Source organism: Enterobacter sp. ECC_219_Taxon_10, from assembly GCF_058354905.1.
In genome coordinates this window covers 3,598,147-3,655,817 of the sequence record NZ_CM178005.1, presented here as the reverse complement: position 1 = coordinate 3,655,817, position 57,671 = coordinate 3,598,147, and the positions used below count along the sequence as shown (strand labels likewise).

Sequence of the window (57,671 nt, the reverse complement as noted above, 5' to 3'; positions counted from 1 at the left end):
TGACGCCGCTCTGGGCCGCGCCAACATCACCGTGAACAAAAACAGCGTGCCAAACGATCCGAAGAGCCCGTTCGTGACCTCCGGTATCCGTATCGGTTCTCCGGCTGTCACTCGCCGCGGCTTTAAAGAAGCGGAAGTGAAAGAGCTGGCTGGCTGGATGTGTGACGTTCTGGACAACATCAATGACGAAGCGGTAATCGAGCGCGTTAAAGGTAAAGTTCTGGATATCTGCGCACGCTTCCCGGTATACGCATAATTCCTCTGCTTTGCAGAAATAAAAAAGGCCGCGCTTGCGGCCTTTTTTTTGGCTTAACGCCGATCCAGAGAAATGGCCCCAGGCCCGACTATCGCCAGCAAAATAAAGGCGCCAGCAATACTGACGTTCTTGTAGAAATTAATCATATTCGGCACAACCGCATCACCGGTCATATCCCAGTAGTGGTGACCGATGATCGCCGTGCCCAGCGTATAGAAGACAAAGAGAACCGCGAGAGGGCGGGTGAAAAAGCCCAGCACGATCAGAATGGCGGCAGGCACTTCCATCACCACCGCAATAATGGCCGCCAGCATGGGCATCGGCGTACCCAGCGAGGTCATATACTGTACGGTGCCGCTAAATCCTGTCAGTTTCGGGTAACCAAAGATAATAAACAGTACGACAAGTGCGATACGCCCAATCAACAGCAGCAGATGACGCGACTGACCAAAGTCGAGATAACGTAGTGAGTTCATGGCAGAAATACCTCTGCAAGTGGAGTAATTTAAACGTAATACACATTTTCATTCCCTGCCATAAGCCAGACGACTGCTCAATATGTTAATTTTTCGTTAATTTATAGCAGGCTATCTACTTGCTTAATTTTTATATTCTCGCCAGACTATGGCCTCCATTTCGGGAGGGATTCATGGTCTTGCATTCCACGCGCTGGCTGGCGCTCAGCTACTTCACCTACTTTTTTAGCTACGGTATTTTTCTGCCTTTCTGGAGCGTCTGGCTCAAGGGAATTGGTTTGACCCCAGAAACCATCGGTATCCTGCTGGGCGCGGGGCTGGTGGCTCGTTTCCTTGGTAGCCTGCTGATTGCACCCCGCGTCAGCGATCCCTCCCTACTAATAAAAGCGGTGCGTATTCTGGCGCTGCTAACGCTGGTCTTTGCGGCCTGCTTCTGGGTCAGCCACCAGTTTGCCTGGCTGATGGTGGTGATGGTCGGCTTTAACCTGTTCTTCTCACCGCTGGTACCCCTGACGGATGCCCTGGCGAACACCTGGCAAAAGCAGATCACCATGGACTATGGGCGCGTGCGCCTGTGGGGCTCGATTGCCTTCGTGATCGGCTCGGCGCTGGTGGGGAAACTGGTCAGCCTTTACGACTACCGTGCGATTCTGGCTTTGCTCAGTATCGGGATAGCCTCGATGCTGCTTGGGATGCTGCTGCGCCCGTCGGTGATGCCGCAAGGGGAGAGTCGCCATCAGGAGAGCGCCGGCTGGCCCGCCTGGCGGAGCCTGGTGGCACAGAGCTGGCGTTTTCTGGCGTGCGTCTGTCTGCTTCAGGGGGCGCATGCGGCGTATTATGGCTTCAGCGCTATCTACTGGCAGGGGGCGGGCTACTCTGCCTCTGCGGTCGGTTACCTGTGGTCGCTGGGCGTGGTGGCAGAAGTCATTATTTTCGCCCTGAGCAAGAAGCTGTTCCGCCGCTTTGGCGCGCGCGACCTGCTGCTGCTTTCCGCGGTGTGCGGCGTGGCTCGCTGGGGCATTATGGGCTGGACAACGGAACTGCCGTGGCTGATTGTGGCGCAGATTCTTCACTGCGGCACGTTCACCGTGTGTCATCTGGCGGCGATGCGCTATATCGCTGCGCGTGAGGGCGGGGACGTGATTCGTCTTCAGGCGGTCTATTCTGCGGTGGCGATGGGCGGCAGCATTGCAGTGATGACGGTATTTGCGGGCTTCCTCTACCAGCATCTTGGACACGGCGTGTTCTGGGTCATGGCGCTGGTGGCGCTCCCGGCGATGTTTGTTCGACCAAAAGTGGCCGCGCGAACGTAACTACGATTCCAGCATGGCGCGAATATGCTCTTGCTGCTGCGCGTTCAGTGATTCAACTGCGTGGATCAGCGGCGGCGAGAACAGCGGCAGGGCCGTAGGATAGGGGGTGATAACCAGCGCGGCTTCGCGCGGCGCCCCCTCTTTCTGAAACGCCTGCAGGGTCAGATAGCGAATATTGAGCGGCAGCAGCGTCAACTCGCGCAGCTGCTGTTCAATTATCTCCTCGCAGGATTTATCCTCCCCGGTCAGCAACACCACCTGTTTTTCATGCAGATCGGACTCCTGCATCAGCCAGGCGCCAAAAATGACCGCCACGAGCGCCATCTCCTCATCGGAAAAACGCAGGCCAAACTCCGCCTCCAGCTCAAACAGCGCCTCTTTCGTTGTGCGCAACAGCCGGGGGTAGAGGCGGTGGATCTCCTCCGGCAGGCTGTTATCGATGCCGATCTCAAACAGAGAGCGGTCCAGCGCCTGAGCCAGATGAATATATAGCTGATCGGTCAGCCCCTGCTCGTCGCTGAAGTTCATCCCTGTCTGGGAGCGAAAACGGGCCACCATGCGCACAATGGCTCGGCGCAAACGCTGATCCTGCTGGTGTTTATCGAGCACCGGATCGGGCGTGCGGAGCATCATAAACAGCAGCGCCAGAAACAGTTGCTCATCTACGTGCGCGCCCTGCGGCACGCGCCGCTTCCAGTGGCGGACAATCTCCTGTGCCGTAAAATACTCTCCCCGCGACTGGGTCCAGCTGCGCTGGGCATGCGAAAACTGCGGCGTGTTTCCTAAGTGATGCTGGATGAGGCAGTATTGTAAATAGAGCTGTAAGAACTGGACGTCGCGGCATTCAAACTGGCGCTGCAGCTTGCGTGAGCAGAAGCCGATCAGCGCCCGCAGGTTCGCATCGTCGTAAAGCGGCCGCGCGATACCGTGCTGTTTAAGCGCGGTTTTTAAGGCTGGGGTAAACTGGTGCGAGACAAACTGCGGGCAAAGGCGGAGCGCCCTGCGCAGCCAGTGCAGCAGGCACAAACGCTGATTCAGGGCAGTGCCTTCAATTCGGTAGCTGCCGTCGTGGTGCGTAACGATATCCAGCCGGTGATAGCGCTGGATTTCATCGCGCGTCTCGGCTATATCTTGCCGTGCCATGACGTCGTCCACGCCGTTGGCAGCGATTATGCTCTGTGCGGTGACGGCAGCATCGGGCAGGTAAAGCATTAAAAGCACCTGGCAGCGGCGCTGCGAACTGGAAAGCACAGATGGAATTTCAAGCGTCGTCATCATCTGTCGGGTATCCAGTGTGAATGTTTGATAAGAATAGCTAAAGGATCGGCGCTGAAAAGCGCGCCGGCAGGCCTTTCACTCAGGATTGCTGGGGAACATCACAGAATTTTTGACGTGAGGAATTGATGCAGACAGTTAAACAAAATGCGATGGCGTTATTTTTGGCGGTTATCACCTTTACCGCCAGCGCACATCCTCACAGTTTTATCAGCCTGAAAACCGAGCTGGTCACCGACGGCACGCAATTGAGCGGCCTGAAAATGCGCTGGACGATGGATGAAATCACCTCGGCGGATCTGCTTTATGATGCGGGCAACGCGAAGCCCGGCGACGAAATCTGGAAAAAGCTGGCGGCGGAAGTGATGGCCAACGTGCTGGGTCAGCACTACTTCACCGAGTTCTGGCATAACGGACAAAAGGTGAAGTTCCTCAATCGCCCGACAGAATACGGCATGTCCCGCGACGGGCATCAGGCGGTGCTGACGTTCGTGCTCCCGCTGGCGCACCCGCAGCCGCTGGCAGGACAAACCTATACGTTTTCCACCTTTGACCCAACGTACTACGTGGACATGAGCTATGCCGAAGAGCGCGACGTTCAGCTTCCGGCATCGTTGCAAAAAACCTGCAAAATTGCGGTTCATACCCCGAAGCCCAGCGAAGAGACGCTGAATTTTGCGGTCTCTCTCGATAAGGAAGATGCGCCGCCGGAGGACATGGAACTGGGTAAACAGTTCGCACAGAAGGTAACGTTACAATGTCAGTGATCTCCTCTCCGGTACGAAAACCGCGCCGCTGGCTGCACCTCTGGCCGCTGGCGCTCTTTTTACTGTTTGCCTTCGGCGGTTCGCTCTGGCTGTGGCAGGCCTGGCCGCAGGTGATGATGAAAAGCATCATCTGGCAGCGTGAGGTCAACCAGCAGATGAGCGGGCTGCTGAAGGCGGTGGCGGAGAATCCGACCAGGGCGGGCGGTTCTCTGCTGGCGTTCAGCTTCATCTACGGCGTGCTGCACGCGCTGGGTCCGGGGCACGGTAAAATCGTTATAACCACCTGGCTTGCGACCCATCCGTCGAAGCTGAAATCGAGCATTGGCCTGACGCTGGCCTCTTCGCTGCTTCAGGGGGGCGTGGCGATAGCGCTGGTGGTGGTTGTGCTTTCGCTATTACAGCTTCCCGCGCGCCAGCTTCACATGAGCAGCTTCTGGCTGGAGAAGGGCAGCTATGCGCTGGTGGGCGTGCTGGGGCTGATCCTCTGCTGGCGGGCGCTGAAAAAGCTGCGCGCGCTGCTGCAAAAGCCCAAATTCAAAACCTTTACGCCGCACCACGTTCATGATGAACACTGCGGCTGCGGGCATCAGCACCTGCCGACGCAGGATCAATTACAGAGCGGTGACGACTGGCGCGCGCGGCTGATGATAGTTCTCTCTATGGGGATGCGCCCGTGCTCGGGGGCCATCATGGTGCTGCTGTTCAGTAAAGTGATTGGTGTGTTCGGCTGGGGCATGCTCTCGGCGCTGGCGATGGCGGCAGGGACGTCTCTCACCATTTCGTCTTTAGCGCTGCTGGTACACAGCTTCCGTCAGCTGGCGGTCAAACTCAGCGGCAATAAAACGCCGGTGCTGTGGCGGCAGGTAGGATGGACAACGCTCGCGCTGGCGGGCGGGGTGATTCTGCTGGTGGCGGCGGTGACGATGTGGGTGAGTACGGTGCCGTTTAACACCCTCTCCCCTTTGGGGAGAGGGCTGGGGTGAGGGGATTAACGCTTCAGCGCATCGCTCAGCTCGTCACGCATGTTGGCCAGCATGGCTTTAACAACGCGTGGGTTACCCGCAACGATGTTGCCGGTGGTCATGTAGTTGTGGCCGCCGGTAAAGTCGCACACGATGGCGCCTGCTTCACGTGCGATCAGCTCGCCCGCCGCGAAGTCCCACGGCTTCAGTGACAGTTCGAAGTAACCGTCAACGCGGCCGGTGGCAACGTAGGCCAGATCCAGCGCAGCAGAGCCGGTGCGACGGAAGTCCGCGCATTCGGTGAACAGCTTGCCCAGGATATTCATATAGGTGGTCGCGTGCTGTTTCGCCTTGAACGGGAAGCCGGTCGCCAGAATGGTGCCGTCCAGGTCGCGTGCGTTGCTGCAGCGCAGACGGTAGCCGTTCAGCTGTGCGCCTTGGCCGCGGGTAGCGGTGAACAGTTCGTTACGCATTGGATCATAAACAACGGCGACTTCAGTACGGCCTTTAATGCGTACTGCAATAGACACAGAGAAGTGTGGCAGGCGTTTAACGAAGTTGGTGGTGCCATCCAGTGGATCGATAACCCATTGAACATCCTGATCGGTACCTTCATGTTCACCGCTTTCTTCGGTGATGATGGTGTGCTGCGGGTAAGATTTGCGGATCGTTTCGATAATAATCGCTTCTGCGGCTTTATCGACGTTAGTCACGAAATCATTGCTGCCTTTCTGGCTGGTTTCTACGGAGTCTGGCGTTTCGTAGTGTTTGGCAATTACGTTACCCGCCTTGCGCGCTGCGCGCACGGCGATGGTCAGCATCGGATGCATCGGTCTCTCTCACTGGATGTTAAAGAACAGGAAAATCGGCGCAGAGTATAGCAGCGGGATCGGATTATGTCTCCCGTTTATGATAATATGCCCGAATAATCTTCAGACACTGAATCCAGACATCTAAAAATTATGCTGCAAAACATTCGAATCGTGCTGGTCGAAACATCGCACACCGGCAACATGGGCTCCGTTGCCCGCGCTATGAAAACCATGGGCTTAACGAACCTCTGGCTGGTTAACCCGCTGGTGAAGCCCGACTCTCAGGCTATCGCTCTGGCGGCCGGGGCAAGCGACGTGATCGGCAACGCCCAGATCGTCGATACCCTCGACGAAGCGCTGGCCGGCTGTAGCCTCGTTGTCGGTACCAGCGCGCGCTCCCGCACGCTGCCGTGGCCGATGCTGGACCCACGCGAATGCGGCCTGAAAAGTGTCTCAGAAGCAGAACAGGCGCCGGTTGCGCTGGTGTTTGGCCGCGAGCGCGTTGGCCTGACCAACGACGAACTGCAGAAGTGCCACTACCACGTTGCGATTGCCGCCAACCCGGAATACAGCTCGCTGAACCTGGCGATGGCGGTGCAGGTTATCGCCTACGAAGTGCGTATGGCATGGCTGGCGACGCAGGAAAAGCAGGCAGAACCGAAAGAAGAGACGGCCTATCCGCTGGTGGACGACCTTGAGCGTTTCTACGGCCACCTGGAGCAGACGCTGCTCTCTACCGGTTTCATCCGTGAAGGCCACCCGGGTCAGGTGATGAACAAGCTGCGCCGTATGTTCACCCGCGCGCGCCCGGAAAGCCAGGAGCTGAACATCCTGCGCGGAATTCTGGCGTCGATTGAGCAGAAAAATAAAGAGTAGTGCCGGTTTGTTTTCTCCCTCTCCCCGTGGGAGAGGGCCGGGGTGAAGGCATCAGGCCGAACCCAGGCAATACGGCACGGAAGGTTAAATACCTGACTAAAACAGTCAAGTAAATAGTTGACCATTTTAGTCAGGAATGTCAGACTTGGCCCTGCTATGCAATACCCCCATTTTACAATAAAAAACCCCGGGCAGGGGCGAGTTTGAGGTTAAGTAAGACATGAGACTGACATCTAAAGGGCGTTATGCCGTGACCGCGATGCTGGACGTTGCGCTCAACTCCGAAGCGGGCCCGGTTCCGTTGGCTGATATTTCTGAACGACAAGGGATCTCCCTCTCTTACCTGGAACAGCTGTTCTCCAGACTGCGTAAAAATGGACTGGTTTCCAGCGTTCGTGGCCCGGGCGGCGGTTATCTGCTGGGTAAAGACGCGGGCAGTATTGCGGTTGGTGAAGTGATTAGCGCCGTTGACGAATCCGTGGACGCGACCCGTTGCCAGGGTAAAGGCGGCTGCCAGGGCGGCGATAAGTGCCTGACCCACGCGCTGTGGCGCGATCTGAGCGACCGTCTGACGGGCTTCCTGAACAATATCACCCTCGGTGAACTGGTGAATAACCAGGAAGTTCTGGACGTATCAGGCCGTCAGCACAGCCATGATTCACAACGCAGCACCCGCGCGCAGGACGCTATCGACGTCAAATTACGCGCGTAATAAAACGATAAGTATTTCAGAATCAGGCCGGGGCGGTCACGCCCCGCGTACTCGGTCGTACATCCAGCCGGTTGCCTGATTCCTTGCATTGAAGCGATGTACGGAGTTTAAAGAGCAATGAAATTACCGATTTATCTCGATTACTCCGCAACCACGCCGGTGGACCCGCGTGTTGCCGAGAAAATGATGCAGTGTCTGACCCTGGACGGAAACTTTGGTAACCCAGCTTCCCGTTCACACCGTTTTGGCTGGCATGCTGAAGAGGCGGTGGATATCGCCCGTAATCAGATTGCTGACCTGGTGGGTGCCGACCCGCGTGAGATTGTTTTCACCTCCGGTGCGACCGAATCCGACAACCTGGCGATCAAAGGTGCAGCCAACTTTTATCAGAAAAAAGGCAAGCACATCATCACCAGCAAAACCGAACACAAAGCCGTGCTGGACACCTGCCGTCAGCTGGAGCGTGAAGGGTTCGACGTGACTTACCTGGCGCCGCAGAGCAACGGGATCATCGACCTGAAAGAGCTCGAAGCGGCCATGCGTGATGACACCATTCTGGTCTCCATCATGCACGTTAACAACGAAATCGGCGTCGTTCAGGACATCGCGACCATCGGCGAAATGTGCCGCGCGCGCGGTATCATCTACCACGTGGATGCGACCCAGAGCGTGGGCAAACTGCCTATCGACCTGAGCCAGCTGAAAGTAGACCTGATGTCCTTCTCCGGCCACAAAATCTATGGCCCGAAAGGGATCGGCGCGCTGTACGTTCGTCGTAAGCCACGTATCCGCATCGAAGCACAGATGCACGGCGGCGGTCACGAGCGCGGCATGCGTTCCGGCACGCTGCCTGTTCACCAGATCGTGGGCATGGGCGAAGCGTACCGCATTGCAAAAGAAGAGATGGAAACCGAGATGGCGCGCCTGCGCACGCTGCGTAACCGTCTGTGGGACGGCGTGAAAGATATGGAAGAAGTGTATCTGAACGGCGATCTCGAGCAGGGCGCACCAAACATTCTCAACGTCAGCTTCAACTATGTTGAAGGCGAATCGCTGATTATGGCACTGAAAGACCTGGCCGTTTCTTCCGGTTCTGCCTGTACGTCTGCAAGCCTGGAGCCATCCTACGTGCTGCGCGCGCTGGGCATGACCGACGAGCTGGCACACAGCTCTATCCGTTTCTCTTTAGGTCGTTTCACTACCGAAGAAGAGATTGACTACACCATCAAGCTGGTTCGCAACTCCATTGGCCGTCTGCGCGACCTTTCTCCACTGTGGGAAATGTTCAAGCAGGGCGTGGATCTGAACAGCATTGAATGGTCACATCACTAATCGGTACATAAGGAGAATTCAATCATGGCATACAGCGAAAAAGTCATCGATCATTACGAGAACCCGCGCAACGTTGGCTCTTTTGACAACAGCGACGAATCTGTCGGTAGCGGCATGGTTGGCGCACCGGCGTGTGGCGACGTGATGAAGTTGCAGATTAAAGTCAACAATGAAGGTATCATTGAAGACGCGCGCTTCAAGACCTACGGCTGCGGTTCTGCAATTGCGTCCAGCTCCCTGGTCACCGAATGGGTGAAGGGCAAGTCTCTGGACGAAGCACAGGCAATCAAGAACACGGATATTGCTGAAGAACTCGAACTGCCGCCGGTGAAAATTCACTGTTCTATTCTGGCAGAAGACGCGATCAAAGCCGCCATTGCGGATTATAAAAGCAAACGTGAAGCAAAATAATTGAGGTTTGAGTATGTCGATTACCCTTAGCGACAGCGCTGCCGCGCGAGTAAGCTCTTTTCTGGCGAACCGTGGTAAAGGCTTTGGCCTGCGACTGGGCGTACGTACCTCCGGCTGTTCTGGTATGGCTTACGTACTGGAGTTTGTTGACGAGCCGGCGTCTGACGACACCGTGTTTGAAGACAAGGGCGTGAAGGTGGTGGTCGATGGCAAAAGCCTGCAATTCCTCAACGGCACTCAGCTGGACTTCGTTAAAGAAGGCCTGAACGAAGGGTTCAAATTCACGAACCCGAACGTCAAAGACGAGTGTGGTTGCGGCGAAAGCTTCCACGTTTAACCGCGCGTCATCCGAAACCCCACCGCAGGATCTCTGCGCGTGGGGTTTGTTCTAACAGGCTACCCCTGAGATTGTTATGGATTACTTCACTCTCTTCGGACTACCCGCTCAATACCCGATCGATCTCCAGTCGCTGACGATCCGTTTTCAGGATCTGCAGCGTCAGTATCATCCGGATAAATTCGCCAGCGGGACGCAGGCAGAACAGCTGGCTGCGGTTTCCCACTCTGCCACCATCAATCAGGCCTGGCAGACGCTTCGCCATCCGCTGGCGCGCGCTGAGTATCTGCTCTCGCTCCACGGTTTCGACCTGGCGAGCGAGCAGCACACCGTGCGCGACACGGCGTTTCTGATGGAGCAGCTGGAGCTGCGCGAAGAGCTGGATGAGATTGAACAGGCCAAAGACGAAGCGCGTCTGGAAAGCTTCATTAAGCGCGTGAAGGGCATGTTCGATACCCGCCATCAGCAGATGGTGGAGCAACTGAACAACGAGACCTGGGATGTAGCGGCAGACACTGTGCGCAAACTCCGTTTTCTCGATAAACTGCGAAGCAGTGCTGAACAACTCGAAGAAAAGCTGCTCGATTTTTAATTTCGGAAGCAATTATGGCCTTATTACAAATTAGTGAGCCTGGCTTAAGTGCCGCACCGCACCAGCGTCGTCTGGCGGTGGGTATTGATCTCGGCACCACCAATTCCCTCGTGGCAACCGTGCGCAGCGGCCAGGCGGAAACGCTGGCCGACGAGCAGGGCCGCCATCTGCTGCCTTCCGTGGTCCACTACCAGCAGCAGGGTCACGCGGTCGGCTATGACGCCCGCGCCAACGCCGCGCGCGATCCGGCCAACACTATCAGCTCCGTAAAGCGCATGATGGGCCGCTCGCTGACCGATATTCAGACCCGCTATCCGCATCTGCCGTATCAGCTGCAGGCCAGTGAAAACGGCCTGCCGATGATCGCGACCGCGGCCGGTCTGCTGAACCCGATTCGTGTTTCCTCCGACATCCTCAAAGCGCTGGCGGCACGCGCGACGGCGACGCTCGGCGGCGATCTGGACGGTGTAGTCATTACCGTTCCGGCCTATTTTGACGATGCACAGCGTCAGGGCACCAAAGACGCGGCGCGTCTGGCGGGCCTGCACGTACTGCGCCTGCTGAACGAACCGACGGCGGCGGCGATTGCCTACGGCCTCGACTCCGGTCAGGAAGGGGTCATTGCGGTTTATGATCTCGGTGGCGGCACCTTTGATATCTCGATCCTGCGCTTAAGCCGCGGGGTGTTTGAAGTGCTGGCGACGGGCGGGGATTCCGCGCTGGGCGGCGATGACTTCGACCATCTGCTGGCGGACTACATCCGCGAGCAGGCGGGCATCAGCGATCGCAGCGATGCGCGCGTGCAGCGTGAACTGCTGGATGCGGCTATCGACGCCAAAATCGCCCTGAGCGATGCGCAGACGGTTACCGTAAACGGTGCGGGCTGGCAGGGTGACATTACCCGCGACCAGTTCGACGACCTGATTGCCCCGCTGGTAAAACGCACCCTGATGGCCTGTCGTCGCGCGCTGAAAGATGCGGGCGTTGAGGCCAGCGAGGTGCTGGAAGTGGTCATGGTGGGCGGTTCGACCCGCGTGCCGCTGGTGCGCGAGCGCGTGGGCGAATTCTTTGGCCGCACGCCGCTGACCTCCATCGACCCGGACAAAGTGGTTGCCGTGGGCGCCGCAATCCAGGCCGATATTCTGGTCGGCAACAAGCCGGACAGCGAAATGCTGCTGCTGGACGTCATCCCGCTGTCCCTTGGTTTAGAAACCATGGGCGGTCTGGTGGAGAAAGTGATCCCGCGTAACACCACCATTCCGGTGGCGCGTGCGCAGGAGTTCACCACCTTCAAAGACGGCCAGACCGCAATGTCCATCCACGTGATGCAGGGCGAGCGCGAGCTGGTGCAGGACTGCCGCTCTCTGGCGCGCTTTGCGCTGCGCGGCATTCCGGCGCTACCGGCGGGCGGGGCGCATATTCGCGTCACCTTCCAGGTAGATGCGGACGGCCTGCTGAGCGTCACGGCGATGGAAAAATCGACCGGCGTGGAATCGTCCATTCAGGTGAAGCCGTCCTACGGCCTGACCGATGGCGAAATCGCCTCCATGATTCAGGACTCAATGAGCTACGCCGAGCAGGATGTGAAGGCGCGTATGCTGGCTGAACAAAAAGTTGAAGCCGCCCGCGTGCTGGAGAGCCTGAACGGCGCGCTCGCTGCCGATGCCGCGCTGTTAAGCGCCGCTGAGCGCCAGGTGATTGACGACGCTGCCGCGCGCTTAAGCGCTGTCGCAGTTGGCGATGACGCTGACGCAATAGAAGAAGCCATTAAAAACGTTGATAAACAAACCCAGGACTTCGCTGCTCGCCGCATGGACAAATCTGTCCGCGTCGCGCTGAAAGGCCAGTCCGTGGACGAGGTTTAATATGCCAAAGATTGTTATTTTGCCTCATGCGGACCTCTGTCCGGATGGCGCTGTTCTGGAAGCGAAGACCGGTGAAACCATTCTCGATGTAGCCCTGCGTGCAGGTATCGAAGTGGAACACGCCTGTGAAAAATCCTGTGCCTGCACCACCTGCCACTGCATCGTGCGTGAAGGTTTTGACTCTCTCGCCGAGAGCACCGAAGACGAAGACGACATGCTGGATAAAGCATGGGGTCTGGAGCCAGACAGCCGACTGAGCTGCCAGGCCGCGGTGACCGATGAAGATCTGGTCGTGGAATTCCCACGCTACACCATCAACCACGCACGCGAGCATTAATATGGGACTAAAGTGGACAGACAGCCGTGAAATCGGCGAAGCGCTCTACGACGCGAACCCGGATCTCGATCCGAAGACCGTACGATTCACCGACATGCATCAGTGGATCTGCGATTTAGAGGATTTCGACGACGATCCAAACGCATCCAATGAAAAAATTCTGGAGGCGATTCTGTTAGTCTGGTTAGATGAAGCAGAATAAATAACAAAACGGGCTGCCTTCAGGCGGCCCGTTTGCTAGTTGCTAATAAGGATAAATAAAATGACCGAAGCGATGAAGATTACGCTCTCTACGCAGCCAGCCGATGCGCGCTGGGGCGAGAAAGCCAGCTACAGCATCAACAACGACGGTATTACCCTGCACCTGACGGGCAAAGATGATCTGGGCCTGATCCAGCGCGCCGCGCGTAAAATTGACGGCCTGGGTATTAAGCATGTGTCCCTGGAAGGTGAAGGCTGGGATACCGACCGCAGCTGGGCATTCTGGGCGGGCTACAAAGGCCCGAAAGGCACCCGCAAAATTGAGTGGGCGAACCTCGACGAAGCCGGTCAGAAAGAGCTGGAAAGCCGCCTGCAAATTATCGACTGGGTGCGCGACACCATTAACGCTCCGGCGGAAGAGCTCGGTCCGGAGCAACTGGCGCAGCGCGCGGTTGACCTGCTTTGCGGCGTGGCGGGCGACAAGATGTCCTACCGCATCACCAAAGGTGAAGACCTGCGCGAGCAGAACTACATGGGTATCCACACCGTGGGCCGAGGTTCTGAGCGACCTCCGGTCCTGCTGGCGCTGGATTACAACCCAACCGGCGATAAAGAAGCGCCGGTCTTTGCCTGCCTGGTCGGGAAAGGCATCACTTTTGATACCGGCGGCTACAGCCTGAAGCAGAGCGCGTTCATGGATTCCATGAAGTCCGACATGGGCGGCGCGGCAACCATCACCGGCGCGCTGGCGTTCGCCATCACCCGCGGTCTGAACAAGCGCGTGAAGCTCTACCTGTGCTGCGCGGACAACATGGTCAGCGGCAACGCCTTCAAGCTGGGCGACATCATTCGCTACCGCAACGGCAAAAACGTTGAGGTGATGAACACCGACGCGGAAGGCCGTCTGGTGCTGGCCGATGGCCTGATCGACGCCTCTGCCCAGAAGCCAGAGCTGATTATCGATATGGCAACCCTGACCGGCGCGGCGAAAACCGCCCTGGGTAATGACTACCATGCGCTGTTCAGCTTCGATGACAAGCTGGCCGCTCGCCTGCTGGCAAGCGCCGCTGCGGAAAACGAACCGTTCTGGCGTCTGCCGCTGGCCGAGTTCCACCGCAGCCAACTGCCGTCCAACTTTGCCGAGCTGAACAACACCGCGAGCGCTGCATACCCGGCGGGGGCAAGCACCGCCGCAGGCTTCCTGTCTCACTTCGTTGAGAATTATCATGAAGGCTGGCTGCACATCGACTGCTCCGCAACCTACCGTAAAGCGGCGGTTGAGCAGTGGTCCGCGGGCGCGACCGGTCTGGGCGTGCGTACCGTGGCGAACCTGCTGACGGCTGAGTAATCGTTATTGCCCTCACCCTAACCCTCTCCCACAGGGAGAGGGGATGGTTTGCTCCCTCTCCCTGTGGGAGAGGGCCGGGGTGAGGGGAAATGCATCATCTGGAATTGTTATGTCCGAAACCAAAAACGAATTAGAAACCCTGCTGGAGCAGGCGGCGACCGAGCCCGCACACCGTCCGGCATTTTTCCGCACGCTGCTGGAGTCCACCGTCTGGGTGCCGGGCACCGCGGCGGAAGGCGAGCAGGTTGTCGAAGACAGCGCGCTGGATCTGCTGCACTGGGAAAAAGACGACGGCTCTTCGGTGATCCCGTTCTTCACCTCGCTGGAAGCCCTGCAGGAAGCGGTAGAAGATGAACAGGCGTTCGTGGTAATGCCGGTGCGTACCCTGTTTGAAATGACGCTGGGCCAGACGCTGTTCCTCAACGCGAAGCTGCCAACCGGGAAAGAATTCACCCCGCGTGAAATCAGCCACCTGATTGGCGAAGAGGGTAACCCTCTCAGTACCCAGGAGGTGCTGGAAGGGGGGGAAACGCTGCTGCTGTCTGAGGTGGCCGAGCCGCCTGCGCAGATGATAGATTCCCTGACCACGCTCTTCAAAACCCTGAAACCAGTAAGACGCGCGTTCCTCTGCTCTATCAAAGAGAGCGCTGACGAAAAGCCTGTTTTGCTGATTGGGATTGAGGCCGACGGCGATATCGACGACATCATTCAGGCGGCGGGAAGCGTGGCCACCGACACGCTGCCGGGTGACGAGCCGATCGATATCTGTCAGGTGACGAAAGGTGAGAAGGGCATCAGCCACTTTATCACCGAGCACATCACCCCGTTCTACGAGCGTCGCTGGGGAGGCTTCCTGCGCGATCTAAAAACAAACCGCATTATCTGATTACGGCGGGGTGAGTGTCACCCCGTTGCTTCCAGCAGCAGTAAATCCATCAGCAGCACCAGATTCGACTCAAACGACGTCACTCCTGCGGCTTCGGCGGCGAAGTGTACCGCTTCGTCATAGAGGGCAAAGTGCACGTCCGCCATCCCCGCCAGCGTATTGGCCGAGGCGCGGGTAAACGCGACGATGGTCATGCCGACGTTTTTGGCAATCCGCGCTTTGTCCAGCACCTGCTCCGTTTCGCCGCTGCGCGAGACGGCAATAAACACCTGATAGCGCGCGGCGTTGCTGAGAAATATATTACGGCTGTCCCCCGGCCCGGAGATGAACGCCGTTTTGCCCAGTACCTGTAATTTCTTGGTCAGGTACTCGGCAAAGAGATAGGAAAAACCGGCGCCGTAGAGAAAGAAGCTCTCTTTCTGGCGCAGGAGGTCGGCAAACTGCTGGCGCTTCTCCTGCGTGACCCACTGGAAGGTGTGTTGATAGTTGGCGATAAACTGATTAAACAGCGCCGGGAGTTCAGGAAGGGATTGCGCCTCGGCTGCTATATGCGGCGTGTCGGAGAGCAGTTGCTTGCAGTGCCAGATAAATTCGCTAAAGCCGCTGAACCCCAGCTTCTGACACAGCCGCATAATGGTGGCGGTCGAAACAAACGTCGCCTGCGCCAGCTCGCGCACCGTGATATTGCCTACCAGCAGCGGATGCTCCGTGAGGTGGGCGAGGACGCGATACTCCGCGCGGGTCAATGACGCTCCGCGCGTTAACAGCGTGGCCAGGCGGTTATCCATTATTTCGCGGGTTCGACAGGCAGATCTTCCCGCGCACCCCATTCGCTCCAGGCGCCGTCGTAGAGCGTGACGTCGCTTACGCCGAGCGTGGCAAGCGCCAGAATCACTACGCAGGCCGTTACGCCGGAGCCGCAGCTGGCAATAATCGGACGATGTAAATCCACGCCAGCACGGTCAAAAATGGCGCGCAGCTCGTCGGTGTTTTTCAGCTCGCCTTCAAACACCAGGTCGCCCCACGGCACGTTCAGCGCGCCCGGAATATGTCCACGCTTCAGCCCCGGACGCGGCTCGTCCGCTTCGGCATTAAAGCGAGGCGCAGGTCGGGCATCGACGATTTGCGCCGTTTTTTCATGGCTCGCGACCAGGACGTCGGTCAGGCGTTTCACCACGTTAGCGTCGAACGTCGCGTCGAATTCCCCTTCCGGCAGCGTTACGTCGCCCTGCTGGAGCGGCAGCTCGTCGCGCTTCCAGCCCGCCAGCCCGCCCGCCAGAATCGAGACTTTTTCCACGCCAGACTGTTTCAGCATCCACCACGCGCGCGGCGCGGAGAAGAGATTACCTTCATCGTAAACAACAAGATGTTTGTCTTTGCTGACGCCCAGCTCGCGCATCGCCACGGAAAACGCTTCCGGGCGCGGCAGCATGTGCGGCAGGGGAGAGGTGTGATCGGAGAGAGCTTCGATATCAAAAAATACCGCGCCAGGCAGATGCCCTTCGCGGTATTCACCTGGAACGTCACGATGTTCCTGGCCCGGAGGGGCCATACGCGCGTCAATAATCTGGACTTCCGGATCGTCGCCGTGCTCAATCAGCCAGTCGGCGGCGACAAAATATGAGGTGGACATGGGTTGCCTCCATTCTTTTCCGTAAAAAAGGATTGTCGGTGTTTTTTCTGACACCGACAAGCAAACCTCGTTCAACTCGCGAGCAAGCCCCTATTTTTTCACCGGTTCGCCGTCCTGCCAGGCTTTTTGCAGCGCAGGCCAGTAGTCGCGGTTGGCCTCGATCATCTCATCCAGAATCGCTTTCGCATGTTCCATGGTCGGCACGGTGCGGTTGAGGGTGAACGCCTGCAGGGCTTTCTCATAGCTGCCCTCGATGGTCGCCTCCACCAGAAGCTGTTCCGAGGCGAGCTGCTGTTGCAGCAGAGTCTGATGAAACAGCGGCACCTGCCCCACGCGCACAGGCTCCGGCCCTTCGGAGGTGATATAGGCGGGCACCTCCACCACCGCATCGTACGGCAGATTGGTTATCGCCCCGCGATTTTCCACCATCACCAGATGTCGTTGGCGCAGGTTAAAGGCCAGCGAGCAGGCGACATCGACGATAAACTCGCCGTGAACGCCCACGTGGAAGGCATCTGATAAAATCCCGGTGCGCTTGTACTCTTCAGCAGCAGCAAAAAGTTTTTTCTCACGCCCGTTCATCACTTCGTTAGCACGGGTATAGTCCGGGTTCTGATGCTCCACAATCTGGTTCGGCATCAGGTAGTACTGCAGGTACGGGTTCGGCAGGTACTCCGGGAAGTTATCCATAATCGGCTTGATGTTGCGCCAGGTTTTAACCCACGACGGATCGGAGTGCTGCGGATCGGTTTTGGCCGCATCTTCCGTCAGCAGGCCAAACTTCGCGATATGCTTACGCAGCGCCGGCAGCTTGTCCTCGCCGTCCACCAGCACGCGGGTAAACCAACCGAAGTGGTTCAGGCCGAAGTAGTCCACTTCCAGCTTGCGGCGGTCGACACCCAGAATCGCTCCCATATTGCGCATGGCAGCCACCGGCATATCGCAGATGTTCAACACCCGCGCGTTAGGGCGCAGGCGGCGCACACCTTCCGCGACGATCGCCGCCGGGTTGGAGTAGTTCACGATCCAGGCCTTCTCATGCGCGTAGCGATCCACCAGATCGATAAGCTCGACCATCGGCAGGATCGTGCGCAGTCCGTAGGCCAGCCCGCCGGGGCCGCAGGTCTCCTGGCCGACCACGCCGTGACGCAGCGGGATCTTCTCATCCTGCTCGCGCATTTTATACTGGCCGACGCGCATCTGGGCGAAGACGAAATGCGCGCCGCTGAAGGCCACTTCCGGGTCACTGGTGACGGTAAATTTGATGCTCTGGCTGTGGTCGCGAATGACCTTTTCGACGACGGGCGCAATGGTGTTCTGACGCGTCTCGTCGATGTCATAGAGGCGAATTTCGGCCAGCGGGAAATCCTGCAGGCGCACCATCAGGCTTTTTACAATACCCGGCGTGTAGGTGCTGCCGCCGCCGGCAATCGACAGAATAAATGGGGGTGTAAACATCTTTAGCTCCTTTCAGAGAAACGTCTCAACGGCTTCTCGCATTTTTTTGACATGCAGCCCGTAGACCACCTGAACGTTGTTACCTTGTTTGATAACCCCTTTCGCGCCGGTCGCCTTCAGGCGAGGCTCGTCGATGATGGCGACGTCCTTCACCGTGACGCGTAAGCGGGTGTAGCAGTTATCCACAACCTCAATATTTTCCCGGCCGCCCAGGCCCACCACGATGGACTCGCCCAGTCCGTCGTTGTTGCCTTTCGCCTGGTACTCCTGCTTGCTGTAAAGGCGTGTCTCCTGATCTTCATCCTCACGGCCCGGCGTTTTCATGTTGAAGCGCAGGATCAGGAAGCGGAACACCACGAAGTAGAGGGCAAACACGATCAGCCCGACCACGATGTACATCGGCCAGTTGGACTTCTCCGTGCCGAGCGGCAGGTTGTAGAGGATGAAGTCGATAATCCCGTTGGCGCCGATGGCGTGAACGCCCAGCAGCGAGAACAGCATCATGCCGATGCCGGTCAGCACCGCATGCACCACGAACAGCAGCGGGGCGACGAACAGAAAGGAGAACTCAATCGGCTCGGTCACGCCGACCAGCAGTGAGGTCAGCGCCGCCGGGATCAGAATCGCTTTCGCAATGGCTTTACGCTCGGGCTTCGCGGTCATGTACATTGCCAGCGCGGCGGCGGGCAGCCCGAACATCTTGCTGATGCCGCGCGCGTCCCACACTACCGTGCTGCTGAGCTGCTTCACGTCCGGGCAGGCCATCTCGGCGAAGTAGATATTGCGCGCGCCCTGATAGGTTGCGCCGCACACCTCCTGCGTACCGCCCAGTTCGGTATAGAGGAACGGCGTATAAACCAGATGATGCAGGCCTGTCGGCACAAGAATGCGCTCAAGGAAACCGTAAATGGCTACGCCGAGCGGGCCGGAGCCTTTAATAGCCAGCGCCAGCGCGCTAATGCCGTGCTGAGCGTACGGCCAGAGTTCGCTCATTACCACGCCGAGCAGCATAGAGACGGGCAACATGACAATCGCCACAAAGCAGTGTCCGGAGTAAATCGCCATCGCGCCGTTAAACTGTACGCCGGAGTATTTGTTATACAGATAACCGGATAGCGCCCCGGTCAGGATCCCGGCGAACACGCCCATCTCCAGCACCTGCACGCCCAGCACCATGCTTTGACCCGCGGCTTTCATCTGCTCAGCAGGGGCCAACTCGCCCTGTAGCTGCAGCGTGACGTTCATGGCATTGATAAACACCACGAAGGTCACCAGCCCAATCAGCGCCGCGTAGCCTTTATCGCGCGTCGCCAGACCAATCGGGATCCCGACGGCAAACACCAGCGCCAGGTTGACCAGCACCGACACGGCAGACTTTGCGATCAGCTGGCCAATATTCTGAATAAGGGGATGCCCGAGAAAAGGCAGGTATTCTGCAAGGTTACCGTTACCCAGCACGTTACCAAAGGCGATAAACAGACCGACGATCGGTAAGATAAGTACCGGTCCGTACAATGATTTTCCGAAATTTTGTAGGGCGTTCACGGCTCGTTTCATAGCTTTCTCTCTTTTTGAACCGCGCACTCGGGGTGCGTCATGGTCATAAAGCTAGCAGTCTTCAGGCGAGCTTATCCAGCTATCTTCTTGTTTTAAAAACAAATGACGTGAAAGGTAACATGTGACGTTATGTGCTGTGATCGCGGTTTCATCCCGGTGTAACGGGGGAATGCCATTCTGCGAGGCGCTTTCCAGATTCTAAAATTGGACTTTTTGTATTAACGAAACTTGCGGATAATACTTATTCGGACGACGACCAACAGGCCCCCTCTCAGGCCAGGGACAAAGGATGAAACCGTTTCGCTTAGCCGCGATCTCTCTCGCGCTGCTCACCACGTTTACACTTGTCGGCTGTGATAACAGCGATGATAAGCCTCAGGCTGCTGCGCCAGCAGCGTCTACTGCATCAACACCGAAAGCCGCAGAAAAGCCCGATGCTGAAACGCTGGCTAAAATGGCCGCCCAGAGTCAGGGAAAAGCGCTGACCCTGCTTGATGCCTCGGAAGTTCAGCTCGACGGTGCCGCCACGCTGGTGCTGACCTTCTCTGTACCGCTGGATCCGAATCAGGATTTCGCCAAAACGGTGCATGTCGTGGATAAGAAAAGCGGCAAGGTTGACGGGGCGTGGGAACTTGCGCCTGGCCTGAAAGAGCTTCGCCTGCGTCATCTGGAGCCTAACCGAAACCTGGTCATCACCGTGGATCGTGGCCTGGTGGCGCTGAACAAAGCGACCTTCGGCATTGATTATGAAAAAGCCCTGACCACCCGGGATGTAGAACCGACGGTCGGTTTTGCCAGCCGCGGCTCGCTGCTGCCGGGCAAGGTAGTGGAAGGTCTGCCGGTGATGGCGCTTAACGTCAACAATGTGGACGTTAATTTCTACCGGGTGAAGCCGGAATCGCTGGCCTCCTTTGTCAGCCAGTGGGAATACCGTAACTCGCTGACCAACTGGGAATCCGACAATCTGCTGAAGATGGCGGAGCTGGTCTATACCGGTCGCTTTGACCTCAATCCGGCGCGCAACACGCGCGAAAAACTGCTCCTGCCGCTTAAAGATATCAAGCCGCTTCAGCAGTCCGGCGTCTATATTGCCGTTATGAACCAGGCCGGGCATTACAGCTACAGCAATGCCGCAACGCTCTTTACCCTGAGCGATATCGGTTTGTCCGCTCACCGCTACCATAACCGGCTGGACATTTTCACCCAGAGTCTGGAAAACGGTGCGGCGCAGTCCGGTGTCACCGTCACGCTGTTAAATGATAAAGGGCAGACGCTTGCCGAGGCGAGCAGCGACGCCGACGGTCATGCGAAGCTTGAAACCGATAAAGAAGCCGCGCTTATTCTGGCCAGCAAAGACGGCCAGACCACGCTGCTTGACCTCAAGCTTCCGGCGCTGGATCTGGCGGAGTTCGATATTGCCGGTAACCCGGGTTACAGCAAGCAATTCTTTATGTTTGGCCCGCGCGATCTCTATCGTCCGGGTGAAACGGTGATCCTCAACGGCTTACTGCGCGACAGCGACGGAAAACCGCTTCCCGACCAGCCCGTGAAGCTTGACGTGCTGCGCCCGGACGGCCAGGTGGCACGTACTATCGTTGTTCAGCCTGAGAACGGCCTTTACCGCTTTAATTACCCGCTGGATAGCGGCGCGCAGACCGGTATGTGGCATATTCGTGCCAACACGGGCGATAACCTGCAGCGCATGTGGGACTTCCACGTCGAAGATTTTATGCCTGAGCGTATGGCGCTGAACCTGACGGGACAAAAAGCACCGGTTTCCCCGCTGGATAACGTGGACTTTAACGTCGTGGGCTATTACCTGTATGGCGCACCGGCCAACGGCAACTCGCTGCAGGGCCAGCTTTTCCTGCGTCCGCTGCGCGAGGCGGTTGCTGCGCTGCCGGGCTTCCAGTTCGGTGATATTGCTGAGGAAAACCTGAGCCGCAGCCTGGATGAAGTACAGCTTACGCTGGATGAACAGGGGCGCGGGCAGGTGACCACCGAAAGCCAGTGGAAAGAGGTACACTCGCCGCTGCAGCTGATTCTGCAGGCCAGCCTGCTGGAGTCGGGCGGACGTCCGGTAACGCGTCGCGCTGAGCAGGCCATATGGCCGGCGGCGGAGTTGCCGGGGATCCGCCCGCAGTTCGCCAGTAAAGCGGTTTACGACTACCGTACCGATACCACCGTCAACCAGCCGATTGTCGATGAAAACGGCAACGCCAGCTTTGATATTGTTTATGCCGATGCCAGCGGCGCGAAAAAAGCGGTTTCCGGCTTGCAGGTTCGCCTAATCCGCGAGCGCCGTGACTACTTCTGGAACTGGTCTGAGAGCGAAGGCTGGCAGTCTCAGTTTGATCAGAAAGACCTGGTCGAAGGCGAGCAGGCGCTTAGCCTTAAGGCCGATGAAACCGGAAAAGTCACCTTCCCGGTGGAGTGGGGCTCATACCGTCTGGAAGTGAAAGCGCCTGATGAAATGGTCAGCAGCGTGCGCTTCTGGGCGGGCTACAGCTGGCAGGATAACAGCGACGGCACGGGAGCAGCACGCCCTGACCGCGTGACGCTGAAACTGGATAAACCGGCCTATCAGCCAGGCGATACCATCCAGCTGCACATTGCAGCGCCGGCCGCAGGCAAGGGCTATGCCATGATTGAGTCCAGCGAAGGGCCGCTGTGGTGGAAAGAGATCGACGTACCGGCAAACGGTCTGGATCTCTCCATTCCGGTGGATAAGGCCTGGAAACGGCACGATCTCTACCTCAGCGCGCTGGTGGTGCGTCCTGGCGATAAATCCAAATCCGCTACGCCGAAGCGCGCGGTCGGTCTGCTGCATCTGCCGATGGGCGACGAAAATCGTCGCCTGAACATAGCGCTTGATAACCCGCAGAAAATGCGTCCAAACCAGACGCTCTCCGTGAAGGTGAAGGCCAGCGTGAAAGAGGGGGCAGTTCCGCAGAAAGTGAACGTGCTGGTCTCGGCGGTGGACAGCGGCGTGCTGAACATTACAGATTACGTCACGCCGGATCCGTGGCAGGCTTTCTTTGGCCAGAAACGCTACGGCGCGGATATCTACGATATCTACGGCCAGGTCATTGAAGGGCAGGGCCGTATGGCCGCGCTGCGTTTCGGTGGTGACGGCGATGAACTCAAGCGCGGCGGTAAACCGCCTGTGAACCACGTCACTATTATTGCCCAGCAGGCTCAGCCAGTTACGCTGGATGCCAACGGGGAAGGCACTATCACGCTGCCGATTGGTGATTTCAACGGCGAGCTGCGTCTGATGGCACAGGCCTGGACGGAAGATGACTTCGGCAGCAGCGAAAGCAAGGTTGTGGTGGCCGCGCCGGTTATTACCGAGCTTAATACGCCGCGCTTCCTGGCTAGTGGAGATACCTCACGGCTGACGCTGGATCTCACCAACCTGACCGACAAACCGCAAACGCTGAAGGTTGCCCTGAGCGCGACAGGCAAGCTGTCACTGGAAGGCGCACAGCCGCAGCCGGTTCAGTTGCCTCCGGGCGCGCGCAGCACCCTGTTTATTCCGGTGCGTGCACTGGAGGGGTATGGCGACGGTGAGGTGACGGCACAGGTTACCGGTCTGGAGCTTCCTGGCGAAACCTTTGCCCCGCAGCAGAAGAGCTGGAAAATCGGCATTCGTCCCGCGTTTCCGGCGCAGACGGTCAATACCGGTGCCATGCTGAACCCTGGCGAATCCTGGACCGCGCCGGCACAGCATAGTAACGGTTTCTCTCCTGCCACTCTGCAGGGGCAACTGCTGCTGAGTGGTAGACCACCGCTCAACCTGGCGCGCTACATCCGCGAACTGCAGGCGTATCCGTATGGCTGCCTGGAACAAACCACCAGCGGCCTGTTCCCGTCTCTCTATACCAACGCGGCGCAGCTTACCGCGCTTGGCATCAAAGGAGATACCGATGACAAGCGCCGTGCTGCCATTGATGTCGGGATCTCCCGTCTGCTGCAGATGCAGCGTGATGATGGCGGTTTTGCCTTGTGGGATAAAAACGGCCCGGAAGAGTACTGGCTGACCGCCTATGTGACTGACTTCCTGGTGCGCGCGGGTGAGCAGGGCTATAGCGTACCTGCCGATGCGGTGAACAATGCCAACAACCGTCTGCTGCGCTACCTGCAGGATCCGGGCATGATGTCCATTCGCTACAGCGATGATACTCAGGCCAGCAAATTTGCCGTGCAGGCTTATGCCTCGCTGGTGCTGGCACGTCAGCAAAAAGCGCCGCTCGGTGCGCTGCGTGAAATCTGGGAGCGTCACGCTCAGGCCGCCTCCGGGCTGCCGCTGATGCAGCTAGGTATGGCGCTTAAACTGATGGGCGATGCGCCGCGCAGCCAGCAGGCTCTGGATCTGGCACTTAAAACGCCGCGCAACGACAGTAAAAACTGGATGGCCGATTACGGCAGTCAGTTGCGCGATAATGCCCTGATGCTCTCCCTGCTGGAAGAGTACAAGCTGCTGCCGGATGCGCAAAATACGCTGCTGAATGCGTTGTCTGAACAGGCTTTCAGCCAGCGCTGGCTGTCTACTCAGGAAAGCAACGCGCTGTTCTTGGCCGGACGTTCGCTGCAAACCTTGTCAGGTGCCTGGCAGGCGAAAACCTCCCTGTCTGATACCGCATCAGGCGGGGATAAGGCGCAGGTACAAAACGTGAGCGGCGACCAGCTCGGTGCGCTGCAGGTAACCAATACCGGCACGGCACCGCTGTGGGTACGTCTGGACAGCACCGGCTATCCGGAATATGCCCCTCAGCCAAGCGCTAACGTGCTGCAGGTTGAACGTCATATCCTGGCAACCGATGGCAGCAGCAAATCGCTCTCTTCGCTGAAGAGCGGTGAGCTGGTGCTGGTCTGGCTTGAAGTGAAAGCCAGCCAAAACGTGCCGGATGCGCTGGTAGTGGATCTCCTCCTGGCAGGTCTGGAGCTGGAAAACCAGAATCTGGCGAGCAGCAGCGCCAGCCTGCAGGATAGCGGTAGCGAAGTGCAGAACCTGCTCAGCCAGATGCAGCAGGCGGATATTCAGCATATGGAGTTCCGCGATGACCGCTTTGTGGCTGCCGTGCCGGTAAACGAAGGTCAACCGGTCACACTGGTCTATCTGGCACGCGCCGTGACGCCGGGAACCTACCAGGTACCGGTGCCGATGGTGGAGTCTATGTACGTTCCGCAGTGGCGGGCAACGGGTGCGGCCAGCGGCCCGCTGATTGTTGTTCCGTAACATGCCGGGAGCACGTCTGACACGCTCCCGCTGGCTCTGGCTGGCGGGAGCGCTTCTCGTTTTATGGGGGCTGATTATCGCCGCCGACCGCCTGTGGCCGTTGCCTCTGAAAGAGGTTAACCCTGCACGAGTCGTGGTGGACGAGAAGGGCGCGCCGCTCTGGCGTTTTGCCGATAGCGACGGTATCTGGCGCTATCCGGTTACCATTGAAGACGTTTCTCCGCGCTACCTTGAGGCTCTGATCCAGTACGAAGATCGCTGGTTCTGGGATCATCCAGGCGTAAACCCGCTCTCTGTCCTGCGCGCCGCCTGGCAGGATCTCACCTCCGGAAGAGTGGTTTCGGGAGGAAGCACGCTTACCATGCAGGTTGCGCGCCTGCTGGATCCGCATCCGCGCACCTTTGGCGGCAAAATTCGCCAGCTATGGCGGGCGATGCAGCTGGAGTGGCATCTCTCTAAACGTGACATTCTTACGCTCTATCTCAACCGCGCCCCGTTTGGCGGCACGCTGCAGGGCGTGGGGGCGGCGAGCTGGACCTATCTTGGGAAACCCCCTTCGCAGCTGAGCTACTCCGACGCGGCGTTGCTGGCGGTTCTGCCGCAGGCGCCAAGCCGCCTGCGCCCGGACCGCTGGCCGGAGCGGGCCGAAGAGGCACGCAACAAAGTGCTCGACCGCATGATGACCCAGGGCGTCTGGTCAGCAAAGCAGGTGAAAGAGTCCCGTGAAGAGCCGGTATGGCTGGCTCCCCGGCAGATGCCGCAGCTGGCGCCGCTCTTTGCACGCATGATGCTTGGCAAAAGTCGCGACACAAAGATTGTCACCACGCTGGATGCCGGACTGCAACGGCAGCTGGAAGAGCTGGCGATGAACTGGAAATCCCGCCTGCCGGCACGCAGCTCGCTGGCGATGATCGTAGTCGATCATACCGACATGAAGGTTCGCGGCTGGGTTGGCTCGGTAGATATCACCGACGACACGCGTTTTAGCCACGTGGATATGGTTAACGCGATCCGATCTCCGGGATCGGTATTAAAGCCCTTTATCTACGGTATGGCGCTGGACGATGGCCTGATCCATCCCGCCTCGCTGCTTCAGGACGTGCCCAGAAAAACCGGCGATTATCGCCCGGGAAATTTTGACAGCGGGTTTCACGGGCCGGTCAGCATGAGTGAAGCGCTGGTGCGTTCGCTCAACCTGCCAGCCGTACAGGTGCTGGAAGCCTACGGGCCAAAACGCTTTGCCGGGATGCTGAGCAATGCCGGGCTGCCGCTGATCCTGCCTGCCGGAGCGCAGCCGAATCTGTCGCTGATCCTGGGCGGCGCAGGCGCGAGGCTGGCGGATATCGCCGCCGCGTACAGCGCCTTTGCAAGGCATGGCAAGGCGGGGCGGCTGCGCTTACAGCCGGGCGACCCGCTGACTGAACGCCCGCTGTTATCGCCGGGCTCGGCGTGGATTATTCGCCGTATTCTGGCGAACGAGGCGCAGCCGCTGCCGGACAGCGCGCTGCCGCAAATCGCGCCGCTGGCGTGGAAAACGGGCACCAGCTACGGCTACCGTGATGCCTGGGCCATCGGTCTGAATGCCCGTTACGTAATAGGTATCTGGACAGGACGACCGGACGGCACGCCCGTAGCGGGGCAGTTTGGTTTTGCCAGCGCGGTTCCGCTATTAAACCAGGTGAATAACCTGCTTCAGTCACGCTCGACCATAGACGAGGCCCGCCTGCCGCGCGATCCGCGCCCGGAAAGCGTCGGGCGGGGCGTGATCTGTTGGCCTGGCGGTCAGTCGCTGCCGGGAGGGAGTGAAAACTGTCGACGTCGTCTGTCGACCTGGCTGCTGGAAGGGAGTGAACCCCCTACGCTGCTATTGCCCGAACAGGAAGGCATTCGCGGCATTCGTTTTCCGGTCTGGGTGGATAAAACGGGCAAGCGTGTGGCGGCAGATTGCCCTGATGCAACGGAAAAAGTCCTCGATGTCTGGCCGCTGCCGCTGGAGCCGTGGCTGCCTGCGACCGAGCGTCGTGCGGTACGGGTCCCGACTTCATCAACAATCTGTCCTCCGCTCTCGCAGGATGCACTTGCGCCACTCATCCTGACCGGCGTGCGCGAAGGGGCCGTTATAAAACGTCTGCCGGGGGAGTCCCGCGTTTCGCTGCCGCTTCAGGCGACCGGCAACAGCGGCGAGCGCTGGTGGTTTTTGAACGGTGAACCGCTGAGTGTGAAAGGACGGGTTTACACATTACAGCTTGATAAACCGGGCGATTATCAGTTACTCGTTATGGATGAGACCGGGCAGGTTGCGACGGTGAATTTTACGCTGCAGTGACCTTAAAACAGCGTTCAGATGTGAGCTGTTGCTAAAACTCGTCTTATTTTAAAAAAATGTTACCTGAATCCATAGGCAATGGCGCTATTGCTCATTATAATCCGCGCCACACCATACTCCGGTATGCAAAACAACAGAACATTGACAGAGGTTATCATGGCTATTGAACGTACTTTTTCCATCATCAAACCAAACGCGGTGGCAAAAAACGTTATTGGCAGCATCTTCGCTCGCTTTGAATCAGCAGGGTTTAAGATCGTTGGCACCAAAATGCTGCACCTGACCGTTGAGCAGGCTCGTGGTTTCTACGCTGAGCACGAAGGTCGTCCATTCTTTGATGGCCTGGTTGAGTTCATGACCTCCGGTCCAATCGTGGTATCCGTGCTGGAAGGCGAAAACGCAGTACAGCGTCACCGCGATCTGCTGGGTGCAACCAACCCGGACAACGCGCTGGCGGGTACCCTGCGCGCTGACTACGCGGACAGCTTCACCGAGAACGGCACCCACGGTTCCGATTCTGTTGAATCTGCTGCGCGCGAAATCGCGTTCTTCTTCGCTGAAGGCGAAGTGTGTCCACGTACCCGTTAATTTAACGGTTTCGTTTACACATTATTTTCGTAAATGCCACGTCCAGACGTGGCATCCCTGCGCCAGACTTTGTACAATGCAACGCCCCGGACGAGCAGACCGCTTTCCGGGGCGTTTCTATTCAACCCTCCATGGGCCACAACGTGTAACAACGAGGCCGGAAAAAATTATGTCTGAACTAGTGAATACCTCCGAAGTCGCCATTCCTGCGGTTCCCAATAAAAATGGAAAAATTAACCTGCTGGACCTGAACCGTCAGCAGATGCGCGAGTTCTTTAAAGATATGGGTGAGAAGCCGTTTCGTGCCGATCAGGTCATGAAGTGGATGTACCACTACTGCAGCGACAACTTTGATGAGATGACTGACATCAACAAAGTGCTGCGCAACAAGCTCAAAGAAGTGGCTGAAATCCGCGCACCGGAAGTGGTGGAAGAGCAGCGCTCGGCGGACGGCACCATCAAATGGGCGATTGCGGTAGGCGATCAGCGCGTTGAAACCGTCTACATCCCGGAAGAAGATCGCGCCACGCTGTGCGTCTCTTCTCAGGTGGGTTGTGCGCTGGAGTGCAAATTCTGCTCTACCGCTCAGCAAGGGTTTAACCGTAACCTGCGCGTGTCTGAAATCATCGGTCAGGTCTGGCGTGCCGCGAAGATCGTTGGCGCAGCGAAAGTGACCGGCACGCGTCCGATCACCAACGTGGTGATGATGGGGATGGGTGAACCGCTGCTGAACCTGACCAACGTGGTGCCGGCGATGGAGATCATGCTGGATGACTTCGGTTTTGGCCTGTCCAAGCGTCGCGTGACGCTGTCTACCTCAGGCGTTGTGCCTGCGCTGGACAAGCTCGGTGACATGATTGACGTTGCGCTGGCTATCTCCCTGCACGCGCCAAACGATGAAATCCGTGACGAAATTGTACCGATTAACAAAAAGTACAATATCGAAACCTTCCTCGCTGCCGTGCGTCGCTACCTGGAGAAATCCAACGCAAACCAGGGCCGCGTTACCATCGAGTACGTGATGCTTGACCACGTCAACGACGGTACCGAACACGCGCATCAGTTGGCTGAGCTGCTGAAAGATACGCCATGCAAAATCAACCTGATTCCGTGGAACCCGTTCCCGGGCGCACCGTATGGCCGTAGCTCGAACAGCCGTATCGACCGTTTCTCCAAGGTGCTGATGGAGTATGGTTTCACCACCATCGTCCGTAAAACCCGTGGTGATGATATTGATGCTGCGTGCGGACAGCTGGCAGGCGACGTCATTGACCGTACCAAACGTACCCTGCGTAAACGCATGCAGGGCGAGACGATTGCGGTCAAAGCTGTTTGATTATTATGCACTCACGGCGCATTATCTGCGCCGTGATGCTTAATCTTATTGAATAATCAGTCAGATTCGTGATGACTGATCAATAATTACGGTGCGTTTCATCCGACTTTCGGGCAGTATGTAACGACGTAACAACAGTTTAGCCGTTCGGGCAGGGCTGTACTGTCATCTCCGGGCTGACAGTCTTATACTGTCTGTTCAAGGTTAACTGACCTGAAGTTTCGCGGTGCGGGTGGCATTGTGACTCACCGGCACCTGAACCCTTTTTTTCACGTACCAGTAGTTGTAGCGAATGAATACTGAAGCCACTCACGACCAACATGAAGCACTCTCCACTGGCGTTCGTCTTCGCAACGCCCGTGAACAACTCGGACTCAGCCAGCAAGCCGTTGCAGAACGCTTGTGCCTGAAGGTTTCCACGGTTCGCGATATTGAAGAAGATAAGGCGCCTGCCGATCTGGCTTCAACATTTCTGCGCGGTTATATCCGCTCTTACGCAAAGCTGGTGCACATCCCCGAAAACGAATTACTGCCAATGATGGAGAAGCAGGCACCGGTTCGTGCAGCAAAAGTTGCCCCGATGCAAAGTTTCTCCCTGGGGAAACGCCGTAAAAAACGTGATGGCTGGCTGATGAGCTTTACCTGGCTGGTGCTGTTTGTGGTTGTCGGTCTGACCGGCGCGTGGTGGTGGCAGAACCACAAGGCACAGCAGGAAGAGATCTCCACCATGGCCGATCAATCCTCCGCCGAACTCAATCAGGCGAGCAACGGTGGCGCCCAGAGCGTCCCGCTGAACACCGAGGGTGCAGCGACCTCAAGCGAGCCGCAAACAACGGCTCCGGCGACCGATGCAGCACAGGCTCCGGCCGCTACGGCTAACACCGCTACGCCGCAGGCCCAGGATCAAAACGCGGTCGTCGCGCCTTCTCAGGCAAATGTCGATACTGCGATGAACGCCCCGGCAGCGACTCAGCCTGCGGACAATACCGCGGCGTCCCTGCCGACCGACCCGGCGGCAAAAGCCGCGCCAGCCGCCGATCCAAACGCGCTGGTGATGAACTTCACGGCTGACTGCTGGCTGGAAGTGACAGACGCGACAGGTAAAAAGCTCTTCAGCGGCCTGCAGCGTAAAGATGGCAATTTAAATCTGGTCGGTCAGGCTCCTTATAAGCTTAAAATTGGCGCTCCGGCGGCGGTACAGATCCAGTATCAAGGAAAACCTGTCGACCTGAGCCGCTTTATCAGAACTAACCAGGTTGCACGTCTTACCGTTAATGCCGAACAATCAGCAGCACAGTAACAGACGGGCAACGCGGGAGATTTTTCATGCATAACCAGGCTCCGATTCAACGTAGAAAATCGAAACGGATTTACGTTGGGAATGTGCCAGTCGGCGATGGGGCACCTATCGCCGTCCAGTCGATGACCAATACGCGCACCACGGACGTGGAAGCGACGGTCAACCAAATCAAAGCATTAGAGCGTGTAGGCGCGGACATTGTTCGCGTCTCCGTGCCCACTATGGATGCCGCTGAGGCGTTCAAACTGATCAAACAGCAGGTCAGCGTTCCGCTGGTTGCAGACATCCACTTCGACTACCGTATCGCGCTGAAAGTCGCCGAATACGGCGTTGATTGCCTGCGTATTAACCCGGGCAACATCGGTAACGAAGAGCGTATCCGCATGGTTGTGGACTGCGCCCGCGACAAAAATATTCCTATCCGTATCGGCGTAAACGCCGGTTCCCTGGAAAAAGATCTGCAGGAAAAATACGGCGAGCCTACGCCTCAGGCGCTGCTCGAATCCGCGATGCGTCACGTCGATCATCTCGATCGTCTTAACTTCGATCAGTTTAAAGTCAGCGTAAAAGCGTCCGACGTGTTCCTCGCAGTGGAATCTTACCGCCTGCTGGCAAAACAGATCGAGCAGCCTCTGCACCTAGGGATCACCGAAGCGGGCGGCCTGCGTAGCGGTTCTGTAAAATCGGCGATCGGCCTGGGGCTGCTGCTCTCTGAAGGGATCGGCGACACCCTGCGCGTCTCGCTGGCGGCCGATCCGGTCGAAGAGATCAAGGTCGGTTTTGATATCCTGAAGTCACTGCGCATTCGTTCGCGTGGGATCAACTTCATTGCCTGCCCAACATGCTCACGTCAGGAATTTGACGTGATCGGCACGGTGAATGCCCTGGAGCAGCGTCTGGAAGACATCATTACCCCAATGGACGTCTCCATTATCGGCTGCGTGGTGAACGGTCCGGGTGAAGCGCTGGTGTCAACCCTGGGCGTAACCGGCGGTAACAAGAAAAGTGGTCTCTATGAAGATGGCGTTCGTAAAGATCGTCTGGATAATAGCGACATGATCGACCAGCTTGAAGCCCGCATCCGCGCCAAAGCCGCGATGATGGACGAAACACAGCGTATCAGCGTTCAGCAGGTTGAAAAATAACGTGATGGGAAGCATGCCGCTTCCCATGTATGATTGAACCCATTCTTTGGGTTTTTTTTGTATATAGAAAGAGAATAAACGTGGCAAAAAACATTCAAGCCATCCGCGGCATGAACGATTACCTGCCTGGCGAAACCGCCATCTGGCAGCGCATTGAAGGCACGCTGAAGCAGGTGCTCGGCAGCTACGGTTACAGTGAAATCCGTTTGCCGATTGTAGAGCAGACCCCGTTATTCAAACGTGCGATCGGTGAAGTGACCGACGTGGTTGAAAAAGAGATGTACACCTTTGAGGACCGCAACGGCGACAGCCTGACCCTGCGTCCGGAAGGTACGGCGGGCTGCGTACGCGCCGGCATCGAACATGGTCTTCTGTACAATCAGGAGCAGCGCCTGTGGTATATCGGCCCGATGTTCCGCCACGAACGTCCGCAGAAAGGTCGTTATCGCCAGTTCAACCAGCTGGGCGTGGAAGTCTTTGGCCTGCAGGGCCCGGACATCGACGCCGAACTGATTATGCTGACCGCCCGCTGGTGGCGCGCGCTCGGTATCGCCGATCATGTCTCCCTGGAACTGAACTCAATCGGTTCTCTGGAAGCGCGAGCTAACTACCGCGATGCGCTGGTGGCGTTCCTGGAACAGCACAAAGAGAAGCTGGACGAAGACTGCAAACGTCGCATGTACAGCAACCCGCTGCGCGTGCTGGATTCCAAAAACCCTGATGTCCAGGCGCTGCTGAACGATGCCCCTGCGCTGGGTGACTACCTGGACGACGAGTCTAGCGAACACTTTACCGGTCTGTGCAAGCTGCTCGAAGCGGCTGGCATCGCCTACACCGTGAACCAGCGTCTGGTGCGCGGTCTGGACTATTACAACCGCACCGTGTTTGAGTGGGTAACCACCAGCCTCGGTTCGCAGGGTACCGTATGTGCCGGCGGCCGTTATGACGGTCTGGTTGAGCAACTGGGTGGCCGTGCGGCCCCTGCGGTTGGCTTCGCGATGGGTCTTGAACGACTTGTTTTGCTGGTTCAGGCAGTTAATCCGGAATTTAAAGCAGATTCCGTTGTCGATATATACCTGGTGGCTTCAGGCGCGGAAACGCAGTCTGCGGCGATGCAGCTTGCCGAACGCGTGCGTGATGCGCTGCCGGGCGTTAAGCTAATGACCAACCATGGCGGCGGCAACTTCAAAAAACAGTTTGCTCGTGCCGATAAGTGGGGCGCAAGTATTGCACTGGTGCTGGGCGAGTCCGAAGTGGCTAACGGCGAAGTGGTAGTAAAAGACCTGCGCTCTGGTGAGCAGACAACGGTAACGCAGGACGGCGTTGCGGCGCACTTGCGCACTCTATTGGGCTAAGGAGAAAGACGGCGTGGAAATGTACGAGAACGAACACGATCAGGTCGACGCGATTAAACGCTTCTTTGCTGAAAACGGCAAAGCGCTGGTTGTTGGGGTAATTTTAGGTGTGGGTGCGCTGGTTGGCTGGCGTTACTGGAACAATCATCAGGCGGATTCCGCGCGCGGCGCGTCTCTGTCCTATGAAAATACCGTTAGCGCGCTTCGGGCCGATCAGCCGCAAACGCTGGTTGCGGCAGAGAAATTTGCCGCCGACAACAAAAACACCTACGGTGCGCTGGCTGCACTGGAAGTGGCTCAGCAGTATGTTGATAAGAACGAACTGGATAAAGCCGCTGCTCAGCTGTCTCAGGGCCTTGCTGCTGCCAGCGATGAAAATCTGAAGGCAGTGATCAATCTGCGCCTGGCACGTATTCAGGTTCAGCAGAAAAAAGCTGACGACGCGCTGAAAACGCTCGATACCATCAAAGGCGAAGGTTTTGCTGCCATCGTTGCCGATTTGCGCGGTGAAGCACTGCTGAGCAAAGGTGACAAAGCGGGCGCGCGTAAAGCGTGGCAAGCTGGCGTAGAGAGCAAAGCGTCACCTGCGCTGAGCGAAATGATGCAGATGAAAATAAATAATTTGTCCGTCTGAGAGGGACCCGATGCAATTGCGTAAATTACTTCTGCCAGGACTGCTTTCTGTTACGTTATTGAGTGGTTGTTCACTGTTCAGTGGCGAAGAAGACGTTGTGAAAATGTCCCCACTGCCGACGGTTGAAAACCAGTTTACCCCATCCACCGCGTGGGATGTCTCCGTGGGCAGTGGGATTGGTGATTTTTATTCCAACCTTCATCCGGCCTATGCCGACAGCGTTGTCTATGCCGCTGACCGTAAAGGTACCGTGAAAGCGGTCAACGCCGATGATGGAAAAGAAGTCTGGTCCGTTAACCTGGCGGAAAAAGACGGCTGGTTCTCCCGTAAACCTGCACTGCTGTCTGGCGGTCTGACCGTTTCCGGTGGTCATGTGTACGTGGGCAGCGAAAAGGCGCAGGTGTATGCGCTGAACAGCAGCGACGGTTCCATTGCCTGGCAAACGACCGTTGCCGGTGAGTCTCTGTCTCGCCCGGTGGTGAGCGACGGCCTGGTGCTGATTCATACCAGCAACGGCCAGCTGCAGGCGCTGAACGAAGCGGACGGTCTGGTGAAATGGACCGTTAACCTGGATATGCCAGCGCTCTCTCTGCGCGGTGAATCTGCGCCGGCTACCGCATTTGGCGCTGCCATTGTGGGCGGTGACAACGGTCGCGTGAGCGCCGTGCTGATGCAGCAGGGCCAGATGATCTGGCAGCAGCGCATCTCTCAGGCCACTGGCTCAACGGAAATTGACCGTCTGAGCGACGTAGACACCACGCCGGTTATCGTTGACGGTGTGGTTTACGCGCTGGCCTATAACGGCAACCTGACCGCGCTGGACCTGCGCAGCGGCCAGATCATGTGGAAACGCGAGCTGGGCTCTGTGAATGATTTCATCGTGGACGGTAACCGCATCTATATGGTTGACCAGAACGACCGCCTGCTGGCGCTGAGCACCGAAGGCGGCGTGACGCTGTGGACACAGAGCGACCTGCTGCATCGTCTGCTGACCGCTCCGGTACTGTATAACGGCAGCCTGGTGGTAGGCGACAGCGAAGGCTATATGCACTGGATCGATCCAGAGAATGGCCGCTTCGTGGCACAGCAGAAAGTGGACGGTTCAGGCTTCCTGACCGACCCGGTTGTGGCTGACGGCAAACTGCTGATTCAGGCAAAAGACGGCACGCTGTACGCGATCACGCGTTAATTACCCGGCGGTTGTAGTATACTAAACGGCTCCTGTTCACTCAGGAGCCGTTTTGACATTTTTAAAAACGCCGCGAAAGCGACGTTTATTTGAATTTTATGAGGCTTCAAACATGGTACCTGTGGTCGCGCTTGTCGGGCGCCCTAACGTTGGAAAATCCACTCTTTTTAACCGTTTAACACGCACCCGTGATGCGCTGGTTGCGGATTTCCCGGGGCTGACGCGTGACCGTAAGTACGGTCGTGCAGAGGTGGAAGGACGCGAGTTCATCTGTATTGATACCGGCGGTATCGATGGCACAGAAGACGGCGTTGAAACCCGTATGGCGGAACAGTCATTGCTGGCGATTGAAGAAGCGGACGTGGTGCTGTTCATGGTGGATGCACGCGCTGGCCTGATGCCGGCGGACTCTGCAATCGCTAAACACCTGCGTTCACGCGAAAAGCCAACTTTCCTGGTGGCGAACAAAACTGACGGCATCGATGCCGATCAGGCTATCGCGGACTTCTGGTCTCTGGGCATGGGGGAGATCCACCCGATTGCGGCATCGCATGGCCGCGGTGTGACCAGCCTGCTGGAAACCGTTCTGCTGCCGTGGGTGGACGAAGTGAACCCACCGGAAGAGGTGGACGAAGACGCCGCATACTGGGCGCAGTTCGAAGACGGTGAAGAGGGCGAAGAAGAAGCGCCTGAGGATGACTTCAACCCGCAGGATCTGCCGATCAAGCTGGCTATCGTCGGCCGTCCAAACGTAGGTAAGTCTACACTTACTAACCGTATTCTGGGCGAAGAGCGCGTGGTGGTTTACGACATGCCGGGCACAACGCGTGACAGCATCTATATTCCGATGCAGCGCGATGAACGTGAATATGTCCTCATCGACACCGCCGGGGTACGTAAGCGCGGAAAAATCACCGACGTGGTGGAAAAATTCTCCGTTATCAAAACCCTGCAGGCAATTGAAGATGCCAACGTGGTGCTGCTCGTTATCGACGCGCGCGAAGGTATCTCCGATCAGGATCTCTCACTGCTCGGCTTTATCCTCAATAGTGGGCGCTCACTGGTTATCGTGGTCAACAAGTGGGACGGCCTGAGCAATGAAGTACGCGAGCAGGTGAAAGAGACCCTGGACTTCCGTCTGGGCTTTATCGACTTTGCCCGCGTGCACTTTATTTCTGCGCTGCACGGCAGCGGCGTCGGTAACCTGTTCGAATCCGTGCGTGAAGCCTATGACAGCTCCACTCGTCGTCAGAGCACCGCCATGCTGACCCGCATCATGAATATGGCTGCGGAAGACCACCAGCCGCCGCTGGTTCGCGGTCGTCGCGTGAAGCTGAAATATGCCCACGCCGGTGGCTATAACCCGCCAATCGTGGTGATCCACGGCAACCAGGTGAAAGACCTGCCGGATTCCTACAAGCGCTATCTGATGAACTACTTCCGTAAATCGCTGGACGTGATGGGCACGCCTATCCGCATCCAGTTTAAGGAAGGGGAAAACCCGTTCGCCAACAAGCGCAACACCCTGACGCCAAACCAGATGCGTAAGCGTAAGCGTTTGATTAAGCACATTAAGAAAAGCAAATAATCATTGCCGATCTCACGAAGGCCCGCGTTTATCGCGGGCTTTTTTTTTTTTGCCTGACCATACCGCCAGTTTTCTCTGTGTGATGTCAATCACTATTCATTTTCAACCACGTTTAAATCTAAGAAAGTAGACAATCGTCGAATTTTCATCTTAAAGTCCAGGGTCCGGTACTAGACAAAACTAGCGACTGGTTATCAAATGGTTAACTAACTTTTCGCCGCATGTAAAAAATCGGTCAGATACGTAACTGGCCGGCGTACCTGCTGGTGTTTACAAGCACGACACATACCTTTCGGGAGAATTATGCAATCCTCTGTTAATCAAAAAGAGAGCCGAACGTTCTTCGGCCATCCGTATCCGCTCGGTTCGCTGTTCTTTACCGAGATGTGGGAGCGTTTCTCGTTTTACGGCATTCGCCCGCTGCTGATCCTGTTTATGGCCGCCACCGTCTATGACGGCGGAATGGGCCTGGCGCGCGAAAACGCCTCGGCGATTGTCGGTATCTTTGCTGGCACCATGTACCTCGCCGCGCTGCCGGGCGGCTGGCTGGCGGATAACTGGCTCGGCCAGCAGAGAGCCGTCTGGTACGGTTCGATTCTGATCGCGCTCGGCCATCTGTCGATCGCGCTGTCGGCCATCATGGGCAATAACCTGTTCTTTATCGGCCTGATGTTCATCGTGCTCGGCTCTGGCCTGTTCAAAACCTGCATCTCGGTGATGGTCGGAACCCTGTATAAAAAAGGCGATGCGCGTCGTGACGGCGGTTTCTCGCTGTTCTACATGGGCATCAACATGGGCTCGTTCATCGCCCCGCTGATTTCCGGCTGGCTGATTAAAACCCACGGCTGGCACTGGGGCTTTGGTATTGGCGGCATCGGGATGCTGGTGGCGCTGATTATCTTCCGCGTGTTTGCCGTTCCGGCAATGAAGCGTTACGACGGCGAAGTTGGCCTCGACTCAACCTGGAACAGCCCGGTGGTGAAGCGTAACGGCGTGGGCGTTTGGCTTCTGGCGCTGGCGGCTGGCGTGGCAACGCTCGTGACGCTGATTGCGCAGGGCGTGATTGTCATTAACCCGGTCGCGGTAGCCAGTGTGCTGGTCTACGTGATTGCGGCGTCTGTTGCCCTCTACTTTATCTACCTGTTCATTTTCGCGGGCCTGAGCCGCAAAGAGCGCGCCAGGCTGCTGGTCTGCTTTATTCTGCTGGTCTCCGCCGCGTTCTTCTGGTCCGCGTTTGAGCAGAAGCCAACCTCGTTCAACCTGTTTGCCAACGACTACACTAACCGCATGATTGGTGATTTTGAAATTCCGGCGGTGTGGTTCCAGTCGATCAACGCCCTGTTCATCATCCTGCTGGCCCCGGTGTTCAGCTGGGCATGGCCGAAGCTGGCGAGCATGAACATTCGCCCGAGCAGCATCACCAAGTTTGTAATTGGTATTCTGTGTGCGGCAGGGGGCTTTGGCCTGATGATGCTGGCAGCACAGAACGTGCTGAGCAACGGCGGGGCGGGCGTGTCGCCGTTCTGGCTGGTGGGCAGTATCCTGATGCTGACGCTCGGTGAGCTGTGCCTGAGCCCGATCGGTCTGGCGACCATGACCCTGCTGGCACCGGAGAGAATGCGCGGCCAGATGATGGGGCTGTGGTTCTGCGCCAGCGCGCTGGGTAACCTGGCGGCGGGCCTGATTGGCGGCCACGTGAAGGCCGACCAGCTGGATATGCTGCCGGATCTCTTTGCGCGCTGCTCCATGGCGCTGCTGATTTGTGCCGCAGTGCTGATCGTCCTCATTGTTCCGGTGCGCCGCATGCTGGAAAATGTGCAGACTAAACCGGCAGTTAGCGCCTCATAAACCTCGGTGTGCCGGGGCAGGCGTTACGCCCCGGCACGGTATTTTCTGAGGTGAAACTATGCAGTTAGGATTTGTTGGTCTTGGCGCGGTAGTGGAAACAGCGTATCTGCCCGCATTGCGTAACCTGTTCGATGGCGCTGTTCGTTGTTTCGGCTTCGATGTTCTCCCCGCTAAGCACCCCGAAGGCGTTACGCGCAGCGCCTCGCTTGCGGAGCTTTTAGCCACCCCGCTGGATACCCTGTTTATCACCACCGCATCGCTGCACCATCTTGCAGTGCTTGAGCAGGCGATTGCCTCGCCTGTACCGCGGATTGTGATTGAAAAACCGATTGTCGCCACGCTTTCTCAAATTGAAAAACTCAACGCGCTGCTGGCAACGCCCGATGTGGCATCCCGCGTGCTGGCGCTCGACCACTGGATGGCGCGCACCGAAACGGTGAAGCATTCACTGGTCGGCCATGTTTCTGACATCGTTCGCATCGAAGGCTTTTTGCAGGAGCCGAGCGGGTATAACGCCGCCGGGGAACCTGTCGCGCTCAATTTCGCGACCGGTGAACCGGATACGAGAACGCTTCGCCATCCGGACGGCGTGATTCTGGATATCGGTACACACGTGCTGGCGATGCTGCGCGAAACGGTGCGCTATCTTGGCGGCCATGACGATATGACGCTGCAGGTCGTCACGGCCAAAGATCGCCTGGGCCGTAATATTGCAAAAGGCGACCTGACCACGGCGGAAGGTGAGGCGCACTTGCAGGGAAGCATCAGCGGTGTGCCAGTGGAGATCTGGCTTAACAAATACGCGGGGCCTGCAGGTGGACAAAAGGGCTTACGAGTGTATTTACGCGACGGGCGCATAATCAACCACGACCGACGCGGCGCGGAAGATGTGCTGGAGCTGATTGAGGGTAAGGATACTCAGCGCTGGCATATCCCCGGTACGATCTATGAACGCTGTCTTGCCGAACACATTATTGGCGCAAAGAGCCTGTTTGAACGCGATCCGCAGGAGGTGAGCCGCACGACGCGCCGCAGAATCGAGGAGGTGGCGCTGCTGCTGACCTTGCAGCAACAGTTGCGTGGCCCGCACTGAAGACGTGGTAAAATTATCGCAGACCAGAACGCCCTGAAGGAGACACCATGACCATTACCTGCCCGGATTGCCAGGCACAGCTTGAACCCCTGAACGGGGCGGCGCACTGCGACAGCTGTAATAAAGATATTGCGCTCGAAGCCCGCTGCCCGGAGTGCCATCAGCCACTCCAGGTCTTAAAAGCCTGTGGGGCGGTGGATTATTTCTGCCAGAACGGCCACGGCTTAATCTCTAAAAAGCGCGTGGAGTTTGTCCCGGCCGAAGGTTAATCACACACGCAGCCTTCGCCTTTCTTCCACAGCTCGACCAGCGACTCGGGCGCTTCCTGCTCAGGTACCAGCACGATGATATCGGCGTAGTGCGCCTGATTTTGTCCGGTCCAGATAATCTGGATGCGGAAATAGCGCTGATCCCCGCTGCCGGGGGAAGAGACTTGTCCGGGCGGCTGGCCGCGCGGGAAGGCCTGCTCGAGTATGCTCACCAGACGCTGGCGCTGGGCCTCATTGAGCGAGGAGAGCGCGATGGTGCGCTGGCCGCTCAGCTTAGGAATAAAAGCGACGCCGCCTTCCCGGGCCAGCTCAACCACGGCGTCATCCGTCAGTTCCGGAACCTGCATTTACAGCACTCCCACCTGTTCCCAGGCTTGTTTTATTGCCGCCCCAACGTCGCTACCGGAGCGTTTCTCTCCGTGCGCTATCGTCAGTTTTGCAAAGGCATCAAAATCCGCATCCTGCGCCAGATTGCGATCGCAAACCGTGTCGTACCAGGCATAACCCGCTTTTTCCCACGCATAGCCGCCGATTGCGGTCGCGGCCAGATAAAACGCCCGGTTAGGGATGCCGGAGTTAAGATGTACGCCGCCGTTATCCTCGCGCGTTTTGATGAAATCTTTCATATGCGCGGGCTGCGGGTCTTTGCCTAGCAGAGGATCGTCGTAGGCGGTGCCGGGTTCTGACATGGAGCGCAGCCCTCTGCCGTTAATGCCCGCGGCCAGCAGCCCTTCACCAATCAGCCAGTCTGCTTTATCGGCGGTTTGCTTCAGATGATACTGTTTCACCAGCGAGCCAAACACGTCTGACAGAGACTCGTTCAGCGCGCCCGACTGCTCAAAATATATCAGCCCGGCTTCGGTCTCGGTTACGCCGTGGCTCAGCTCGTGCGCCACCACGTCGATGGCAATCGTAAAGCGGTTAAAGATTTCCCCGTCGCCGTCACCGAATACCATCTGCTGCCCATTCCAGAAGGCGTTCTGATATTCCCGCCCATAGTGAACGGTGCCGGTCAAAATAAGCCCCTTATTATCGAGCGAATCACGCTGATATTCTTTCCAGAAGAAATCATGGGTGATACCTAAATAGTTATAGGCTTCATCCACCGCCACATCGCCGTTGGAGGGTTGCCCCTCATAACGCACCTGCGTACCCGGCAGCTCCTGGGTCTGTTTCGCATCGTAGATATCGCGCTCAAGCTGACCGGCTTTATTCACGTGCGGCGCGGCGGGTTTGCCCGGCATATGCGCCATCAGGGTCTGGACGTGGGTTAAGGTCTGGCGGGCACAGCGCTGCTGCGGCTCGGAACCGCTTTCGATAATACGACGAAGAATATAAGGGGGAATAACGCTACGAAGATGGGACATGCTGCTCTCCTTATTAAAAAAGGGAATAGCAGCAGTATAGTAAGTAACCGGCGAAGAATTATCCGGTTTTGCGCTGACGCGTCTTTTTCACCGGTTTAATTGATTTCACTTCGCTTTCTACCCAGCCGTCAGACAGCCGGGTGGTAAGAACATCACCGGTATTCACCTGTTTTGCTTGCTTCAGCACTTTGCCGTCCGCTGCCGTCGTCACGCTATAGCCGCGCGCCAGCGTGGAGAGGGGGCTCACGGCTTCCAGATGGGTCACCGCGTTGCCAAAACGTTCGCGGGTGCTGCTCAGACGCGCCCGGAGAGTTTCCGCCAGACGATACTCCAGCTGCTGAATGCGCGTTTGCGCGCGATAAATTTTCGGCTGCGGATTCTGCTGGTTCAGGCGCTGCGTCACGCGCTGCTGGCGCGCTACCGCGCGCTTGAGCTGCGCGTCCACCGCAACGTTCATGCGCTGACGCAGGCGCTCCAGCACGGTCTGCTGACGCGCCAGACGCAGCTGCGGGTGCTGCTGCTGAAGACGATGATGAAGCTGAGTAAAGCGGCGGGTACGGTTGGCAAGGAAGTAGTCCATCGCCATCTCAAGACGCTGCTGGCCGTTCTGAATCTGGCGCAGCAGCTCCAGCTGGTTACGGCTCACCACTTCCGCCGCCGCGGACGGCGTAGGCGCGCGCAGATCCGCGACAAAATCGGCAATCGTCACGTCCGTTTCGTGCCCGACGGCGCTCACCACGGGGATAACGCTTGCAAAGATTGCCCGCGCCACGCGCTCGTCGTTAAAGCTCCACAAATCCTCCAGCGAGCCGCCGCCGCGCCCGACGATTAAGACGTCGCACTCCTGACGGGCGTTCGCCAGCTCAATGGCGCGAACTATCTGTCCTGGCGCATCGTCACCCTGAACGGCAGTGGGGTAGATGATGACGGGCAGGGAAGGGTCGCGACGCTTCAGCACGTGCAAAATATCGTGCAGTGCCGCACCGGTTTTCGAGGTAATCACCCCCACGCAGTGGGCAGGCGAGGGCAGCGGCTTTTTGAACTGCTGGTCGAACAATCCTTCGGCAGAGAGCCTGGCTTTTAACTGTTCATACTTCTGCTGCAGCAGACCTTCGCCCGCAGGCTGCATGCTCTCGACGATAATTTGATAATCACCGCGCGGCTCATAGAGGGTGATATTGGCGCGCACCAGAACCTGCTGGCCGTGCTGAGGGCGGAACGTGACGCGGCGGTTGCTGTTGCGGAACATCGCGCAGCGCACCTGGGCGGTATCGTCTTTTAGCGTAAAGTACCAGTGGCCGGAGGACGGCTGCGTGAAGTTAGAGATCTCACCGCTAATCCAGACCTGCCCCATTTCCTGCTCAAGCAGCAAACGCACCGTCTGATTAAGGCGGCTAACGGTATAAATTGAGGGGGATTGAGAGGATAACATGTGAGCGGGATCAAATTCTAAATCAGCAAGTTATTCAGTCGATAGTAACCTGCTGAGAGGCAATCGCAAGCTTTTTTATAAAAAAGTGTAGATGCAATCGGTTACGCTCTGTATAATGCCACGGCAATATTTAACCACCCAGGTCAGAGATATTGCCCATGCTACGTATCGCTAAAGAAGCACTGACGTTTGACGACGTCCTCCTCGTTCCCGCTCATTCCACCGTTCTGCCGAATACTGCCGACCTCAGCACGCAGTTGACGAAAACCATTCGTCTGAACATTCCTATGCTCTCCGCGGCAATGGACACCGTGACGGAAGCGCGCCTGGCAATCGCCCTGGCACAGGAAGGCGGCATTGGCTTTATCCATAAAAACATGTCTATCGAGCGTCAGGCGGAAGAAGTTCGCCGCGTGAAGAAGCATGAATCCGGCATCGTGTCCGATCCTCAGACCGTTCTGCCAACCACCACCCTGCACGAAGTGAAGGCCCTGACCGAACGTAACGGCTTCGCCGGTTACCCGGTTGTGACCGAAGACAACGAACTGGTCGGTATCATCACCGGTCGTGACGTACGTTTCGTGACTGACCTGAACCAGCCTGTCAGCGTGTACATGACGCCAAAAGAGCGTCTGGTGACCGTTCGCGAAGGCGAAACCCGCGACGTGGTGCTGGCAAAAATGCACGAAAAACGCGTTGAGAAAGCGCTGGTGGTGGATGCGAACTTCCACCTGCGCGGCATGATCACCGTTAAAGATTTCCAGAAAGCTGAACGTAAACCGAACGCCTGTAAAGACGAGCATGGCCGTCTGCGCGTCGGCGCTGCGGTTGGCGCCGGTGCCGGTAACGAAGAGCGCGTTGACGCGCTGGTTGCTGCGGGCGTTGACGTCCTGCTGATTGACTCCTCTCACGGCCACTCCGAAGGCGTTCTGCAACGTATTCGTGATACCCGCGCCAAATACCCTGACCTGCAGATCATCGGCGGTAACGTGGCCACTGGCGCAGGCGCTCGCGCGCTGGCTGACGCTGGCTGCAGCGCGGTGAAAGTGGGTATCGGCCCAGGCTCTATCTGTACCACGCGTATCGTGACCGGCGTGGGCGTTCCACAGATCACCGCCGTGTCTGACGCGGTTGAAGCGCTGGAAGGCACCGGTATTCCGGTTATCGCTGACGGCGGTATCCGCTTCTCTGGCGACATCGCTAAAGCCATCGCCGCTGGCGCAGCTGCCGTGATGGTAGGCTCCATGCTGGCCGGTACCGAAGAATCCCCGGGTGAAATCGAACTCTACCAGGGCCGTTCTTACAAATCCTACCGCGGCATGGGCTCCCTGGGCGCGATGTCCAAAGGTTCCTCCGACCGTTACTTCCAGACCGATAACGCCGCTGACAAACTGGTACCGGAAGGTATCGAAGGTCGCGTTGCCTATAAAGGCCGTCTGAAAGAGATCATTCACCAGCAGATGGGCGGCCTGCGCTCCTGTATGGGTCTGACCGGCTGTGGTACCATTGACCTGCTGCGTACTAAAGCGGAATTCGTACGCATCAGCGGTGCGGGTATCCAGGAGAGCCACGTTCACGACGTGACGATCACCAAAGAGTCCCCGAACTACCGTCTGGGCTCCTGATAAGTTTCCGCGCCCGGCTTCTGCCGGGCGCTCTGTTTTTGTTTCACTTGCCTCGGAATTAGCGTCAATGACGGAAAACATTCATAAACATCGCATTCTCATCCTGGACTTCGGTTCTCAGTACACTCAGCTGGTGGCGCGTCGCGTACGTGAACTGGGCGTTTACTGTGAGCTGTGGGCGTGGGATGTCACGGAAGCACAGATTCGCGAATTCAATCCAAGCGGCATCATCCTGTCCGGCGGCCCGGAAAGTACCACCGAAGAGAACAGCCCGCGCGCGCCGCAGTACGTGTTCGAAGCTGGCGTGCCGGTATTCGGCGTCTGCTACGGCATGCAGACCATGGCCATGCAGCTGGGCGGCCACGTAGAAGGCTCCAGCGAGCGCGAGTTCGGCTATGCACAGGTTGAAGTGGTTAACGACAGCGCGCTGGTGCGCGGTATCGAAGACTCCCTGACCGCAGACGGCAAACCGCTGCTGGACGTGTGGATGAGCCACGGCGACAAAGTTACCGCCATCCCGTCTGACTTCGTGACCGTTGCCAGCACCGAAAGCTGCCCGTTCGCCATCATGGCGAACGAAGAAAAACGCTTCTACGGCGTACAGTTCCACCCGGAAGTGACTCACACCCGTCAGGGTATGCGCATGCTGGAGCGCTTCGTGCGTGACATCTGCCAGTGTGAAGCCCTGTGGACCCCGGCAAAAATCATCGACGATGCCGTTGAGCGTATCCGCCAGCAGGTTGGCGATGACAAAGTGATCCTCGGCCTCTCCGGCGGCGTGGACTCCTCCGTGACCGCGATGCTGCTGCATCGTGCCATCGGCAAAAACCTGACTTGCGTCTTCGTGGACAACGGTCTGCTGCGTCTCAACGAAGCCCAGCAGGTCATGGACATGTTCGGCGACCACTTCGGTCTGAACATCGTTCACGTGGAAGGCGAGCAGCGCTTCCTGGACGCGCTGAAAGGCGAGAACGATCCGGAAGCCAAGCGTAAGATCATCGGCCGCGTCTTCGTGGAAGTGTTCGACGAAGAAGCGCTGAAGCTGGACGACGTGAAGTGGCTGGCGCAGGGTACTATCTACCCTGACGTGATCGAGTCTGCCGCCTCCGCCACCGGTAAAGCACACGTCATCAAATCTCACCACAACGTGGGCGGCCTGCCGAAAGAGATGAAGATGGGCCTGGTTGAGCCGCTGCGCGAGCTGTTCAAAGACGAAGTGCGCAAGATCGGTCTGGAACTGGGTCTGCCGTATGACATGCTCTACCGTCACCCGTTCCCGGGCCCGGGTCTGGGCGTGCGCGTGCTGGGTGAAGTGAAGAAAGAGTACTGCGACCTGCTGCGTCGCGCGGACGCGATCTTCATCGAAGAGCTGCACAAAGCTGACCTGTACAACAAAGTGAGCCAGGCGTTCACCGTGTTCCTGCCGGTTCGCTCCGTCGGTGTGATGGGCGATGGCCGTAAGTACGACTGGGTTGTCTCCCTGCGTGCAGTGGAAACCATCGACTTCATGACCGCGCACTGGGCGCACCTGCCGTATGACTTCTTAGGCCGTGTGTCTAACCGCATCATCAACGAAGTTAACGGTATTTCCCGCGTGGTGTATGACATCAGCGGTAAGCCACCGGCTACGATTGAGTGGGAATAATCTTACGTCTGGCAACAGCCTGTACGTGAAACCTGCAAAGTAGCTCTAAGCCCGCGTAACTGCGGGCTTTTTTATGTCTGGCCTATATTTTCAGTACTTTAAATATTTGGAGGTTATTTTCAAGGATGGGTTTTTATATTTATATTAGAGTGGAGGTGAATTGCGCCAAATATTAAGATAGAACAAGTCCATAATTAGGACTTGTTCTATCAGGATTTGTACTCTGAGGTAGAGTGCTCTCAATTTAATTCATAATTTCGTTGAACTTCCGGAATGAAAAACGGATCAACGTCAGCAAGACTCATGTTACGTTTGAAGTATTGCCCGTCAACATAACCTATAATTCCGTCATCTCCTTGCCATGTGGGAGCTGATGCTACATAAACCGAGTGTCCATCTTCAATTTTAGTGATTTTTTCCATAACATCATCCGGAATGTTAAATTCTTCACTGATGATTTCAAGTGCAATTTCATTCAATGCTTTTTGGTTTTTGAATTCAGGAAATGAACGTGCCCATATTGGGACGTTTATAAATACACGAACACCATATCCAACTGAGATACAACAATCTGTTCTGCAGGATGGTTTATCTTTTGGTCGTCCTAATGAAGTTGCAGCATTAAAAACAACCCACACCTCATTTTTTTGTTTCAAAAAATCAAGGAGTTCGTTTTTACTATAATATATCCCGCCAATTTCACAAAACTTCAAATCTCCAATGTTACCGCCGAGCGAGGAAATTTGTTCAGCAATGCTTTCTTGCTCTTCATCTTTAGATGTAACTTTTTGTAATAAAGAGGCTTGTTCTGTTGCCCATTTTTGTATCGCATCTGACGATGCTAGCAGAGATGCAAAATCTCTTGCTGCCCGTACTGGCGTACCTAATAAAACTCCTCGGAATGAGCCTGTGCAAATTTTAGCTCCTTGGGATGCAACTGTTCCTGAAATGCTTTTGTCTGGATGGTACCTATTGGAAAGTCTGTCGGGATATAGTGTTGCTCGACCAACAATTTCGCCTGAATCTTCCTTAATTAGTGATACCGTAGATTCGAATGGTACCCCACTTTCACTAAGATACAAATCACCCTCAACCCTTTTTAGAAAATCAGATACTGGCTCAGTTTCCCAATTTCGACCATCTATTATCTCGCAAATGTCACCATTTTTTACTTTTACCGGAACATTCGATGTTGGGAAACTCTTTGATATGGCCTCACTTAGAACCTTTATACCATTTTCAGATACGGACCAAAATTCATATTTTGTTTCCGAGTGCCAAAAACCTTTCTCTAGTTTTTCTATATCAAGATGGACAGATATTTCCGTCCCGCCAGCCGTCATCCTGTCAGTATATTCAGCTCCACACAGTAGGGGGCGAGTATTGAGACCTTCAGGAAAAGATAATAGAGTTGTTTGGTCAGGGCTGGAATCAAATCGGCGAGATTTGATTTCTATTTTTTTTCCAAGCATGAAAATAGAAAAAAAACCTATTCCGTAGCGACCTGAAACGTTATTTTTATGAGGGAAGTTATCGTTATACTCTCCAATAGCGGTATCGTTCAGCCATCCACTTTTTCCAAAAGAAAGTAAATTTTCAACGATGGAAACTTCAGACATACCAACACCATTATCTCTAACCTTTAGTATAAACGAATCATTTTCTTTAATTAATTCAACTTCAACCAATGGCGAAGATGCTTGCGGATCAACAATTTGTCTGAGACGCACAGAGTCCATAGCATTTTGTATGATTTCTCTCAATGCTGCCATATTGTCGTGACCATAAAGTTGGTCACCACCTAAGTTTGCAATAAGCTGTGGAATATCTGAAATTGAAAATTCAGTATCAATAGGATGCCAACCTTCGGTTTGGATACAGGTTTTTAAATTTGCTGCAGACTCGATATTTGAAACCCGACGAGCTGAAAAACGACACTCATTCCCCCTGCGTCTTGCCAACAAATCGTCAGTTTTTCTTAGCTCACTATCAATCATTTTGAGGGTGTCGTGTAACATCCACCACTCCTTGGCTTCACTTTTAGGAAATGGGCGTAATGCGGCAAAATACAGAGTGTCATTTCTATTTTGTGCTTGAGTTAGCTTGTTTTGAAAAGTCCAGTGCTGATTGGAGTAGTCGGAAAGTCTATTTTTTCTGAGGGCTAGTAAAAAACTAGGAGCTCTACGTTCGTCAATTTGTGCTGCATCTGAAACACGAAGTACGCAAGCTAGTTTTAATAGATCAATAGACCAACTACTTGGAAAAGGAGAGGGGGCTGGAATGATTTTATCCTGCATCTGATTTTCAAGCTTTGCATGATCCCACCAATGAGATGCTGCTACTTGCCCAATAAAATCGCCAAACTTCTCTCTGGATTCACCATCATCAATTAAGTATCTAAAACCTGAATCTGCTTTCCATGATACTTTAGGTAATTTTTCTGCACGAATAGCATGTTGTTCTCGAAGAAATATTTCAATAATAGAGCTATCATCAATATATTCATTGCTTGAGGCTTTAATTCTGTTATATATCCGTTTCCACTCGCGAGAATCTTTTATTTCTTCCAGTCCCCCCGGGTACGCAGCCATGGTCATTGCAGAGTCATGGAAAAGAAAACTACACCCTAACACAAAACCTTCCACCGGATTAATGCAAAAATCAGGACCTACAATTTGGCTGCCTATTTCCCAAAGGGCATCCAAATGCTCTATATCGTGAACTGTGTAGTTTGGAAGGTCTATCGATATTTCTGAAACGAGAATCCGTGCATTCTCTCTGGCTCTTGTGAATGAAGAAATAAGAGCTTCGACAGATGATTGATGGGCTTTAGCCTGCTCACTTTCGAAGGCCATTTTCCATAGTAATGTTTCTTTGAAATTATTCATAATGCACCTAGTTTGCTGAGTGTTATGAGATGAACTTGCTGCGATACTAGCCATTTAGTATATGATTTTAATAGTGCTATGTATATTGTTTTATTAAATGTTTTCTTATTTTTTACTTTTATAAGGTTAGATTGATATTTCTCAAATGGTAACTGAAAATAATCTTAATCGTCTTCAAATCCTATATGGATGTTTTTGCTTTTGAGGTGATAACATACATCAGTGCCAATGCTTGTTTAACTTTGGTGTCATTGTTAATTTTTTTTTAATGTGGCTATAAAATATTGCGACGCAAATATTTACCGTTGCCTTCGGTATTACCATTATTCACTTAGATCAACTCTTTTACGCTGCGAATCACCTATCTTGTCATAATTGGGCGCAGGCTATTCTTGCGAACTGAGAAGCTTACAAGTAGCAGCAGTTAGTTAGCTCCCAATCACGATGAGGTATTTATATAACTTTTATAAGTCGAACTTTCAAATGCGGCAGAGCTTATGGAAGTGATTGTTTATGATGGTAGTGTGATGAGTTGGTCATCTTGGATAGGGAGCGTTTGTCACGAAAGAGTCTGATCCGTCTTCCTTGAACGTTTTGACTGTGAATTGCGTTTTCATGACAGCTTGAACACACTTTATAAAATCCTATTATTTATACCGACTTTCTTATTCAGTTGATAATAGAGTGTGAATAACCCCCCTCAAATGTAACACCCAAACCCTCTGCCTGTGCAGGGGTTTTTTATTTCCTTACTTCCCTTCCCCCAACCGGTACGCCAGCGCCACCACCAGCGACTGCACCAGGCACAGCGTTGCCGACTGTGACCGGAACGCATCCACCTGCGCCTCTTTCACCACAAAGCATAGATCGCTGAACGTCGCCAGGGGGCTTATCTGGCTGTCCGTAATCACAATCTGCCGTGCGCCGACGCTGGCGGCGGTTTCGCTGACCATCACCGTCTCTTCCGCATACGGCGAGAAGCTGATCGACACCACAATGTCCCGCGCCTTAATACGGCTGATCTGCTCGCGCAGCATGCCGCCCATGCCGTCGAGCAGGATAGGGCGGCACTCGAGGTGGCTCAGGGCATAGGTGAGGTAGGCCGCGACGCTAAAGGAGCGGCGCAGTCCGGCGATGTAGATGGTGTCAGCATCTGCCAGCAACTGTACCGCGCGCTCCAGCATTTCCGGCTCGGCGCGGGCGGCTAACTGCTGTAGCGCCTGCGCGTTCGAGCGGGCGAACTCCTGCAGGATATCGAGCGGCGTTTCCGGCACGGCCTCGCTCTCCATCTCGCGAAACAGCCGGGCGCGGTCGCTGTAGCTGGCGGTCTCCTCAACCAGGTTCATACGAAACAGCTGTTTCATTTCGTTGAAGCCGGTGAAGTCAAAGGCGTTGGCAAAGCGGATCAGCGTCGAGGGCGGCACGTCGGCGCGCTCGGCAATAACGGCAACCGTATCAAAGGCCACGCTGTTGGTGTTATCCAGCACGTAGCGGGAGACCTGCTGCAGCCTCTTGCTCAGGCTATCGTAGCGATCGCGGATTTGCTGCTGCAGTTCGTTCAGGCTGGTTGCTGTCGTCATCTTATCCCCCAAATACATTCTTATGATTCTAAACGCAAAACCGCGTCTTTTAAATGTCGGCCATCCATCTGGCAGCAAAAATGAAACAGAAGCTTCAGTCATTTCCTCGCCCGAAATCCTTTAATAGCGCACGTGGCGTCAGTGTTGCTGGCTGTTAACATAAAAATCCATCCTTGATCACAATAATCATCATTTATTTTATTTCAACTTAAAATGGAATATTTGTTTCATATATAGTGTTCAGTACACAGCGTTCAGGTAACAGTCACGTATCAACAGCGAGAGGTTAAGGATGGAGACGGTAGCGAATTTTATTCACGGCGAATGTGTCACCGGTTCAGGCCAGCGCGTTCAGGCGATCTTCAACCCGGCCACCGGCGAGCAAATCCGCCAGGTGGTGATGAGTACGGCGCGGGAAACCGAACAGGCGATTGCCGCCGCGCAGCAGGCGTTTCCTGCGTGGGCGCGCCAGGCTCCGCTTAAGCGCGCGCGCGTGATGTTCCGCTTCAAGGCGCTGCTGGAGGAGAATATGGAGCGTCTGGCCCGCATCATCAGCGAAGAGCACGGCAAGGTCTTCTCCGACGCGGTGGGTGAACTGACCCGCGGCCTGGAAGTAGTAGAATTTGCCTGCGGCATTCCGCATCTGCAAAAGGGCGAACACTCGGCGAATGTCGGTACCGGCGTCGACAGCCACTCGCTTATGCAGCCGCTCGGCGTCTGCGCCGGGATCACGCCGTTTAACTTCCCGGCGATGGTGCCGATGTGGATGTTCCCGATTGCGCTGGCGACCGGGAACACCTTCGTGCTGAAACCCTCTGAAAAAGATCCCTCTCTGGCGCTCGCGCTGGCCCAGCTGCTGAAAGAGGCTGGCCTGCCGGACGGCGTCTTCAACGTGGTGCAGGGAGATAAGGAATCCGTTGACGTACTCCTGACCGACCCGCGCGTGCAGGCGGTGAGCTTTGTCGGCTCCACGCCGATTGCGGAATACATTTACCAGACCGCGTCCGCCCACGGTAAGCGCTGTCAGGCGCTGGGCGGCGCGAAAAACCACTGCATTCTCATGCCGGATGCCGACATGGAGATGGCGGCCAACGCCATTATGGGCGCGGCCTACGGCGCGGCGGGAGAACGCTGCATGGCACTCTCGGTGGTACTGGCTGTGGGGGATAAAACCGCCGATGACCTCTGCGCCCGGCTGGAAAAACAGATTGCCGCGCTGCGCGTCGGGCCGGGCCTGGACCAGACGCCGGAAAACGAAATGGGGCCGCTTATCTCCTCCGCGCACCGCAGCAAGGTGCTGGGCTACATCGACAGCGGCGAGTCGCAGGGGGCAAAACTTCGCGTGGACGGTCGCGGCTTCAGCGTGAAGGGGCACGAGCAGGGCTACTTCGTCGGGCCGACGCTGTTCGATAACGTCACCCCGGAGATGACCATCTATAAAGAAGAAATTTTCGGCCCGGTGCTTTCTGTGGTGCGCGTAGCAGATTACGCCAGCGCGGTGGATCTGATTAACCGCCATGAATATGGTAATGGTTCAGCGATCTTCACCCGCGACGGCGGCTGCGCGCGCCGCTTCTGCGAAGAGGTGCTGGCGGGCATGGTGGGAGTCAACGTGCCGATCCCGGTGCCGATGGCGTTCCACAGCTTCGGCGGCTGGAAGCGCTCGATTTTTGGCGCGCTCAACGTCCACGGCAGCGACGGCGTGCGCTTCTACACCCGAATGAAAACCATCACCGCGCGCTGGCCGGAAATGCAGCAGGAGACAAGCGCTGCGTTCTCCATGCCGACGCTGGGCTGACAGGAGGTTTTATGCAAACCGAACGTATGACCATGGCCCAGGCGCTGGTCCGGTTCCTGAATCAACAGTACGTCAGCGTGGACGGCAACGAAACGCCCTTCGTCGAGGGCGTGGCGACCATCTTTGGGCACGGCAATGTGCTGGGTATCGGCCAGGCGCTGGAGCAGGAGCCCGGTCATCTGAAAATCATGCAGGGGTGCAACGAGCAGGGCATTGCTCATATGGCGACGGGATTCGCCAAACAGCATCGCCGCCAGCGCATTTTTGCCGTCACCTCCTCGGTCGGGCCGGGCGCCGCCAACATGGTGACTGCCGCGGCAACCGCCACCGCGAACCGCATCCCGCTTTTACTGCTGCCGGGCGATATCTATGCCAGCCGCCAGCCGGACCCGGTGCTGCAGCAGATCGAGCAGTATCACGACCTCAGCATCAGCACCAACGACTGCTTCCGTCCGGTCTCCCGCTACTGGGACCGCATTAACCGGCCGGAGCAGCTGATGAGCGCCATGTTAAGCGCGATGCGAACGCTTACTGACCCCGCCAATACCGGGGCGGTGACCATCTGCCTGCCGCAGGACGTGCAGGGAGAAGCCTGGGATTACCCGCTGAGCTTCTTCGCGCGTCGCGTGCACCACATTGAGCGTCGTCCGCCTGACCCGCAGCGTCTGGCGCAGGCGCGGGCGCTGATCGCCCGCAAACGTCGTCCGCTGGTGGTGTGCGGCGGCGGCGTGCGCTATTCCGGCGCGCATGAGGCGTTTCGCGAATTTGTCGAGACGCTGCAGCTGCCGTTTGCCGAAACCCAGGCCGGAAAGGGGGCGCTGGTAAGTGACCACCCACTTAACCTGGGCGGTGTAGGGGTGACGGGGGGAATGGCCGCTAACCAGCTTGCGCCACAGGCCGACCTGGTGATCGGCATCGGCACCCGCCTGACCGATTTTACCACCGGCTCTAAGGCGCTCTTTTCCCACCCGGACGTTGAATTCCTGCTGCTGAACGTGGCCGAGTTTGACGCCCTGAAGCTGGACGCCACCGCGCTGATTGCCGATGCCCAAACCGGACTCCAGGCATTAACCCACGCGCTCAGGGATTACCGCAGCGGCTGGGGAGAGGCGATCGCCGAGGCGAAGTCCGCCTGGCGCGACGAGTGCTGCCGCCTGTGGGATCGCCAGTGGCGTCCTGGCGACGCGCCTGAAGTGGCGGGGCACCTGGATGCGCAGCTGGCGGAGTACGGCGAGACGCTCAACACCCGCCTGACCCAGACGCGGGTGCTGGGGCTGATCAACCAACATGTTGAAGATAACGCCGTTGTGGTGGGCGCGGCCGGTTCGCTGCCGGGCGATTTACAGCGCCTCTGGCAGGTCAAAACGCCTGACAGCTATCACCTGGAGTACGGCTACTCCTGCATGGGCTACGAGATTGCGGCGGCCATCGGCGCGAAGCTCGCCAGACCCGGGCTGCCGGTGTACGCCATGGTGGGGGATGGTTCCTACATGATGCTGCACTCCGAGCTGCAAACCGCTGTGCAGGAGGGGATTAAGGTCACCGTTTTGCTGTTTGATAACGCCAGCTTCGGCTGCATTAACAACCTGCAGATGGGGCACGGGATGGGCAGCTTTGGCACGGAAAATCGCCATCGCAACCCGGAAACCGGGCGGCTCGATGGGCCGCTGGTAAAGGTCGATTTTGCGCAAAACGCGGAGAGCTACGGCTGCCGCGCGTGGCGGGTGAACGACGAGCAAACCCTGCTGGCGGCGCTGGAGGCATCACGGGCGCATCCGGGCCCGACGCTGCTGGACATCAAGGTGCTGCCGAAGACCATGACCCACGATTACGCCTCCTGGTGGCGAACCGGTGACGCGCAGGTGGCAGAGTCGTCTGCCGTGCGTGAGGCCGCGGAGCACACCCAGGCGCAGGTGAAAAAAGCCCGCCAGTATTGAGATTTCACTTCGTAACGAAATTTTTATTTCATTTTTATTTTCCCCTCACCCTAACCCTCTCCCACAGGGAGAGGGGACGGATCGGTGCGGTTTTTTCTCCCTCGCCCCTTTGTAATGGCGGGGGCATCTCTCCCGTCATGTTGTGAGATTGATAACAAAATTTATCTCATTCATCTCAAAAGTGTTAACCCGCACTCAAAAACATAATTTTCACTATTTATAAAAATGAAATAAATGTTTTATTTATAGGGTCGTTAGTTCACAGCATTCACCAACACCGGGAGCCGTTATGTTTAACATTGCTTTACTGGGCGCTGGCCGAATTGGCCAGGTACATGCAGCTAACATCGCCAGCCACGGCGCGACCACGCTCTGGTCCGTGGTTGACCCGAATCAGGAATTTGCCACCCGTCTCGCCACGCAGTATCAGGCCCGCCAGCAGAGCCTGAACGAGGCGATGACCGACCCTAACGTTCACGCCGTGCTGATTGCCTCCGCCACCGATACCCACGCGGATCTGATTGAAATGGCCGCCCGCCACGGCAAGGCTATCTTCTGCGAAAAGCCGGTCCACCTTGACCTCGCCCGCGTGCGCGACTGCCTGAAGGTGGTTAAAGAGTACGACGTGCCGCTGTTCATCGGCTTTAACCGCCGCTTTGACCCGCAGTTCCGCCGCGTGAAAACCGACGCCCAGGCCGGGCGCATCGGCAAACCGGAATCGCTGCTCATCATCTCCCGCGATCCGTCTCCGCCGCCCGCAGAGTACGTGCGCGTCTCCGGCGGCATGTTTCGCGATATGACCATTCACGACTTCGACATGGCCCGCTTCATCATGGGCGAAGAGCCGGTGTCGGTGTATGCCCAGGGCAGCAACCTGGTGGATCCGGCGATTGGCGAGGCGGGGGATATCGACACCGCGTTTATCGTTCTGAAATACGCCTCCGGCGCAATGGCGACCATCGTCAACAGCCGCCGCTCATCTTACGGCTACGACCAGCGCCTGGAGCTGCACGGCTCCGAAGGCCTTCTGTGCGCGGGCAATATCCTGGAAAACCAGGTGCAGCACTATGGCAAACAGGGCTGCACCAGCGCGCTGCCGGAACACTTCTTCCTGCAGCGCTACAAATCCGCTTACGCCGCGGAATGGGAGCACTTTGTTGCGGTATTACGCGGCGAAGCGGTGCCTGACTGCAGCGGCGATGATGGTGAACGTGCGCTGTACCTTGCGGATAAAGCGCTGGAGTCGCTGCGCAGCCAGCGCGAGATCGTCCTCTAAACACACCAACCCTACACAGAGAGACATAATAATGAAAAAACTGATCTTAGCCGCCCTCATCGCCATGACGTCCGGGGCTGCCCTCGCCGAAAACGAGCAGATTGTTTTCAGTACGCCAAACCTGGCGATGCCGTTTGAAGTTCACATGCAGCGCACGGCGGTGAAAGCCGCGAAAGAGATGGGCGTGAAGCTTCAGGTACTGGACGGGCAGGGCAGTTCACCGAAGCAGGTGGCTGACCTGGAAAACGCCATCACCCGCGGGGCGCAGGGTTTTATCGTCTCCCCGAACGACGTCAACGCAGTCTCAAGCGCGGTGGATGAAATTCAGGATGCGAAGCTGCCGGTGGTCACCCTTGACCGCTCCGTCGACAGTCAGAAGAAAGTGCCGCACTTTGGCGCCAACAACTACAAGGGCGGCCAGGCGATTGGCGACTTCGTCAAAACCAAATTCCCCGACGGCGCGGAGATCATTCTGCTGACCGGCCAGCCGGGCTCCTCCTCCAACATCGAACGCACCAAAGGGATCCGCGACAGCCTGAAGGCGGGCGGGGATAAGTACAAGATCGTCGCCGATCAGACCGGCAACTGGATGCGTTCCGAAGGGATGCGCATCGTTGAAAGCGTGCTGCCCTCGCTGCCGAAACGTCCGCAGGTGATCCTCTCCGCTAACGACGACATGGCGCTGGGGGCGATTGAAGCGCTGCAAAGCCAGGGCGTGAAGCCGGGTGAGATCCTCGTAACCGGGTTTGATGCGGTGCCGGAAGCGCTGGCCCGCGTGCGCGACGGCTGGCTGGCGGTAACGGCGGATCAGCGTCCGGGCTTTGCGGTGCAGACGGCGATGAGCCAGCTGGTGGCCAATGTACGCGAGAAGAAAGCCATCACCGGGGCCGACTACCCGCCGACGCTGATCACCAAAGAGAACCTGCAGCAGGCTGAGCGTATCGGTGAGGCCGGTAACTGATATGTCCCGAGCCGCCTTTGGCGGCTCATCATGAGGAGGAGCAGACCGATGTCGCAACCCTTACTGAAAGTGACCGACCTGGCAAAAAGCTTTTCCGGCGTCTGGGCGCTGAGCAGCGCCCAACTGACCGTCGGCGCGGGGGAGATCCACGCCCTGCTGGGGGAAAACGGGGCGGGAAAATCCACGCTACTGAAGGCGCTCGCGGGCGCGCAGCCGCAAACCCGCGGGGAGATCTGGTTCAACGGCGAAACGCTGCCGGTGGACGACTCCCCGGTGGAACGCCAGAACAAGGGCATTATCACCATCTATCAGGAATTCAACCTGCTGCCTAACATGACCGTCGCGGAAAACATGTTTCTCGGGCGCGAGCCGCGTAAACGTAACCTGATCGTAGACGAAAAGGCGGTCAACCAGGAGGCGCAGGTTATTCTCGATTACCTGCAACTGAACGTTGCGCCGACCACGCCGGTGGCCCGTCTGAGCGTCGCCCAGCAGCAGATGGTGGAGATCGCCCGCGCGCTGACCCTCAACGCCCGGTTAATCATCATGGACGAACCTTCCGCCGCGCTGAGCGACAGCGAGGTGGAAAGCCTGCACCGCGTGGTGCGCGAGCTTAAAAACCGCGGCGTGAGCATTATTTATGTTACCCACCGTCTGCACGAAGTTTTCCAGCTCTGCGATCGCTTCACCGTTTTCCAGGACGGCCGTTTCACCGGCACCGGCGCGGTGGCGGAGACTAACGTCGAACAGCTGATCCGACTGATGGTCGGGCGCGACGTGGCCTTTAACCGCCGCCCCGCCAGCGAAACCCATCATGAAGACAAACCCGTCCGCCTGGCGGTGAAGGGGCTGAGCCGCGAAAAGCCGCCGCTGGATCCGCACGGTATCGCCCTGCACGACATCAGCTTCCACGTCCACGCCGGGGAGGTATTAGGCATTGCCGGGCTGGTGGGCGCGGGGCGTACCGAGGTGGCGCGCTGCCTGTTTGGTGCAGACGCGTTTACCTCGGGGAGCTTTGAGCTGGACGGCGTGCCTTACCAGCCGCGCGACCCGCTGTATGCCCTCGATCAGGGCGTGGCGCTGGTGCCGGAAGATCGCAAAAAAGAGGGGGCGGTGCTGGGGCTGTCGATTCGCGACAACCTGTCGCTCTCCTGTCTCTCCTCGCTGCTGCAGTGGCGCTGGTTCGTGAACACCCGCAAAGAGGACGATCTGATTGAGTCCTACCGCCAGGCGCTGCAGATCAAAATGGTCAACAGCGCGCAGGAGGTGCGCAAGCTCTCCGGCGGCAACCAGCAAAAAGTGATCCTTGCGCGCTGCATGGCGCTCAACCCGCGGGTGCTGATCGTCGATGAGCCGACGCGCGGCATCGACGTGGGGACCAAATCGGAAGTGCACCAGGTGCTGTTTGACATGGCGAAAAAGGGCGTGGCGGTGATCGTGATCTCCTCCGATCTGCCTGAAGTGATGGCGGTGTCTGACCGGATCATCACCCTCAGCGAAGGCCGGGTGACCGGCGAGATCCACGGTGACGACGCTAACGAAGAACGGCTGATGACGATGATGGCCATCAACCACAACGCCCTGAACGCGGCATAACGGAGTTTCTCATGACGCAGATGATTTCTAAAACGCAGGCCCCGGTCAAACGCGCCGGACGCATCGATCCCATCGCCTTCTTCGAGCGCTTCGGGGTGCTGATTTTCATGATCCTGCTGCTGATCTTCTTCCAGTCGCAGAACAGCAACTTTTTCTCTGAACGCAATATTTTCAACATCCTGACCGAAGTCTCCATCTACGGGATCATGGCCGTGGGGATGACGTTCGTCATTCTGACCGCCGGGAT

Annotated in this window: 48 protein-coding genes (2 of these 48 only partly in view); 36 read left to right on the top strand and 12 right to left on the bottom strand. The window is 56.9% G+C overall.

Annotation, left to right across the window (positions count from 1 at the left end):
• On the top strand, positions 1–256 hold the 3' end of the coding sequence (gene glyA / locus AC4ICF_RS17295; protein WP_025757663.1) for a serine hydroxymethyltransferase. It extends 998 nt beyond the left edge of the window; 256 of the gene's 1,254 nt are visible here — the last part of the coding sequence; its start codon lies off the left edge, out of view; its stop codon occupies positions 254–256.
• A gap of 53 nt (positions 257–309) precedes the next feature.
• Here glyA and AC4ICF_RS17290 read toward each other — a convergent pair whose 3' ends face one another.
• A complete protein-coding gene (locus AC4ICF_RS17290; RefSeq protein WP_023615984.1) occupies positions 310–732 on the bottom strand; it encodes a DoxX family protein in 423 nt (140 codons plus the stop codon).
• Between the two features lie 173 nt (positions 733–905).
• Here AC4ICF_RS17290 and AC4ICF_RS17285 point away from each other — a divergent pair, with 173 nt between their 5' ends.
• Positions 906–2,045: a 3-phenylpropionate MFS transporter gene (locus AC4ICF_RS17285; protein WP_163330591.1), complete on the top strand. Its 1,140-nt coding sequence runs from the start codon at positions 906–908 to the stop codon at positions 2,043–2,045.
• Here AC4ICF_RS17285 and csiE read toward each other — a convergent pair whose 3' ends face one another.
• The gene (gene csiE, locus AC4ICF_RS17280; RefSeq protein WP_316380671.1) at positions 2,046–3,323 is read right to left on the bottom strand and encodes a stationary phase inducible protein CsiE; all 1,278 of its coding nucleotides are present in this window, start codon (positions 3,321–3,323) and stop codon (positions 2,046–2,048) included. It lies immediately after the preceding gene.
• 125 nt (positions 3,324–3,448) lie between these two features.
• Between csiE and AC4ICF_RS17275 the strand changes: the two genes are divergently transcribed.
• Positions 3,449–4,087: a DUF1007 family protein gene (locus AC4ICF_RS17275; protein WP_039266860.1), complete on the top strand. Its 639-nt coding sequence runs from the start codon at positions 3,449–3,451 to the stop codon at positions 4,085–4,087.
• Complete coding sequence (locus AC4ICF_RS17270; protein ID WP_116343283.1) at positions 4,078–5,070, top strand: nickel/cobalt transporter; 993 nt, start codon at positions 4,078–4,080, stop codon at positions 5,068–5,070. Before AC4ICF_RS17275 ends, AC4ICF_RS17270 begins: the two co-directional genes overlap by 10 nt.
• A 5-nt stretch (positions 5,071–5,075) precedes the next feature.
• On the opposite strand, the gene suhB is transcribed toward AC4ICF_RS17270, so the two are convergent.
• Positions 5,076–5,879: an inositol-1-monophosphatase gene (gene suhB / locus AC4ICF_RS17265; RefSeq protein WP_028014077.1), complete on the bottom strand. Its 804-nt coding sequence runs from the start codon at positions 5,877–5,879 to the stop codon at positions 5,076–5,078.
• 132 nt (positions 5,880–6,011) lie between these two features.
• Between suhB and trmJ the strand changes: the two genes are divergently transcribed.
• The 11 genes from trmJ to sseB all read left to right on the top strand — a co-directional run bounded on the left by trmJ (position 6,012) and on the right by sseB (position 14,758).
• Positions 6,012–6,737 (top strand): tRNA (cytosine(32)/uridine(32)-2'-O)-methyltransferase TrmJ, encoded by a 726-nt coding sequence (trmJ, locus tag AC4ICF_RS17260; protein WP_047652688.1) that lies wholly within the window; start codon positions 6,012–6,014, stop codon positions 6,735–6,737.
• A gap of 220 nt (positions 6,738–6,957) precedes the next feature.
• Complete coding sequence (iscR, locus tag AC4ICF_RS17255; protein WP_008502158.1) at positions 6,958–7,449, top strand: Fe-S cluster assembly transcriptional regulator IscR; 492 nt, start codon at positions 6,958–6,960, stop codon at positions 7,447–7,449.
• Positions 7,450–7,566: 117 nt separating this feature from the next.
• A complete protein-coding gene (gene iscS, locus AC4ICF_RS17250) occupies positions 7,567–8,781 on the top strand; it encodes a cysteine desulfurase (RefSeq protein WP_020883022.1) in 1,215 nt (404 codons plus the stop codon).
• Between the two features lie 24 nt (positions 8,782–8,805).
• Positions 8,806–9,192: a Fe-S cluster assembly scaffold IscU gene (iscU, locus tag AC4ICF_RS17245; RefSeq protein WP_003860661.1), complete on the top strand. Its 387-nt coding sequence runs from the start codon at positions 8,806–8,808 to the stop codon at positions 9,190–9,192.
• Between the two features lie 13 nt (positions 9,193–9,205).
• The gene (gene iscA / locus AC4ICF_RS17240; protein ID WP_003860659.1) at positions 9,206–9,529 is read left to right on the top strand and encodes an iron-sulfur cluster assembly protein IscA; all 324 of its coding nucleotides are present in this window, start codon (positions 9,206–9,208) and stop codon (positions 9,527–9,529) included.
• A gap of 76 nt (positions 9,530–9,605) precedes the next feature.
• Entirely contained in the window at positions 9,606–10,121 is a 516-nt protein-coding gene (gene hscB, locus AC4ICF_RS17235) for a co-chaperone HscB (RefSeq protein WP_116343281.1), read from the top strand.
• Between the two features lie 14 nt (positions 10,122–10,135).
• Positions 10,136–11,986, top strand: coding sequence for a Fe-S protein assembly chaperone HscA (gene hscA, locus AC4ICF_RS17230; RefSeq protein WP_316380670.1), 1,851 nt, complete (start codon positions 10,136–10,138; stop codon positions 11,984–11,986).
• 1 nt (position 11,987) lies between these two features.
• Complete coding sequence (fdx, locus tag AC4ICF_RS17225) at positions 11,988–12,323, top strand: ISC system 2Fe-2S type ferredoxin (protein WP_003860652.1); 336 nt, start codon at positions 11,988–11,990, stop codon at positions 12,321–12,323.
• Position 12,324: 1 nt separating this feature from the next.
• Positions 12,325–12,525, top strand: a complete 201-nt coding sequence (gene iscX, locus AC4ICF_RS17220) for a Fe-S cluster assembly protein IscX (RefSeq protein WP_003860650.1) — start codon at positions 12,325–12,327, stop codon at positions 12,523–12,525.
• A gap of 60 nt (positions 12,526–12,585) precedes the next feature.
• The gene (gene pepB / locus AC4ICF_RS17215) at positions 12,586–13,872 is read left to right on the top strand and encodes an aminopeptidase PepB (protein ID WP_116343277.1); all 1,287 of its coding nucleotides are present in this window, start codon (positions 12,586–12,588) and stop codon (positions 13,870–13,872) included.
• 109 nt (positions 13,873–13,981) lie between these two features.
• Positions 13,982–14,758: an enhanced serine sensitivity protein SseB gene (gene sseB / locus AC4ICF_RS17210; protein WP_116343275.1), complete on the top strand. Its 777-nt coding sequence runs from the start codon at positions 13,982–13,984 to the stop codon at positions 14,756–14,758.
• 17 nt (positions 14,759–14,775) lie between these two features.
• On the opposite strand, the gene AC4ICF_RS17205 is transcribed toward sseB, so the two are convergent.
• From AC4ICF_RS17205 to AC4ICF_RS17190, 4 genes are all read right to left on the bottom strand, one after another.
• Entirely contained in the window at positions 14,776–15,546 is a 771-nt protein-coding gene (locus tag AC4ICF_RS17205; protein ID WP_116343273.1) for a MurR/RpiR family transcriptional regulator, read from the bottom strand.
• Complete coding sequence (gene sseA, locus AC4ICF_RS17200) at positions 15,546–16,391, bottom strand: 3-mercaptopyruvate sulfurtransferase (protein WP_316380668.1); 846 nt, start codon at positions 16,389–16,391, stop codon at positions 15,546–15,548. The genes AC4ICF_RS17205 and sseA overlap by 1 nt, the downstream gene beginning before the upstream one ends.
• A 90-nt stretch (positions 16,392–16,481) precedes the next feature.
• Positions 16,482–17,849, bottom strand: coding sequence for a 6-phospho-alpha-glucosidase (locus tag AC4ICF_RS17195; protein WP_316380667.1), 1,368 nt, complete (start codon positions 17,847–17,849; stop codon positions 16,482–16,484).
• 12 nt (positions 17,850–17,861) lie between these two features.
• Entirely contained in the window at positions 17,862–19,406 is a 1,545-nt protein-coding gene (locus AC4ICF_RS17190) for a PTS transporter subunit EIIC (protein ID WP_163330584.1), read from the bottom strand.
• A 289-nt stretch (positions 19,407–19,695) separates the two neighbouring features.
• Here AC4ICF_RS17190 and AC4ICF_RS17185 point away from each other — a divergent pair, with 289 nt between their 5' ends.
• The 13 genes from AC4ICF_RS17185 (at position 19,696) to AC4ICF_RS17125 (ending at position 39,319) form a co-directional block, all read left to right on the top strand.
• A complete protein-coding gene (locus AC4ICF_RS17185; protein ID WP_491466112.1) occupies positions 19,696–24,648 on the top strand; it encodes an alpha-2-macroglobulin family protein in 4,953 nt (1,650 codons plus the stop codon).
• A gap of 1 nt (position 24,649) precedes the next feature.
• Positions 24,650–26,974 (top strand): peptidoglycan glycosyltransferase PbpC, encoded by a 2,325-nt coding sequence (gene pbpC, locus AC4ICF_RS17180; protein ID WP_316380665.1) that lies wholly within the window; start codon positions 24,650–24,652, stop codon positions 26,972–26,974.
• 156 nt (positions 26,975–27,130) lie between these two features.
• A complete protein-coding gene (ndk, locus tag AC4ICF_RS17175) occupies positions 27,131–27,562 on the top strand; it encodes a nucleoside-diphosphate kinase (protein WP_003860625.1) in 432 nt (143 codons plus the stop codon).
• A 169-nt stretch (positions 27,563–27,731) separates the two neighbouring features.
• The gene (rlmN, locus tag AC4ICF_RS17170) at positions 27,732–28,898 is read left to right on the top strand and encodes a dual-specificity RNA methyltransferase RlmN (protein ID WP_014884812.1); all 1,167 of its coding nucleotides are present in this window, start codon (positions 27,732–27,734) and stop codon (positions 28,896–28,898) included.
• Between the two features lie 292 nt (positions 28,899–29,190).
• Positions 29,191–30,198: a cytoskeleton protein RodZ gene (gene rodZ, locus AC4ICF_RS17165; protein ID WP_316380664.1), complete on the top strand. Its 1,008-nt coding sequence runs from the start codon at positions 29,191–29,193 to the stop codon at positions 30,196–30,198.
• 26 nt (positions 30,199–30,224) lie between these two features.
• Positions 30,225–31,343, top strand: a complete 1,119-nt coding sequence (gene ispG, locus AC4ICF_RS17160; protein WP_116343256.1) for a flavodoxin-dependent (E)-4-hydroxy-3-methylbut-2-enyl-diphosphate synthase — start codon at positions 30,225–30,227, stop codon at positions 31,341–31,343.
• Between the two features lie 80 nt (positions 31,344–31,423).
• Positions 31,424–32,698: a histidine--tRNA ligase gene (gene hisS, locus AC4ICF_RS17155; RefSeq protein WP_316380663.1), complete on the top strand. Its 1,275-nt coding sequence runs from the start codon at positions 31,424–31,426 to the stop codon at positions 32,696–32,698.
• A gap of 13 nt (positions 32,699–32,711) precedes the next feature.
• Positions 32,712–33,332 (top strand): YfgM family protein, encoded by a 621-nt coding sequence (locus AC4ICF_RS17150; RefSeq protein WP_061097402.1) that lies wholly within the window; start codon positions 32,712–32,714, stop codon positions 33,330–33,332.
• A gap of 10 nt (positions 33,333–33,342) precedes the next feature.
• Positions 33,343–34,521 (top strand): outer membrane protein assembly factor BamB, encoded by a 1,179-nt coding sequence (gene bamB / locus AC4ICF_RS17145; RefSeq protein ID WP_116343253.1) that lies wholly within the window; start codon positions 33,343–33,345, stop codon positions 34,519–34,521.
• Positions 34,522–34,633: 112 nt separating this feature from the next.
• A complete protein-coding gene (der, locus tag AC4ICF_RS17140) occupies positions 34,634–36,109 on the top strand; it encodes a ribosome biogenesis GTPase Der (protein ID WP_233002501.1) in 1,476 nt (491 codons plus the stop codon).
• Positions 36,110–36,412: 303 nt separating this feature from the next.
• Positions 36,413–37,957, top strand: a complete 1,545-nt coding sequence (locus AC4ICF_RS17135) for a peptide MFS transporter (RefSeq protein ID WP_116343249.1) — start codon at positions 36,413–36,415, stop codon at positions 37,955–37,957.
• 58 nt (positions 37,958–38,015) lie between these two features.
• Entirely contained in the window at positions 38,016–39,050 is a 1,035-nt protein-coding gene (locus AC4ICF_RS17130; protein WP_316380661.1) for a Gfo/Idh/MocA family oxidoreductase, read from the top strand.
• A 47-nt stretch (positions 39,051–39,097) separates the two neighbouring features.
• Positions 39,098–39,319, top strand: coding sequence for a zinc ribbon domain-containing protein (locus AC4ICF_RS17125; protein WP_116343245.1), 222 nt, complete (start codon positions 39,098–39,100; stop codon positions 39,317–39,319).
• On the opposite strand, the gene AC4ICF_RS17120 is transcribed toward AC4ICF_RS17125, so the two are convergent.
• Genes AC4ICF_RS17120 through xseA form a run of 3 tightly spaced genes read right to left on the bottom strand, consistent with a single transcriptional unit; the run spans position 39,316 to position 42,118 of the window.
• On the bottom strand, positions 39,316–39,666 hold the full coding sequence (locus tag AC4ICF_RS17120) for a protealysin inhibitor emfourin (RefSeq protein WP_023294287.1): 351 nt from the start codon (positions 39,664–39,666) through the stop codon (positions 39,316–39,318). The two genes, AC4ICF_RS17125 and AC4ICF_RS17120, sit on opposite strands and share 4 nt — an antisense overlap.
• On the bottom strand, positions 39,667–40,686 hold the full coding sequence (locus tag AC4ICF_RS17115) for a M4 family metallopeptidase (RefSeq protein WP_316380660.1): 1,020 nt from the start codon (positions 40,684–40,686) through the stop codon (positions 39,667–39,669).
• A 58-nt stretch (positions 40,687–40,744) separates the two neighbouring features.
• On the bottom strand, positions 40,745–42,118 hold the full coding sequence (gene xseA, locus AC4ICF_RS17110; RefSeq protein WP_316380659.1) for an exodeoxyribonuclease VII large subunit: 1,374 nt from the start codon (positions 42,116–42,118) through the stop codon (positions 40,745–40,747).
• 158 nt (positions 42,119–42,276) lie between these two features.
• Here xseA and guaB point away from each other — a divergent pair, with 158 nt between their 5' ends.
• Together guaB and guaA are read left to right on the top strand one after the other, a co-directional pair.
• The gene (gene guaB / locus AC4ICF_RS17105; protein ID WP_014884799.1) at positions 42,277–43,743 is read left to right on the top strand and encodes an IMP dehydrogenase; all 1,467 of its coding nucleotides are present in this window, start codon (positions 42,277–42,279) and stop codon (positions 43,741–43,743) included.
• A gap of 67 nt (positions 43,744–43,810) precedes the next feature.
• A complete protein-coding gene (gene guaA, locus AC4ICF_RS17100) occupies positions 43,811–45,388 on the top strand; it encodes a glutamine-hydrolyzing GMP synthase (RefSeq protein WP_008502126.1) in 1,578 nt (525 codons plus the stop codon).
• A 239-nt stretch (positions 45,389–45,627) separates the two neighbouring features.
• On the opposite strand, the gene AC4ICF_RS17095 is transcribed toward guaA, so the two are convergent.
• Positions 45,628–48,276 carry an HD domain-containing protein gene (locus tag AC4ICF_RS17095; protein WP_316380658.1) on the bottom strand — a complete coding sequence of 883 codons (2,649 nt, stop codon included), beginning with the start codon at positions 48,274–48,276 and terminating at the stop codon, positions 45,628–45,630.
• 749 nt (positions 48,277–49,025) lie between these two features.
• The gene (locus AC4ICF_RS17090; RefSeq protein ID WP_008502123.1) at positions 49,026–49,856 is read right to left on the bottom strand and encodes a MurR/RpiR family transcriptional regulator; all 831 of its coding nucleotides are present in this window, start codon (positions 49,854–49,856) and stop codon (positions 49,026–49,028) included.
• A 292-nt stretch (positions 49,857–50,148) separates the two neighbouring features.
• Between AC4ICF_RS17090 and AC4ICF_RS17085 the strand changes: the two genes are divergently transcribed.
• The 6 genes from AC4ICF_RS17085 to AC4ICF_RS17060 form a co-directional block, all read left to right on the top strand.
• The gene (locus AC4ICF_RS17085; protein WP_316380657.1) at positions 50,149–51,654 is read left to right on the top strand and encodes a CoA-acylating methylmalonate-semialdehyde dehydrogenase; all 1,506 of its coding nucleotides are present in this window, start codon (positions 50,149–50,151) and stop codon (positions 51,652–51,654) included.
• Positions 51,655–51,665: 11 nt separating this feature from the next.
• Positions 51,666–53,591, top strand: a complete 1,926-nt coding sequence (gene iolD / locus AC4ICF_RS17080; RefSeq protein ID WP_316380656.1) for a 3D-(3,5/4)-trihydroxycyclohexane-1,2-dione acylhydrolase (decyclizing) — start codon at positions 51,666–51,668, stop codon at positions 53,589–53,591.
• A gap of 289 nt (positions 53,592–53,880) precedes the next feature.
• Entirely contained in the window at positions 53,881–54,867 is a 987-nt protein-coding gene (gene iolG, locus AC4ICF_RS17075; RefSeq protein ID WP_116343227.1) for an inositol 2-dehydrogenase, read from the top strand.
• Between the two features lie 31 nt (positions 54,868–54,898).
• Entirely contained in the window at positions 54,899–55,828 is a 930-nt protein-coding gene (locus AC4ICF_RS17070; protein ID WP_041908742.1) for a sugar ABC transporter substrate-binding protein, read from the top strand.
• Between the two features lie 48 nt (positions 55,829–55,876).
• Positions 55,877–57,424 carry a sugar ABC transporter ATP-binding protein gene (locus AC4ICF_RS17065; RefSeq protein WP_163330572.1) on the top strand — a complete coding sequence of 516 codons (1,548 nt, stop codon included), beginning with the start codon at positions 55,877–55,879 and terminating at the stop codon, positions 57,422–57,424.
• A gap of 11 nt (positions 57,425–57,435) precedes the next feature.
• On the top strand, positions 57,436–57,671 hold the 5' end (the start) of the coding sequence (locus AC4ICF_RS17060) for an ABC transporter permease (RefSeq protein ID WP_013098254.1). Its footprint extends 793 nt past the window's final position; only the first 236 of its 1,029 coding nucleotides appear in the window; its start codon is at positions 57,436–57,438; its stop codon lies off the right edge, out of view.

What these genes read in the sequence shown, in the direction of transcription:
- AC4ICF_RS17095 (WP_316380658.1), bottom strand. Translation starts at nt 48,276, where the DNA reads ATGAATAATTTCAAAGAAACATTACTATGGAAAATGGCCTTCGAAAGT.
- bamB (WP_116343253.1), top strand. Translation starts at nt 33,343, where the DNA reads ATGCAATTGCGTAAATTACTTCTGCCAGGACTGCTTTCTGTTACGTTA.
- iolD (WP_316380656.1), top strand. Translation starts at nt 51,666, where the DNA reads ATGCAAACCGAACGTATGACCATGGCCCAGGCGCTGGTCCGGTTCCTG.
- ispG (WP_116343256.1), top strand. Translation starts at nt 30,225, where the DNA reads ATGCATAACCAGGCTCCGATTCAACGTAGAAAATCGAAACGGATTTAC.
- AC4ICF_RS17270 (WP_116343283.1), top strand. Translation starts at nt 4,078, where the DNA reads ATGTCAGTGATCTCCTCTCCGGTACGAAAACCGCGCCGCTGGCTGCAC.
- sseA (WP_316380668.1), bottom strand. Translation starts at nt 16,391, where the DNA reads ATGTCCACCTCATATTTTGTCGCCGCCGACTGGCTGATTGAGCACGGC.
- AC4ICF_RS17185 (WP_491466112.1), top strand. Translation starts at nt 19,696, where the DNA reads ATGAAACCGTTTCGCTTAGCCGCGATCTCTCTCGCGCTGCTCACCACG.
- AC4ICF_RS17285 (WP_163330591.1), top strand. Translation starts at nt 906, where the DNA reads ATGGTCTTGCATTCCACGCGCTGGCTGGCGCTCAGCTACTTCACCTAC.
- AC4ICF_RS17275 (WP_039266860.1), top strand. Translation starts at nt 3,449, where the DNA reads ATGCAGACAGTTAAACAAAATGCGATGGCGTTATTTTTGGCGGTTATC.
- xseA (WP_316380659.1), bottom strand. Translation starts at nt 42,118, where the DNA reads ATGTTATCCTCTCAATCCCCCTCAATTTATACCGTTAGCCGCCTTAAT.
- AC4ICF_RS17090 (WP_008502123.1), bottom strand. Translation starts at nt 49,856, where the DNA reads ATGACGACAGCAACCAGCCTGAACGAACTGCAGCAGCAAATCCGCGAT.
- ndk (WP_003860625.1), top strand. Translation starts at nt 27,131, where the DNA reads ATGGCTATTGAACGTACTTTTTCCATCATCAAACCAAACGCGGTGGCA.
- AC4ICF_RS17115 (WP_316380660.1), bottom strand. Translation starts at nt 40,686, where the DNA reads ATGTCCCATCTTCGTAGCGTTATTCCCCCTTATATTCTTCGTCGTATT.
- hscA (WP_316380670.1), top strand. Translation starts at nt 10,136, where the DNA reads ATGGCCTTATTACAAATTAGTGAGCCTGGCTTAAGTGCCGCACCGCAC.
- AC4ICF_RS17195 (WP_316380667.1), bottom strand. Translation starts at nt 17,849, where the DNA reads ATGTTTACACCCCCATTTATTCTGTCGATTGCCGGCGGCGGCAGCACC.
- der (WP_233002501.1), top strand. Translation starts at nt 34,634, where the DNA reads ATGGTACCTGTGGTCGCGCTTGTCGGGCGCCCTAACGTTGGAAAATCC.
- iscX (WP_003860650.1), top strand. Translation starts at nt 12,325, where the DNA reads ATGGGACTAAAGTGGACAGACAGCCGTGAAATCGGCGAAGCGCTCTAC.
- pbpC (WP_316380665.1), top strand. Translation starts at nt 24,650, where the DNA reads ATGCCGGGAGCACGTCTGACACGCTCCCGCTGGCTCTGGCTGGCGGGA.
- csiE (WP_316380671.1), bottom strand. Translation starts at nt 3,323, where the DNA reads ATGATGACGACGCTTGAAATTCCATCTGTGCTTTCCAGTTCGCAGCGC.
- AC4ICF_RS17125 (WP_116343245.1), top strand. Translation starts at nt 39,098, where the DNA reads ATGACCATTACCTGCCCGGATTGCCAGGCACAGCTTGAACCCCTGAAC.
- guaA (WP_008502126.1), top strand. Translation starts at nt 43,811, where the DNA reads ATGACGGAAAACATTCATAAACATCGCATTCTCATCCTGGACTTCGGT.
- AC4ICF_RS17120 (WP_023294287.1), bottom strand. Translation starts at nt 39,666, where the DNA reads ATGCAGGTTCCGGAACTGACGGATGACGCCGTGGTTGAGCTGGCCCGG.
- AC4ICF_RS17065 (WP_163330572.1), top strand. Translation starts at nt 55,877, where the DNA reads ATGTCGCAACCCTTACTGAAAGTGACCGACCTGGCAAAAAGCTTTTCC.
- rodZ (WP_316380664.1), top strand. Translation starts at nt 29,191, where the DNA reads ATGAATACTGAAGCCACTCACGACCAACATGAAGCACTCTCCACTGGC.
- AC4ICF_RS17070 (WP_041908742.1), top strand. Translation starts at nt 54,899, where the DNA reads ATGAAAAAACTGATCTTAGCCGCCCTCATCGCCATGACGTCCGGGGCT.
- pepB (WP_116343277.1), top strand. Translation starts at nt 12,586, where the DNA reads ATGACCGAAGCGATGAAGATTACGCTCTCTACGCAGCCAGCCGATGCG.
- suhB (WP_028014077.1), bottom strand. Translation starts at nt 5,879, where the DNA reads ATGCATCCGATGCTGACCATCGCCGTGCGCGCAGCGCGCAAGGCGGGT.
- AC4ICF_RS17205 (WP_116343273.1), bottom strand. Translation starts at nt 15,546, where the DNA reads ATGGATAACCGCCTGGCCACGCTGTTAACGCGCGGAGCGTCATTGACC.
- iscR (WP_008502158.1), top strand. Translation starts at nt 6,958, where the DNA reads ATGAGACTGACATCTAAAGGGCGTTATGCCGTGACCGCGATGCTGGAC.
- iolG (WP_116343227.1), top strand. Translation starts at nt 53,881, where the DNA reads ATGTTTAACATTGCTTTACTGGGCGCTGGCCGAATTGGCCAGGTACAT.
- fdx (WP_003860652.1), top strand. Translation starts at nt 11,988, where the DNA reads ATGCCAAAGATTGTTATTTTGCCTCATGCGGACCTCTGTCCGGATGGC.
- iscS (WP_020883022.1), top strand. Translation starts at nt 7,567, where the DNA reads ATGAAATTACCGATTTATCTCGATTACTCCGCAACCACGCCGGTGGAC.
- AC4ICF_RS17130 (WP_316380661.1), top strand. Translation starts at nt 38,016, where the DNA reads ATGCAGTTAGGATTTGTTGGTCTTGGCGCGGTAGTGGAAACAGCGTAT.
- trmJ (WP_047652688.1), top strand. Translation starts at nt 6,012, where the DNA reads ATGCTGCAAAACATTCGAATCGTGCTGGTCGAAACATCGCACACCGGC.
- hscB (WP_116343281.1), top strand. Translation starts at nt 9,606, where the DNA reads ATGGATTACTTCACTCTCTTCGGACTACCCGCTCAATACCCGATCGAT.
- AC4ICF_RS17190 (WP_163330584.1), bottom strand. Translation starts at nt 19,406, where the DNA reads ATGAAACGAGCCGTGAACGCCCTACAAAATTTCGGAAAATCATTGTAC.
- iscA (WP_003860659.1), top strand. Translation starts at nt 9,206, where the DNA reads ATGTCGATTACCCTTAGCGACAGCGCTGCCGCGCGAGTAAGCTCTTTT.
- iscU (WP_003860661.1), top strand. Translation starts at nt 8,806, where the DNA reads ATGGCATACAGCGAAAAAGTCATCGATCATTACGAGAACCCGCGCAAC.
- sseB (WP_116343275.1), top strand. Translation starts at nt 13,982, where the DNA reads ATGTCCGAAACCAAAAACGAATTAGAAACCCTGCTGGAGCAGGCGGCG.
- rlmN (WP_014884812.1), top strand. Translation starts at nt 27,732, where the DNA reads ATGTCTGAACTAGTGAATACCTCCGAAGTCGCCATTCCTGCGGTTCCC.
- AC4ICF_RS17290 (WP_023615984.1), bottom strand. Translation starts at nt 732, where the DNA reads ATGAACTCACTACGTTATCTCGACTTTGGTCAGTCGCGTCATCTGCTG.
- AC4ICF_RS17085 (WP_316380657.1), top strand. Translation starts at nt 50,149, where the DNA reads ATGGAGACGGTAGCGAATTTTATTCACGGCGAATGTGTCACCGGTTCA.
- guaB (WP_014884799.1), top strand. Translation starts at nt 42,277, where the DNA reads ATGCTACGTATCGCTAAAGAAGCACTGACGTTTGACGACGTCCTCCTC.
- AC4ICF_RS17135 (WP_116343249.1), top strand. Translation starts at nt 36,413, where the DNA reads ATGCAATCCTCTGTTAATCAAAAAGAGAGCCGAACGTTCTTCGGCCAT.